Origin of the sequence: Massilia sp. CFBP 13721, from assembly GCF_014842025.1 — a bacterium.
In the GTDB taxonomy this organism is placed as follows: domain Bacteria; phylum Pseudomonadota; class Gammaproteobacteria; order Burkholderiales; family Burkholderiaceae_D; genus Telluria.
Genome location: NZ_JACYUY010000022.1, coordinates 1 through 57,671, shown reverse-complemented (window position 1 = coordinate 57,671; position 57,671 = coordinate 1). Strand labels below are relative to the sequence as shown.

Here is a 57,671-nt window from a genome sequence, read left to right as displayed (position 1 = left end):
CATCGACCGCATTAAAGTCAATCCGGAGATCAAGCAGCGCGTCGCCGAGAGTTTTGAAACGGCCTTGCGCCTGGCCGATGGCCGCGCCGTCGCCTACGAGATGGACACCGAGCAGTCGACCGTGTTCTCGAACAAGTTCGCCTGTAACGTCTGCGGCTATTCGCTGCAGGAACTCGAGCCGCGCCTGTTCTCGTTCAACAACCCGATGGGTGCCTGCTCCGAATGCGACGGCCTCGGCCACATCGAGTTCTTCGATCCGAAGCGGATTGTCGCCTTCCCGAATCTGTCGCTGGCGTCCGGCGCCGTCAAAGGCTGGGATCGCCGCAACCAGTTCTATTTCCAGATGCTGTCGAACCTGGCGGACCATTACGAGTTCGACCTCGACAAACCGTTCGAACAGTTGGCGAAAAGCGCGCAGGATGCCGTCCTGTTCGGCTCCGGCAAAGCCGCGATCCCGTTTACCTATGTGAACGAGCGCGGCCGCACGGTGATTCGCGAGCATACCTTCGAGGGTGTGGTGAATAACCTGCAGCGCCGTTACCGCGAAACCGATTCGATGGCGGTGAAGGAAGAGCTGGCGAAATTCATCAACGAAAAGAAGTGTCCGGCCTGCGACGGCGCGCGCCTGCGCACCGAAGCACGTTTCGTGAAAATCGGCCAGGGCGCCCAGCAGCGCGCGATTTATGAAGTGTCGGATAAACCCCTGCGCGATACGCTGGAATTCTTCGAGACGCTGGAACTCACCGGCGCCAAGAAGGAAATCGCCGAGCGCGTCATCAAGGAAATCACCGCGCGCCTGAAATTCCTGAACAACGTCGGCCTCGATTACTTGTCGCTCGACCGCAGCGCCGATACCCTGTCGGGTGGCGAAGCGCAGCGGATTCGCCTCGCGTCGCAGATCGGTTCCGGCCTGACCGGCGTGATGTACGTCCTGGATGAACCGTCGATCGGCCTGCACCAGCGAGATAATGACCGCCTGATCGCGACCCTGAAGCACCTGCGCGATATCGGCAACAGTGTCCTCGTGGTCGAGCACGACGAAGATGCGATCCGCACCGCCGACTACATCGTCGACATGGGCCCGGGCGCCGGTGTGCATGGCGGCCAGATCATCGCCGAAGGCACGCTCGACGAGATCATGGCCAACGAGCACTCGGTCACCGCCCAGTACCTCGACGGCCGCCGCAAGATCGTGGTGCCGAAGAAGCGGACGCAGTCGAACCCGGAACGCCAGCTGGTGATCACCAACGCCACCGGCAACAATCTGAAGGGCGAGACGCTGCACCTGCCAGTTGGCTTGATGACCTGCATCACCGGTGTCTCGGGTTCGGGTAAATCGACGCTGATCAACGACACGCTGTATCCGGCCCTGTCGCGCCATTTATATGGTTCGCAGACGGAACCGGCGCCGCACGACGCCATCTTCGGCCTGGAACACTTCGACAAGGTGATCTCGGTCGACCAGGCGCCGATCGGGCGCACCCCGCGTTCGAACCCGGCGACGTACACCGGCCTGTTCACGCCGATCCGTGATTTGTTCGCGACGGTGCCGACGGCCAAGGAACGCGGTTATTCGGCGGGCCGCTTCTCGTTCAACGTCAAGGGCGGGCGCTGCGAAGCCTGCCAGGGCGATGGCGTGATCAAGGTCGAGATGCACTTCCTGCCGGACGTCTACGTGCCGTGCGACGTCTGCCACGGCAAGCGCTACAACCGCGAAACGCTGGAAGTGCACTACAAGGGCAAGAGCATCACCGAAGTGCTGGAGATGACGGTCGAGGACGCGCACGAGTTCTTCAAGCCGGTGCCGGTGATTGCGCGTAAACTCCAGACCCTGCTCGATGTCGGCCTCGGCTACATCAAGCTTGGCCAGAGCGCGACCACGCTGTCGGGCGGCGAGGCGCAGCGTGTGAAACTGTCGCTGGAACTGTCGAAGCGCGATACGGGACGTACGCTGTACATCCTGGACGAGCCGACCACCGGCTTGCACTTTGCCGACATCGACCTGCTGCTGAAAGTCATCCACCGCCTGCGCGACCAGGGCAATACGCTGGCGATCATCGAGCACAACCTCGACGTGATCAAGACGGCGGACTGGATCGTCGACCTGGGGCCGGAAGGCGGCGCCGGCGGCGGCAAGATCGTCGCCACCGGGTCGCCGGAAGAAGTGGCGGTGAATCCGGCCAGCGTGACGGGCAAGTACCTGGGGCCGTTGCTGAAGCAGTAAACCTGTTCGTTTGAGTGTCGAAAAGGCAGAGCTTGCGCTCTGCCTTTTTTGCTTTTGGGTTTTCGATTTTGTAGGGTGGAGTCCTGACTCCACGCGGTGATACGCAGCCGCAAGATCATCCGGCACGACATCGGAGCCGGTACGTATCACCGCGTGGGCAGAGCCTTTCGTGGCCCGGCCCACCCTACGGACTTTTGCTTTCGATTTTCGTAGGATGGACTCCCGAGTTTACGCGGTGATACGTAGCAGCGAGATCATCGGGCACGACATTGGAGCCAGTACGTATCACCGCGTGGAGTCAGGACTCCACCCTACAACTTCGACATGCGCTACAGTGAACACACCTCCACCGTCCAGCAGCCGCCATGACCGACCTCCTGCTCGCCATCGTCCACCACCTGATCGTCTTCGGCCTCGCCGCCGTGCTGGCCGCCGAACTGGCGCTGATGCGCCCGGCCGCCATGTCGCCGCCCACCGTCAAACTGCTGGGGCGCTTCGACGCCGCCTACGGCATGCTGTCGCTGGCGATCCTGGTCGTCGGTTTCGTGCGCGTCTGGTACGGCGCCAAGGGGCCGGATGTCTACCTGCACAACCACGCGTTCTGGGGCAAGATCGCCGCCTTTGCCGTGGTCGGCCTGCTCTCTATCCAGCCGACCTTGCGCATCGCCGCCTGGCAAAAGGGATTGAAGGCGGATGCCGCCTTCATGCCGCCATTACAGGAAGTCGGCAAGCTGCGCCGGCTGCTGCTGATCGAGATCCACGTGTTCGCGCTGATCCCGATTTTCGCGGCGGCGATGGCGCGCGGCATCGGCTATGGCGCCGGCTGAGGACGCCGCATCGACTGTAATGATTGCATCGCCGCCCGAATGAAGCCGATCATGCGCTCGTCCACCATGCCCGGCTGCTTTAGTTCAGGCTCGTTCTCGAGTGCCTGGCGGATCTTGTGCTGGGTCGCCGGATGGTCGCCGGCATAGGAGCGGAACAGGTCGAACCAGTCGCGCGCCAGCGCCTGCGCTTCCGGTGAATCCGGGGCGCTTCCCGCATCCATGGCGGTACGCACGCGCGCCAGCAGCGGAGGCCATTCGGCATTGCGCTTGCCGAGATTGGCGCGTACGAACGCCATCTCGTCCGCATCGAGATAACGTTCGTAGACCGCCAACTGGTTTTCTCGCGTCGCCGCCAGGATGAAGGACATCACCTGTGACGTGACGCTGGTGCGCTCCTGCACCGCGGGTTCCTGTTCGTGCATCGTGTTCAGTTTCGCGAACAGGATCGGATTGGCATCCGTGTCGCGTGCCACAGTGGCCATCCAGCGTTTGGCCAGGGAGCGCGCCTTGGCGTCGGCCGGGCTGGTCCCGGCATCCATCAAGGCACGCACCTCGGCCACCAGCGCCTGCCACTCGCCTTCAACTTTTTCTGCTTCCGTATACAGCGGCAATTGCGCCAGTTCTTCCTGCGTAAAATAGTTGTCGTACATGGTCATGTGCTCCAGAGTAGTCAGCCAGTCGGCCGGATCCGGGTGCTGCCCCTGGTCGAGCTGCCCTTGCAGGCGCAGCAGCCGATTGCGCAAGGCATCCGCTTGCGCGATCTGCTGCGTCAGCATCGTGATCTGGCGCTCGACGAGGCTGGCCAGCGGCAAGTCCGGTCCGGATAGATAGGTTCCGATCTCGGCCAGCGCCACCCCGAACCTGCGCAGCGCCAGGATGCGGTGCAGCCGGGCGATGTCAGCTTCGTTATACAGCCGGTAGCCGGCGTCGGAACGCGCCGAAGGAGACAGGAGTCCGATGCCGTCGTAATGGTGCAGCGTGCGCACCGTCAGGCCGCTGCGTCTTGCCAGCTCTCCAATTTTCAACAGCATCGTGTCCCTTTCTCTTCATGCGTGCGCCCATGCTGGCGCCTGACGCTGCGTGAGGGTCAAGCACATCTTTTAAAACGGCTAATATTAATACTTCATGGAAATGGAGGCGATGATGCGATGTCTTATCATGGGCAACTCGGGTTCCGGCAAGTCGTACCGGGCCAGGGCGCTGGCGGCGCAGCACGCGTTGGTTCACCTCGACCTGGACACGATCGTCTGGGAACCGGGACTGATTGCCGTGCCGCGCGCCCGAGGCAGTGCGGGCCGACCTGCTGGCCTTTGTGAGTACGCACCCGGCCTGGGTGACGGAAGGCTGTTACGGCGACTTGATCGAGATGGCACTGCCGTATTGTTCGGAACTGGTGTTCATGAATCCGGGGCGCGCCGTCTGCCTGGAAAACAACCGCCAACGCCCCTGGGAACCGCACAAGTACGCGTCCATGGAAGCCCAGCAGAGCAAGCTGGGCTTTTTGCTGGATTGGGTGGGCGGGTATGACGACCGCGACGATGCGATGTCGTATGCCTGCCACCGGCGCCTGTTCGATGCTTTTGACGGCAACAAGACCGAAGTCACGACGCTGGTGTAAGCCTTATTGTGCGGCTGCCGCCTTGGGACGCACGTCCAGCCAGACGCAGGTGGCGGTGCAGACAAAACCGGCGCCGGCAATATCGCTGGCATTGTACGACCATTGTCCGAGGTTGCCCTGATGGGTGACCTGGCACAGGCCCTGGGGTGGCAGGCGCACGGAGGAAAGGAAGCAGGCGTCGGCGTCGGCGGAATCGGGAATCTGCTTCCACAAACCATTGGTCGACTCTTTGAGCGAGGCGTGGCGTATCTTGGTGGTGATCAGTTCGATCTGGTCGGCCACTTGCTGCGGTAATAGCTTGAGGTTTTTTTCGGCCTGCTGCCTGGCGCGCGACTCCGCGGCGACCAGGCCTTGCACGCAATTGATGGCCCCCTGCATGTCGCCGATGGTCTTGATCGAATTGATGCGCTCGCTGCAATCTTGCGCCGCGGCGCCGGATGCCCAGCCTGCCATGACACACGCCATACACACCAATACACAGACCCTCGCACGGAATTTCATTGGCAACCTCGCAGTATTATTTATTTGAACAGACAGGCGGCATCGCGCTCGCTGGGGATCGGGCTCTTGCAGTTGGGGGCCGCCGCGGCCGGCGCCGGCCTGGATTTCGGCTGGATTTTACGTGCCGGCGGGGCGGCCGGCTTGCGCTTGGCGGCAGGTGCTGCTGGTTGCGCATCCGGTACCGGCTTGACCTGCTCACCTGCGCCGCCGGCGATGCGCGCGGTCTCGCCACGCAGCAGCGCTGGCGTCGGCGCCACTGCCGGCTTCGGAATGGGTGCCGGCGTGAACTCCGGCCTGGCGGCTGGCGCCGGCTCGACCGTCGCGGCTGGCGCCGGCGCTGCCGGTGCGAGCGCCGGTGGCGAGCGGTCGTGTGAGGGAAAAATGTAGCTTTTACCGACCGTCGCGCCCAGCAAGGCGACCAGCAGGCCGGCAGCCAGCCCGGGCACCAGGAAGTGTTTTGCGGGCGCAGGCTGCCCCCAGTTCTGCTCCTGCGGCGGCGGGACGTCCGCGAAGGGCCTGGGCGCAGCGCCGCCGCGCGCGTCGACCTCCGGCTCCAGGATGAATACCGGACCGACCCCTTTGGGCTGGACTGGCGGCGGGATGTCCGGCTCGCCCAGGATCGGCTCCTGTGTGGGCGCTGGCGTGTGTTTCCTCGCCTGCGGCCTGGGCCGTGTATTTTTCTCGGCCGCAGGCGGTTTCGGCGTGAACGGCGCAGTCAGTTCGCCCATCCGGTTTCCTGCTGCGGTCGCTTGCTCGGCCCGCGCCGGACCCGCAGCCAGTTCGGGCGTAGGCGGCGCCGCAAACTCCCATAGCTGGATTTTCGGCGCATTGTCTGGATGTGGCGGCTGCAACGACGACGCGGTCGCTCCCGGCGCAGCGTTCGACACTGCGTTCGGCATGGTCCGATCCGGTGCCTGCGCCGGCATGCCCGCCTTTTCAGCCGCGTCTGGCGCCGCTGTCGCCGGCGGCGGGAATTGTCGCGGCGCCATCTTAATCGTCAGATCTTGCTCGGCCACATACGGTTGCGGCCCCGGTTCCGGCTCCGGTTTTACCGGTGAGGTGAACGTCTTTGCCTGCGTCTTTTTCGCGGTGCTACGCTCGTCCGTGGCCGGCCCTGCCGTGGACTGGGGCTTGCTCTCTTTGGCACGGGAAGTGCGCGGCTTTTTCCTTTCGGCCGGGGTGGCGCCGGCTGGCGGCGGCGGCGGCTCCTGCGCTTGCTGGCTCTCCCTGGGTTTCTTGCGTTCGCTGGCGTTCGGCTCGACGTGGGCCAGGGCGACGCTCGCCTTCTCCAGGGTCTCCTTCGGCTTGTTCGATTCCACCGGTTTTGCCGCCGGCTGGAATAGCTGCCCGCTCGGTGCGCGCATGTAGAGCACGGGAGTACCCCATTCGATCGGATGGCCGTTTCCCTGCATGCGCAGCCTGGCTTCGGTGAGGGATGCATCGACCGCGCCGGTCTCGACCAGATCCCGGTAAAAGTAACGGGCGAAAATCAGGGCGGCGTCATCCGTGATGGAAGCTTGCATCGCCACCACGGCAGGCACGCCCTGCCTCAGGAAGCCCTGCGCCAGGCCGGAAAAGGGAACATCCTGCGTGATGGCGCCGGAACAGGCATTCAATACGATCAGCCGCGGCAGTGCGCCGCCGGGAAAGGCGGACCGCAAGTGGCTCGCTTCCATCTCCAGGCCCTTGCCCGACTCCTGCTCGAGCACCAGCGCCCCGGGAATGCCGTGTCCGACGAAGTGAAAAATGTGCGCCCCGAAATGGCGCAGCGAATCGCGCACATTATCGAAGGTGCAGCGCCCCGGGACGCGGCGCAGTTCCAGCTGGCCGGCGCTGATCGAGGGTTCCAGCGCATTGCACAGGATTTCCCACTCGCGCGCAATGTCGAGCCGTGGGTGATCGGTCGGCGAAGACAGTGCCACCAGGATGCGCAATGGCCCCTCCACCGCCATCGGCGGAATCGGTTGCGCAACCGGCAAATAGCGCACCAGCGGGGTGTGCTCCCTGACTGCCAGGAATTCGCGGCTTTCGGTGTCGAACAGGAATTCCCACGGCCGCGCATGCAGTACGCTGTCTTCCGGCAACCGCAGGCGCAGGCGCAATCCGTTTCCGGCGCGCGCAGACGCATCGAGCGAGGAGCGAAACAGGCGTTTGATATCGCCCGCGAACACCGCCTCGAACAGTTTGCCGCCGAAGTCCTGGATCGTGCTCGCCCTGCTCGAACGGCCGCGTTGCCGCAGCCCGCTATAGATTTCCGAAAGCAGGATGCCTTCCTCGTCGGCATTGAAGGGCCACTTGACGTCGATGAATGGGCAGTCGCCCTGGGGGGATTCCAATACCCGCGCGCAAAGCCGATCGCTTCCTTTCGGACTGATGATTTCCAGGTCGAAGTTCTGATAAAGCATTCCAACTCCAGGTAGGCAGAAAGGTCAGCAAAAACGGCTGTCGAGTGCGTAACGGGGGACCAATAGTTTAGACAGCGGAACGCGACGAATGTGCGGCCAACATGCATGAAAAACGGAGAACAGTTGCTGCCGCCGCCGAACGGGACAGGGGTTGCCTTATTGCGGTTTCCGGCGACGCTTGACGAAGCCTTCTTCCAACAGATGCTGTTCTGCGTAGCACATTGAACCCGGTAAGCTTATTCATGGCATTTTCTCGCTCCAAACGAAAAAAGGGATAGGCGGCTGCCTATCCCTTTCCTGCCGATGCGGTTTTTTTAACTACAACCGTCGTCTCCTCACCTACCCTTCCTCACCTGCTCCTTGTTCAGCCGAGGCGGCGTTCCAGTTCCTGCTTGTGCGCCACCAGCTCTTGCGGCAGGCGGTGCGACAGCTTCTCGAACAGTTCGGTGTGCAATTTCAACTCTTCGCGCCAGGCATCCTGGTCGATCGAGGTGATTTGCGCAAACTGTTCTTGCGTGAACTCGACGCCTTCCCAGTTCAGGTCGCCATGGTTCGGCGAGGTGCCGAACAGGTGTTCGACGCCGGCGCCGGCCCGGCCTGCGGTACGTTCCAGAATCCACTTCAGCACGCGCATGTTGTCGCCATAGCCTGGCCACACGAAGTTGCCCGACTCGTCGGTACGGAACCAGTTGACGCAGAAGATCTTCGGCAATGCGGCGCCGTTCTTCGCTTCGACTTTTTTACCCAAGTCCAGCCAGTGCTGGAAGTAGTCGCTCATGTTGTAGCCGATGAACGGCAGCATCGCGAACGGATCGCGGCGCACGACGCCCATCTGGCCGGCGGCGGCGGCGGTCGTTTCCGAACCCATGGTCGCGGCCATGTACACGCCTTCGACCCAGTTATTCGCTTCGGTGACCAGCGGCACGGTGGTCGAGCGGCGGCCGCCGAAAATGAAGGCCGAGATCGGCACGCCGGCAGGATCGTCCCAGGCCGGGTCGATCACCGGGTTCTGGGTCGCGGCCACGGTGAAGCGCGCGTTCGGGTGGGCGGCCTTGGTGCCCGAAGCCGGGGTCCAGTCTTTACCTTGCCAGTCGATCAGGTGGCTTGGGGCTTCCTTGGTCATGCCTTCCCACCAGACGTCGCCGTCGTCGGTCAGCGCGACGTTGGTGAAGATGACGTTTTCGCGCAGCGACGACATGCAGTTCGAGTTGGTCTTGTCGTTGGTGCCCGGTGCCACGCCAAAATAACCCGCTTCCGGGTTGATCGCGTACAGCTGGCCATCGGCGCCCGGCTTGATCCAGGCGATGTCGTCGCCGATGGTCGTGACTTTCCAGCCGTTGAACGAGGTCGGCGGGATCAGCATGGCGAAGTTGGTCTTGCCGCAAGCCGACGGGAAGGCGGCGGCGACGTATTTCTTGTCGCCTTCAGGCGACTCGACGCCGAGGATCAGCATGTGTTCGGCCAGCCAGCCGGTGCCGCCTTGCTGGGCTTCCTGGTAACCCATGTTCGAGGCGATGCGCAGCGCGAAGCATTTTTTACCGAGCAGCGCATTGCCGCCGTAGCCGGAACCGAAGGACCAGATTTCGCGGGTTTCCGGATAGTGGACGATGTATTTGGTGGAATTGCATGGCCAGGCCACGTCTTGCTGGCCGGCGGCCAGCGGCATGCCGACGCTGTGCACGCACGGGACGTAATCGCCATCGGTGCCCAGCACGTCGTACACGGCCTTGCCCATGCGCGTCATGATGCGCATGTTGACGGCGACATACGGCGAATCGGACAGTTCGACGCCAATGTGGGCGATCGGCGAACCCAGCGGGCCCATCGAGAATGGCACCACGTACAGCGTGCGGCCAGCCATGCAGCCGTCGAACAGGCCGTTCAGGGTGGTGCGCATTTCAGCGGGGTCGGTCCAGTTATTCGTCGGGCCGGCCTGCTCTTTCGTCGCCGAGCAGATATACGTGCGGTCTTCGACGCGCGCCACGTCCGACGGGTCGGACTGGGCCAGGTAGGAATTCGGACGCAGGGCCGGATTCAGGCGCTTCATCGTGCCGGCGTCGACCATCTGCGCGCACAGGCGGTCGTACTCTTCTTCGGAACCGTCGCACCAGTAGATGGCGTCAGGCTTCGTCAGGGCGGCAATGTCTGCCACCCAATTGATGAGCTTCTGGTGTTTGACGTGGGCGGGGACGTTCAGGGCGGCGACACCGCTCATCACGGGCTGGTTCATGTTACCTCCAACAATTAAGAATTCTGTATGGTCCCGCACAGCAGGACCGTCGCAGGTATCCGGGACTACGCGATGCGTCCCTGGCGCCAGGAGAGCGGCGGTACGGCGGTCGTGTCGGCAGCCTCATGCTGAGGCGATGGAACGGTCGGTGAAGCTTGGGCTGTTATACACTTCGGTGCTGTCAAACCCTTAATAATCGGCCGATTGTACACCCCTCGATCCGGGTTTCAAGCGCTGTGAATCGAAAAATGTAGGAATAATAGTCGACTATTGTAGTGGGCTACTCCGATTCGCCGCGAATGCGTTATTCCTTTACGTGCTCATCAATAACTTCGCTCAACTCCGATGAAAATTGCCATTCTCGACGATTACCAGAACGCCGTGCCGGGTCTCGACTGTTACAAAATATTGGACGGTCACGACGTCAAAGTGTTCAACAATTCTGCACGCGGCCTCGGCCAGCTAGCGATCCGGCTGGCGCCCTTCGAGGCGCTAGTCCTGATCCGCGAAAGGACGAGCCTATCCGCTGCCCTGCTGAACAAGCTGCCGAACCTGAGACTGATTTCGCAGACGGGCAAGATCAGCGGCCATGTCGACGTCGCCGCCGCCACCGCGCGCGGCATCGCGATTGCCGAGGGCAGCGGCTCGCCGACCGCACCCGCCGAACTGGCCTGGGCGCTGATCATGGCGGCCAGCCGCAAGATCGTGCCGTATGCGAACAATTTGAAAGATGGCGTCTGGCAGACAGCCTCCGTGAATGCACAGCTCAACGGCCTGGGAAGGGTGCTGCGCGGACGTACACTGGCGATCTGGGGTTACGGCAAGATCGGCAAGCTGCTGGCCGGCTACGGGCGCGCGTTCGGGATGCGGGTGCTGGTCTGGGGCAGCGACGCCAGCCGCGCCGCGGCGCTGGCCGATGGCATTGACGCGGCCGCCTCGCGCGACGCCTTCTTTGCCGAGGCCGACGTGCTGAGCCTGCACCTGCGGCTGGCGGAGGCCACCCGCGGCATCGTCACGGCGGCCGACCTGGCGCGCATGAAGCCGGATGCGTTATTCGTCAACACCAGCCGCGCGGAACTGGTGGCAACTGGCGCGCTGGAGGCGGCGCTGCAGGCAGGCCGGCCGGGGATGGCGGCGCTGGACGTGTTTACCGAGGAGCCATTACCCGCCGACGCGCCCCTGCTGCGCATGCCGACCGTGCTGGCGACGCCGCACCTGGGATATGTCGAACAGGACAGTTACGAGATGTATTTCAGGGCGGCGTTCGAAAACATCGCGAATTTCGCAGCAGGCAAGCCGACGAATATATTAAATCCGGAAGCGTTGAATAAACCGTAGGGTGGGCATGCCCACCGCACAACAGCGCGATCACCCCAGCTCCGGCTCACCCGTCAGATTGATCTTCCGCGTCGGCATCACATACGACTTCGTCCACAAGCCCGCCCAGCCCGGCGGCCAGCCGACATCCGGTCCGGCATACGCCGGCAAGCCGGCGCGCACCGCCACCACCGGCACCGGCGGCGCCTCGATCAGGCCGCCGCCTGCCGGCCGCTCGAGGTTCAGGCTGTACATGTAGCCCGGCAGCAGCGCGTCGCAGGTAGCGGCGAACCAGGCCGTGTGGTCGTCGTCGCGGCCGAGCGCTTGCGCCAGCCCTTGCGGATCGAACTTGGCCAATGCGTGGATCAGTTCTTCGGTCGTGGCGCCGGGCGTATCTCCCCATCCCATGACCGGATTGTTGTTGTACTCGGCGCCGGAACCGTACCAACCCTCGCGCCAGGAGCGCTGCATCCAGTTGCGCTGGCCCGTGAACAAATGCCAGCGCCAGTGCAGGCCGGACGGCTTGGGCCAGGAATACAGATACAGTTTCTGGTAACCGGCCTGGTGCAGGGCGCGCACGACCGCCATCAGGCGCGCATGCGGCATGCGGTCGGGCGGTGCGCGCCGAAATAAAATGGGTTCGCCATCGGCATGCTGGACTTCGTCGCTCGACAGGTTCAGGTCGAGCGTGCGCGCTTCGTTGCCGAAGCGGGCGGAAATCCAGCCGGTCAGCAGGTTGACGTGGGTGATCACGCCATACCCGCGATGACGGTGAAAAATAACGGTACCTGGAGCAACGGCTTTCATGGAATTCTGTTGGGCTTGCCTGGAAAAAAGATCAGTCTACTCATCCGATCCGGTCGATTCTAGCGCAGTCACATAGGGATACACCACGGTTTGACGCTATGATGTTTCACCTTTTTTTACTGCGTGTATAAACCGATATGACTTTACGCCTCATCGCCACCGGCGGCACCTTCGACAAACATTACAACGAACTGACCGGGGTCCTCGGCTTTTCCGAAAGCCATTTGCCCGCAGTAATCGGCCGCGCGCGCCTGACGATTCCCGTCGAGCTGCAATTGCTGCCGCTGCTCGATTCGCTCGACATGCAGGATGCCGACCGCCAACGCGTGCTGGAAGCCTGCCAGGCGGCCACCGAGAATGCCATCGTCATCGTCCACGGCACCGACACCATGCCGCAAACCGCCGCCGTGCTCGGCGCGGCCAAGCTCGGCAAGACGATCGTCCTGACCGGCGCCATGATCCCCTACGAAATCGCCAATTCCGACGCCCTGTTCAACCTCGGCTTTGCCTGTGGTGTGGCGCAAACGCTGGCGCCCGGCGTCTATGTCGGCATGAACGGGCAAGTGTTCGCCTGGGACAATGTGACCAAGAACCGCGCCGCCGGCGTGTTCCAGCCGCTGTAAGCGCCAGACTTTCCCGCGGGCAGCAGCGCGCTGCCCTGCCGTGGAACTTCCTATACTTTTCTCTCCCGTGAACAGAGAGGAGAGTTTCCCATGTCTGACCGTCCCATCCTGACGACGCGCCAGGGCCACCCCGTACGCGACAACCAATCGTTGCGTTCCGTCGGCGAGCGCGGTCCTGCCACGCTCGAAAACTACCAGTTCATCGAGAAGATCACCCATTTTGATCGCGAGCGCATTCCCGAGCGCGTCGTGCATGCGCGCGGTACCGGCGCCCATGGTTACTTCGAAGCCTACGGCAAGATCGGCGACGAACCGGCGAGCAAGTACACCCGTGCTAAGGTCCTTACCGAAGTCGGCGTGCAGACGCCCACCTTCGTGCGCTTCTCGACCGTTATCGGCGGCAAGGAATCGCCCGAAACCGCCCGCGACCCGCGCGGCTTCGCTGTCAAGCTGAAAACGGTCGAAGGCAACTGGGACCTGGTTGGCAACAATTTGAAAGTGTTCTTCATCCGCGATGCCATTAAATTTCCGGACATGATCCACGCCTTCAAACCGGATCCGGTCACCAACCAGCAAGAGCCGTGGCGTTTTTACGATTTTGTTGCCAATTCTCCGGAAGCGCTGCACATGGTCACGTGGGTGAAAAGCCCATGGGGCATCCCGGCCAATTACCGCGAGATGGAAGGCTCGGGCGTCAACACCTATAAACTCATCAACGACGAGGGCGTGGCCCATCTGGTGAAATTCCACTGGCAGCCGCGACAGGGCGTGCGCAACCTCACCGCGGCGCAGGCGGCCGAGATCCAGGCCCACGACACCAGCCACGCCACACGCGACCTGTACGAAGCGATCGAGCGCGGCGACTATCCGGAATGGGAATTCTGCGTGCAGATCATGGCCGACGGCGAACATCCCGAACTCGACTTCGATCCGCTCGACGACACCAAGCGCTGGCCCGAAGACCAGTTCCCGCTGCTGCCGGTCGGGCGCATGGTGCTCGACCGTAATCCCGAGAACGTGTTCGCCGAGACTGAACAGTCAGCCTTTGGCACCGGCGTGCTGGTCGACGGCATCGATTTCTCCGACGACAAGATGCTGCAGGGCCGTACCCTGTCGTATTCCGACACCCAGCGTTACCGCGTCGGCCCCAACTACCTGCAATTGCCGATCAACGCACCGCAAGAACGCGCCCGCCCGCGCACCAACCAGCGTGACGGCCAGATGACATATTACGTGGACGACAGCGGCGAGAACCGCCACATCAACTACGAGCCGAGCCTGCTGGGCGGCACCCAGGAAGCACCGAAGCCGGCGCGCGACTACCATCAGTATGTGGAAGGCCACCTCGGCCGCTACCAGACCACCAGCACCCGCAGCGACTACAAGCAGGCGGGCGACCGTTACCGGACCTTCGAAGACTGGGAGCGCGACGAACTGGTGAAGAATGTCGGCGGCGATCTGAAACAATGTCCGGAAGTGGTGCAGCTGCGCATGGTATGGCACCTGTGGCATTGCGACGAAGACTACGGCCGCCGCGTGGCCGAGATCGCCGGTGTCGACCTCGAACGGGCCAAGGCGCTGCCGCCGCTGCCGGGCAAGCCGGCGCCGCATGAGGATCGCCAGGGCGCTACCTACACGGATGGCAGGAGCGAGGAGCCGGCCACCAGCGACGAGGTGGCCAGCGCGAAGTAAGTGGCACAGCAAAACGGACCCGGGCGGGTCCGTTTTTACGTGTACCTGAAGCGTAGGGACGTAAGGTGGGCGGCTGTGCCGCCCACGCGTTCAGCGAACGGTCGATTAGCCGTAAAGGTTTTGTAGGGTGGGCGCCCCGAGCCCACGCGAACCGATGAGCAGTGTTAGGGCCGAATGGTGCCAACAATGTTCAATTTTCCGCGTGGGCACGGGGCGCCCACCCTACGACCATCGCGATTGATCGATGGTCTGTTGAACGCGTGGGCAAGGAACTTACCCACCTACGTCCCTCCGGCAAGTGCAGTAGGCTGATTACGCCTTGGCTTCGCCCCCCAGCGCCTCGACCACATCGCCCAGCATCTTGGCCAGTTCGCCGGTCATCAGGATCATGTCGTTGTCGAAACGCTCGTCGTCGCTGTGGGTGACGGTGCCGCCTTCGTTGATCACGTCGAGCGGTTTGATGCCCTTGATCGCCAGCGTTTCGGTCAGCACGAAGCTGACGCGGCTGTTCCAGGTCATGGCCAGGCGCGTGCATTGTTTGCCGGCGGCGATGTGGCGGCGGATGTCGTCCGGCTCGAGCGAGTGTTTGACGTAACGCACGGCGGCGCGGCTTTCGCCGGTGGCGCGCAGTTCGGTATCCTGGTCGATCGTGAAGTTGTACGGTGCCTCGTCCGCTTCCAGCCAGCCGGTCATCACGGCCACCGGGGAACGCTGCACGCGCAGCGACTCGAGCGGCATGCGGTCCACGCCTTTCAACAGCAGTTTGACGACGTCGTCGGCCTTGGCCGGGCTGGCGGCATCGACGACCAGCCAGCCGTTGACCGGGTCGATCCAGGTGAAGGTGTTGCTGCGGATCGTGAATGCGCGCGGCAGCAGTTCGTCGGCCACGCGTTCCTTCAATTCTTTCATCGCCTTTTTACCTGGCGGGAAACCTTGCTGCTCTTCCATCTCGGCCGCCTTGGCCTTGGCGACCTGGTTGATCACCGAGCTCGGCAGCAGTTTCTTTTCGGTGCCCAGCATCATCAGCATCTGCTTGTTGACGACGTGGACCAGACCACCGTTCGGACGCGGCGCATCCCAGCCCTGGCGCAGTAATTCATTGCTGTTAGCGGGCGTAAACGCCATCGGCGCGAGCGCCGCTTCCATCTGTTCAGGCGTAAAGGCCCATGGTGCGGGCAGGCGGTAAATCTGAAGATTCTTGAACCACATAGTTGCTTTCTGTTGTCTCAGTATTTCAGGGGAACGACATTCTACACGCTGATCTCGCCGCATTTTCGTGCGGCAACAAGAACGTTTTAATGTGTTGTGTGTTCGTCAAACAGGCTCAGTTGTTCGACGTGTTCGGTGTCGCCCAGGCGCACGCCCACGCCCAGCAGGCGCACGGGGCGGCTGGCGCGCAGCCAGCCGGTTTCCATGAGCCGGGCGAAGGTCGGTATGTGTGGCGCATAGCCAACGCACTCGACGGTGGTTTGCTGGAAGTCCGAAAATTTGATTTTCACGAATAACTTGTTGATGAATTTTTCGGCACCGGCACGTTTGATCCGGCCCAGCAGGTGTTCATATAAATCGGGCAGCAGCGCCAGGCAGGCGGACAAGTCCGGCAGATCGTTGGTGTACGTTTCCTCGGTGCTGATCGACTTGCGCTCGCGCTCGACGTTGACTTCGCGGTTGTCGATGCCGCGGCATAAGTCATGCAGGCGCGCACCGAAGCTGCCGAAGTGGTGCTGCAGTTCCTGCATGGTCCAGCTGCGCAAGTCGCCGCAGGTCTGCACGCCCAGCTTGTTCAGCTTGGCGGCCGTGACCTTGCCGACGCCATGCAGCTTTTTCACCGGCAGCGCCGCCACGAAGGCATCCACCTCGTCCGGCCGCACCAGGAACAGGCCATCCGGCTTGTTCCAGTCACTGGCGATTTTCGCGACAAACTTGTTCGGCGCCACGCCGGCCGAGGCGGTGATGCCGACGGTCTCGAAGATGCGCCGCCGGATTTCCTGGGCGATCAGCGTCGCACTGCCCTTGCAGTGCGGCGAATTCGTGACGTCGAGATAAGCCTCGTCCAGCGACAGCGGTTCGACCAGGTCCGTGTAATCGGCGTAGATCTCCATGATCTGGCGCGAGGCGATGCGGTATTTCTCCATCGCCGTCGGAATGACCAGCAGTTCCGGGCACAGCTTCATCGCCTGCGCGGTGGCCATGGCCGAATGGATGCCATAGCGGCGCGCTTCGTAATTGCAGGTCGCGACCACGCCGCGCTGGTCGGGACGGCCGCCGACGGCGAGCGGACGCCCGCGCAGCGACGGATCGTCGCGCATCTCGACCGACGCATAGAAGCAGTCGCAATCGCAATGGATGATTTTACGTGCGGGGGCGTTCACTCTGGCGGCGGCGGGGCCGACTACTGTAAGTCCGTACAGTATCTCGTCAATTGGGATTCCGTGCAAGGTCCAATGGCTTACGGATATGTTGTTGTCTGATGCGTACTGTAGGGTGGACTCCTGAGTCCACGCGTTCACCGTCTGAGCAAAGATAATACGACCGCCGTGCGCCACTGTCAGTCAACTAGCGTGTAGCGGCGTGGCCTGCCAAGGCCGCGTACGCGTGGACTCGGGAGTCCACCCTACGGTCCAGGTAGCGATTCCACAATACATGCGTAGCGGCTTCGAGAAAGCATTAGGCAATAAAAAACGCGCGGCAAGCCGCGCGTCTTCGACCTTGTTACTCAACCAGTAAAAGCATTACCAGTTCAGTTTCAGCGTGTACTTGCCATTGGTCGAACCGGTGCCGCCGCTGTAGTACTTGACGCGCACATAGCGTGCGGCCGTGGCGGTGGTCGTGTTCGAGACCGAGGCGGTGTCGACCGCGCCGGCGCCGTTCTCGCTCAGGGCCAGCTGGGTACCTGCGCTGTTGTAGATGTACACGTCATAGTCGGCAGTCGACAGGCCTGGCGTCATCGATGCCTGCAGCGTCTTGCCGGCCGGCAGCTGAACCACGAAGTAGTCGCTGTCGGTCGAGGCGCTCATGGTGCCGTTGACGGTGGTGCCGGTGGTGCTGATGGCGTTGGCCGTGGCGATCGTGTTGTTCGACTCGGTTTCAGCGATCGTCGGGCCGACCGGCGTCGAGGTCGTGGCCGAAGCGACTGCCGCGGCCGCGTCGACGATGCCGGTGCCGCACTGCGAGCAGGTGCCGGGGAAGGCGCGCGCGGTGCTTTTCAGCTTCGACTCGATCTGGTCCGGGGTCAGCGCGCTGTTACGGGCGAGCATCAGTGCGGCCACGCCGGCAACGTGCGGGGTCGCCATCGAAGTGCCCTGGTAGCCGGCGTAGTTGTCGGCGCCAGGCGCGCTGGTGCCGGCGTTCAGCGTCGAGATGATGTAGCCGTTGGCATCGCCGCCAGGCGCTGCGACGTCGACCACGGTGCCGTAGTTCGAGTACGGTGCGCGGGCACCGTTGCGGTTGGTGGCGGCAACGGTGACGACGCCGGAACAGTTGGCCGGGTTCGAATTACTCGCGTTCATGTTCTCGTTACCGGCCGCGACGATGACGACGGTGCCGCGCGAACGGGCGCTGTTGATCGCATTCTGCGTGGTGGTGCCGCAGGCGCCGCCGCCGCCGAGCGACATGTTGATGACTTTCGCCGCGTTGGCATTCGCCGGCACGCCGGAGACGGTGCCGCCCGAGGCCCAGATGATGGCGTCGGCGATGTCGGAGGTATAGCCGCCGCACTTGCCGAGCACGCGCACCGGCACGACCTTGGCGTTGTACGCCACGCCGGCCACGCCCAGGCTGTTGTTGGTCTTGGCGGCGATGGTGCCGGCCACGTGGGTGCCGTGCCAGCTCGAGCCCGATGCCGGTTCGCCGGCGGCGCACTCGTTGGCGGCGGTCCAGTCGCCCGGGTCGGACGGGTCGGCGTCGCGCGCATTGCCGTCGTTGCCGATGGTGGCGTCGGAAATGAAGTCATAGCCACCGACGTACTGGCCGGACAGGTCGGCGTGCGGACGGATGCCGGTATCGATCACGGCGACTTTCACACCGGTACCGGTCGACAGGTCCCAGGCCGCCGGCAGGCGCAGGCCGCCGGTGGTTTCCGTGTAGTGCCACTGCTGGGCATACATCGGATCGTTGGCCGTGGCCATTTTCCTCATGATGCGGTCGGGCTCGGCGTATTCGATCGAAGGGTCGCGCGCCATCAGTTCCTGCGCCAGCGCCTCGGCATCCTTCAGCGACACCTTGCGGTCGATCTTGAAGACGTGGGCGCCGGTGGCGGTCGAGCGCAACGCCTGCATGCGCAGGCCCAGCTGCTGGCCGGCGCGGTCGGCGATGGCCTGGCGCGCCGACGTCATCGCGGTCGCGACGCGGGCCTGGGCACTGCCGACGTTGGCGTCCTTGTACTTCACGATCAGGCGATCGGTATTCAGGATGGTTTGCGGGGTACTGGCGCCCTGGAATTCAGGAATCGCACCGGCGGCGGCTGCACCGAACGAACCGGTGGCGATGGAGACTGCTACAGCGACTTTCAACAAACATGGGTACATCGAATGCGTCGACTTCATGTTGAGCCCTTAGTGTGTAGTTTTCCGTCAAGGCAATATGCCTCGGTTTATGATCTTCGGAAATCCGAAGTGCCCTCGACAGGCGGCTGAGAAAATGTACGCTTGAGTAAAAATGCATGCAGGGAATTTCCAATCGAGTGAGGCTATTTTGCAACGTTTTAGGAGGCTGATTTAACAAAAACAGCGTTTATTTGCACAGATCGTATGTACGCCAAATTAGATATGGCTTGATTCGATATCAACGTTACAACAATCGTTACTTTACTTATAATGCAAGACTTTTGATGCTGCAGTGCACACAAAAAAAAGGCCGCGCGGGGCGCGGCCTATCACATTACAAAAACACGGTTGACAATCGACTGTGTTTTCTCAACTGGGTGTAATTAAAAGTTACCCTTGAATTGCACGCCCCAGGTGCGTGGTTCGTTGGTAAAGCCGGTCAGGTTATTGAAATCAATGGCGCCCGTGATGCGGCGTTCATCGAGGATGTTGCGGCCGAAAATGGCCGCTTCATACTTGCCGCCCGCCCAGTTGTAGCCCAGGCGCAGGCCGCCTTCGGTCAAGGGCTTGCCGGTGAACTCGGCCGCTTCGTACAGGAAGAAATTGACCTTGCTACGGTACGACCAGTCGGTGAACACGAACACCTCGCCGTCGGCCACCGGCATGCTCCAGCGCGCGGTGGCGTTCGCGATCCAGCGCGGCGCCTGCGGCAGCATGTTGCCGTCGATGAGGACGCGGTTCGCGGCGTTGACCGGGTCGGTGATGGTGCAGGAACCGCAGCGGTTCACCGACAGGCTGGCGTCGCGGATTTCGGTGAAGTTGTAGCTGGTCCCGGCTGTCACGCGCAGCGCCGGGCTGATCGCCGCCTCGACGTCGAGCTCGACCCCGCGGCCCTTGGTTTTATCGGCATTGATCAGGCGGTTGACGTTCGAATTGCCGCCCACCACCGTCAGTTGCTGGTCCTTGACCGTGTAGTCGTAGACCGAAAAGGCGACGCGGCCGCGGCGCTCGAACAGGTCGGCTTTTACGCCGGCCTCGACCGAAGTGATCGTTTCGGCGTCGGCCACCGTGATCGGCACCGCGGCCGAGGCGGCGGCAATGCTCGGCGCCCGGAAGCCGGTGGCGACGCGGCCATACACGTTCACCGTCGGGCTCAGTTTATAAGTACCGGACAGGTCCCAGCTGACCTTGGACTTGCTGGTGCCGACGGCGGTGGCGCCGGTCTGCGCGACGTTTTCGTTGACGACGGTGCGGAAATCCTTTTTGTCTTTCGTGTAGCGCAAGCCGCCGCGCAGGTCGAACACTTCCGAGACCTTGTAGGTGGCCGAACCGAACAGCGCCCAGGCGGTATTGTCCTGGCGGCTGAACAGGCGCGAGGTGCGCGCGCCGGTGGTGCTATTGAAATTGTCGCTGCCACCGGTGCCCGATTCGTCGAACCAGTACACGCCGGCCTGCCAGTTCAGCGGCGTGGCGTATTCGGATTCGATGCGCACTTCCTGGCTGTACTGTTTGAGGTCGACGATGTGACTGCCGGTCTCGACCTGGAACGGGATGAAGCCGGGGCCGGCCGGCGTGCCGCCGTCGATATCGCCGCGGCTGTTGTAATTCGAAATGTTCTCGTAGCCGGTGACCGAATACAGCTTGTGCTCGCCCAGGTCCCAGGAGAGGCGCACGCTGCCGCCGCGGGTCGTCAGGTCCTGGTAGTTCTGGGCATTCGTGACGATACGGTCGAGATCGAGGCCGGGGGCGATGTCGTTCGTGCCGGGGCGGATCAGGTTGGCGCGGAACAGGCGCGCGCTGCCGCTGGTGCTGCGCTGGTGCAGGTTGAACAGCGCACTGAAGGGGCCGCTCGGCTTGTACAGGAACTGGATGCGCTCGGCGTGCTCGTTGTAGCCGTCGAGGTCGCCACGGCGCTGGGTCTGCGCCAGGTCGGCGTAATTCTCGACATAGTCGTCGCGGTGCTGGCGCAGGGTCGAGAAGCGCATTGCCCATTCGTTCGACAGCGGCACGTTGACGGCGCCGTCGACATTGATCGTGTTGTGGGTCGCGACCGAGGCATTGTAGTAACCCTCCACGCGCTTCAGGTTCGGCTTTTCGGATTCGAATTTCACGACACCAGCCGGGGTATTGCGGCCGAACAGGGTGCCCTGCGGCCCGCGCAGCACTTCGACGTTCTGCAGGTCGAAGATCGGGAAACCCTTCAGGATCGGGTTTTCCTGCACCACGTCGTCGTAGATCAGCGACACCGGCTGCGAGGCAAACGTGTTGAAGTCGGTATTGCCGTAGCCGCGGATATAAAAGCGCGGGAAGGTGCGGCCGTTCGACGATTCCACGTTCAGGCTCGGCAGTTTGCCGGCAAGCACGCGGATGTCCTCGCCGCCCGACACCAGCACGTCGAGCTTTTCGCCGCGCAGGGCCGTCACCGATACCGGCACGTCGCGGATGTTTTCGCTGCGGCGCTGGGCGGTGACGGTCACCGTCTGGAGTTCGCCGGCAGCCGGGGTTTGCTGCTGGGCCTGGGCGTGGACCAGGCCCGCCGGCAGGATGGCGCCGAGCGCCAGCATGGCGTGCGCCTGCACGACGCGTTTGTGCATCTTGGACATCTTCATCATGTTATTTTTCCTTGAAGTTGAAAAACCGTGACGTCCGCTAGTTCCTCCATCGCCGGCGTGGTCCCGCCGCGGCACCCGCATCTTGTCGATGTCTAAAGGTTGCCGTCGCTACAAGACGCTATTGTTGGTGATGGCCGCCCTGCAAGGCAAGCGGCGGAAAGTGGGTGGGACCGAATAACAACAGAAGCGTGATGGCGGGATGCACAGCGGCTTGAAAAGAGCGTTTTGCATATTTTCATAAAAACTCTTGCACATTCGGGAACCCATACGCTATGATTCGGGCCTCTTCAGACGCAGTGACAAGCGTCAGACAGACAGAACACGGTGAGCCGGGCGCTTAGCTCAGTTGGTAGAGCGGATCCCTTACAAGGATTAGGTCGGGAGTTCGAGCCTCTCAGCGCCCACCAGACTTCTGTTTGAAACGAGGAACCGATCAGTAAAAACGGAGCGGTAGTTCAGTTGGTTAGAATACCGGCCTGTCACGCCGGGGGTCGCGGGTTCGAGCCCCGTCCGCTCCGCCAGCATCAAAGAAAAAAGGTCCGACTTGTCGGGCCTTTTTTCTTTTCCTCTTTCTGTTTTACTTATCCCCATCGGCGTTACCGAACGAACAGTCAGCGGTTCGCACGCGTGGTATTGGTTATCTTTCACAGCACGATCGATGCCCTTGCCGGCATATGCAACCTGGACGCCTCCGATGCAGCACAACCAAGATACCGCTCACCCCATCGACACCAACGCCCTCGGCCTGCAACTGTTCGAAAGCAGCCCCGACTGCGTGAAATTGCTGAGCAATGAAGGCAAGGTGCTGGCGATGAACAGGAACGGCATGTGCGCCATGGAGATCGACGACTTCAGCCCCTTTTCCGGCGCCGCCTGGCGCGCGTTCTGGCCGCAGGAAAGCCAGGACGCGATCGACGCCGCGCTCGCGCTGGCGCGTACCGGCGGCACCGGGCAAATAACAGCGTTCTGCCCGACCGTCAAGGGAGCGCCGCGCTGGTGGCAAGTGGCCGTCACCGCCGTACGCGCGGAAAACGGGCAGATCCAGAACCTGCTGGCGGTCTCGCGCGACGTCACCGCGGCGCACGAGGCCGAGATCGAACGCGAACGCCTGCTCAAGGAACTGCAGGCGGCGAATGCGCGCATGGCCGACATCTTCCACCAGGCGCCCGCCTTCATGTGCGTGCTGGCCGGTCCCGAACACCGCTTCGAGCTGGTCAACGAGCGCTACCGGCAACTGGTCGGCAACCGCGACCTGATCGGCCAGCCGATACGCCAGGCGTTGCCGGACGTGGCCGGCCAGGGCTTCTTCGAACTGCTGGACACGGTCTACCGCACGGGCGAGCCATATTTCGGCACCGACATGCCGGTCATGCTGCAGCGCCACCCGGGCGCGGCGCCGGAACAGCGCTTCGTCGACCTGGTCTACATGGCCCTGCGCGATGCCGACGGCAACATCAGCGGCCTACTGGCCCACGGCATCGACCAGACCGAGCGCAAGCGTGCCGAGTTCAAACTGTTCGAAAGCCGCGAACGTTTCGCCCAACTGGTCGGCCAGGCCGCTACCGGCGTGGTCGAAACGGACCCGCAAGGCCGCATTACCTTCGTCAACCAGAAGTATTGCGACATGCTGGGACGCAGCGAGGCCGAGCTGATCGGCATGGGCGTGGCCGAAGTCACGGCCCCGGAGTCGCTGGCGGCGACCCTGGCCGGTGTGGCCGGCGTGATGGCCGGCGGGCCCGGCTTCGTCATCGACAAGCATTACCTGCACAAGGATGGCACGCTGGTGCCGGCCACCAGCAGCGTCAACGCGCTGCGCGGCCCGGCCGGCGAATTCCAGGGCCTGGTGGCCATCGTGCTCGACACCAGCGCCACGCACCAGGCCGCGGAACAGCTGCGCGCCAGCGAAGAACGCTACCGCACCCTGTTCGAATCGATGGACCAGGGTTTCTCGGTCATCGAAATGCTGTTCGACGCCGACGATGTCCCCGTTGACTACCGCTTCGAGGAAATGAACGCCATGTTCGAGCGCCAGACCGGCCTCGTCGATGCCACCGGCAAGACCGCGCGCGAACTGGTGCCGAATCTGGACCGCTTCTGGTTCGATACCTATGGCCGCGTCGCGCTCAGCGGCGAGGCGGTGCGCTTCGAGAACGAAGCGGCGGCGATGGGACGCTGGTTCGACGTCTACGCGACCCGCATCGGCGGCGCCGACAGCCGCAAGGTGGCGCTGCTGTTTACCGACATCTCGGCGCGCAAGCGCAACGAAGAGCAATTGCGCCGCCTGGCCGCCGACCTGTCCGATGCCGACCGCCGCAAGACCGAATTCCTGGCCACGCTCGCGCACGAACTGCGCAACCCGCTGGCGCCGATCCGCAGCGGCCTCGGCGTCATGCGCCTGTCGGGCGACAACCCCGCCGCCGTGCGCAAGGTGCGCGACATGATGGAGCGGCAGGTCGGCCACATGGTGCACCTGATCGACGACCTGCTCGACGTCGCCCGCATCAGCGGCGGTAAGCTCGAACTGAAACGCGAACGGGCCGACCTGCGGCGCGTGCTGGGCAGCGCCGTGGAAACCAGCGCGCCCCTGATCGACGCCGCGCGCCACCAGCTGCATGTGTCCCTGCCCGAGACGGCGCTGATCGTCGACGCCGACGTGACCCGCATCGCGCAGGTGGTGGCGAACCTGCTCAACAACGCCGCCAAATACACCCCGGCCGGCGGGCGCATCGACCTGTCGCTGCGCGCCGAGGATGGCATGGCGTTGATCGTCGTGAGCGACACCGGCGTCGGCATTCCCGCCGATTCGCTGGAAAGCGTGTTCGACATGTTCAAGCAGGTCGACCGCCACATGGAACGCGCCCAGGGGGGGCTGGGCATCGGGCTGTCGCTGGTGCGGCGCCTGGTCGAGATGCACGGCGGCGCCGTCAGCGCGGCCAGCGCCGGCGCGGGCCGCGGCAGCACCTTCGAGGTGCGCCTGCCGCTGGCCGGCGCCGAGGTGCTGGAAGCACCCCTGCTCCAGGAAGGGCGCAGCGCGGCGGCGGCGCAGGGCCAGGCGATCCGCATCCTGGTGGTCGACGACAACGTCGACGCGGCGCTGACGCTGGCGATGATCCTCGAAGCGAGCGGCCACCTGACCCGCGTCGCCCACGACGGCATCGCCGCCCTCGCCCTGGCGCGCGAATTCCTGCCGCAGGTCGCCTTCCTCGATATCGGCATGCCCGGCCTGAACGGCTACGAAACCGCCAGCGCCATGCGCCGCACACCCGGGCTGGAAGACGTCACGCTGGTGGCCCTGACCGGTTGGGGAACCGAAAGCGACCGCCTGCGCTCGAGCGATGCGGGATTCGACCACCACCTCACCAAGCCGGCCCAGTTGAGCGCGGTGCAGGATTTATTAAACAGCCTCGCGCACGCGGGAAGCGGGACATAAGTGCTTTTGTAGGGTGGGCTCCGCCCACGCGGTCGTACCTTTGCATGCCGCAACGCTTATAAGTACGTTTTGATATGCATGCGTGCTACCGCGTGGGCAGAGCCCACCCTACGATAAACCTGTTTCTTACGCCCGGCGCCAGCCGGCGCTGCTCACTTCGACCCGGTTGCGCCCATTTCGCTTGGCGTCATACAGCGCGTGGTCGGCGCGCGCGAGCGCAGTCGGCAAGTCTTCGCCTGGATCGACCACGACCAAGCCGATACTGACCGTCATCGTATAGTCGTTGCCGCAGGTGAGCAGGCGCGTTGCGGCTACACCCTGGCGCAGGCGCTCGGCGGCGTGCAGCGCGCCGTCCTGGTCGGTGCCCGGCAGCGCCAGCGCGAACTCTTCTCCGCCCAGGCGGCCCAGGATATCGTGCTCACGCAGGGCCGCATTGCAGGTCGCGGCAAATTTGACGAGCGCCTCGTCGCCGGTGGCATGGCCGAAGCGGTCGTTGAGCTGTTTGAAATGGTCGATGTCGAGCATCAGCAGCGCGATCGGCTGTTGCTGGCGCAGGGCCAGCAGGCGCGCCGCTTCGGCGCGGGCAAAAAAGGCGCGCCGGTTCAGCAGGCCGGTCAGGTCGTCGGTGGTGGCCAGGCGCTCCATGCGCGCGTCGTCGCGCTGCTTGCTCATCAAAATAAAACCGAAACCGTTGACGATCAGGAGCAGGTAACCCGCGACATATCCTGTCAGCATATTCCCATCCGAAACGGGCAAGCCGGTGATGCCCAGCGAGGCAAAATGGATCAGCGTCGCACCACAGGTGATGTCGGTGACGCCGATCAGGCGCTGCAAAGCGGTTGCATCGGGAAGGCGCGAACGCACCAGCAGGAAGCCGGTCGTGAACGCACCTCCCCCTAGCAGCAGCGACACGTAGGCAACCAGGTCTTCGTAGGCCATGCCGGTCAGCGGCGAAGCCCAGGCCAGCAACAGACCGAGGCCGGCCGCCGGAACCAGGCGGTGCTGCAAACGGGAATAGCCGAAAAAGCGCATGTAGGCTGCCGCCTCAAGCGTAAGGCCGATGACCCAGCCCGCCGATTCGACAGCGACCAGCAGTGGCAGGCCGGCCTGCGGCCGCGCCCATGCCAGTAACTGCGTCAGGCCGAAAACCGTGCGCGCCAGCATCCACGTCCGCAGTCCGGCACTGGCAGTGCTGCTGCGCATGTACACCAGGATCAGCACGGCGAACGCAATGTTGCCAATGCCGACTGCCAGCATGTAATTATGAAGATCAATCACCAAGAATTCCTTGTGGGCAGACTGCCGCCAGGCATAGGGCTGGCTTGTTATTCAATCGAACTAGGCGATCAATTATTATTCAGCAGCTAACTTCTATTTCCCAAAGGAATTATCTTACCGCGTTTCGTCAAATAGCTTTGCATACCTGAGGTATTTAGTGGGTGTCCTCAGGGTAGAAACAACACTAGCGTATAAGGCCGACAATGTTACGTCGCCAATGTGCAACAACCCGACGCCATGTAACAAAAAGCCGGCCCCTGCATTACCGCAGGAACCGGCTTTTTTGCCGAACTTGACGATGGGCCGCGTACCTGCCGCGTACCTATTTACTTGCGCGCACCCTTCGGCTTGGCCTTGATGGTCGACAGGATCGATGGCCGCGAACGCTCGGGTGCCGCCGCCGGTGCGCGTCCAGTGCTTGCCGCCGCCCGCTGTTCCGGCTTGCGTTTCGCGGCCGCGATCTGGTGCGGCGCCGGTGCCGGCATGCCGCCCTGGCGCTTGCGGTCGCCGACCTGCGGCGCGCCGCCCTCTTCCGACGGATGCCAGGCCGGCACCAGGTGGCGCTCGCCATTGCCGATCAGGTCGCCCCGGCCCATTTTAACGAGCGTCTCGCGCAGGATCGGCCAGTTTTCCGGATGGTGGTAGCGCAGGAAGGCTTTATGGGCCTTGCGCATCTTGCCGCTGCGCGCCGTTTCCACGACTTCCGAATCTTCCGTCACCTTTTTCAGCGGATTCTTGCGGGTGTGGTACATGGTCGTCGCCATCGCCATCGGCGTCGGGGTAAAAGTCTGGACTTGGTCGAGTTTAAAATTGTTCTTCTTCAGCCACAGGGCCAGGTTCAGCATGTCCTCGTCGGTCGAGCCCGGGTGGGCGGCGATGAAGTAGGGAATCAGGTACTGCTTCTTGCCGGCCTCGAGCGAATATTTTTCAAATAAACGCTTGAACTCGTCGTAGGCGCCGATGCCCGGCTTCATCATTTTCGAGAGCGTGCCCTGCTCCGTGTGTTCCGGGGCGATTTTCAACAAACCGCCGACGTGGTGCGTCACCAGTTCTTTGACGTATTCGGGCGAGCGCACGGCGAGGTCGTAGCGCAGTCCGGAACCGATCAGGATTTTTTTCACACCCGGAATCGCGCGCGCCTTGCGGTACAGCTGGATCAGCTTGCTGTGGTCGGTGCCGAGGTTGCTGCAGATGGTCGGGTACACGCACGACAGGCGGCGGCACGATTCCTCGATGCTCTTCTCTTTGCAGGCGAGGCGGTACATGTTCGCCGTCGGGCCGCCGAGGTCGGTGATGGTGCCGGCAAAATTCTTGGTTGTGTCGCGGATCAGTTCGATCTCGCGCAGGATCGATGGTTCCGAGCGGCTCTGGATGATGCGCCCTTCGTGCTCGGTGATCGAGCAGAAGGTACAGCCGCCGAAGCAGCCGCGCATGATGTTCACCGAATAACGGATCATTTCCCAGGCCGGGATGTGGGCCTTGCCGTAGCTCGGGTGCGGATTGCGCGCGTACGGCAAGTCATACACGTTGTCCATCTCGTCCATGGCGAGCGGCAGCGGCGGCGCGTTCAGCCAGACGTCGCGGTCGCCGTGCGATTGCACCAGCGCGCGCGCATTGCCCGGGTTCGATTCGAGGTGGAACACGCGCGAGGCGTGCGCGTACATCACCGGGTCTTCGCTGACGGTCTCGAAACTCGGCAAACGCACCACCGTCTTCATCGCTTTTTCGCGGGCGGCAGCCTGGCGCTGTTCGCGCGTCATGATGATCACCGGCTTCACCTCCGGTTCCGGCGCGGCATTGTCCAGTGCGCAAGCCTTGGGATCTTCCAGCGCCATCGCGTACGGGTTCGGCTGCCTGTCGATGCGGCCCGGCACGTCCACGCGGGTGGAATTGTGCACCGACCACTCGTCGTCCGGCAGCCAGCCCGGCTGCACCAGGAAGGCGGTGCCGCGGATATCGCGGATTTCCTTGATTGATTCGCCAGCCGCGATGCGGCGCGTCACCTCGACCAGTGCCCGTTCGGCGTTACCGAAGATCAGCAAGTCCGCCTTCGATTCGAACAGCACCGAGCGGCGCACTTTATCCGACCAGTAATCGTAGTGGGCGATGCGGCGCAGCGAGGCTTCGATCGAACCGATGACGACCGGCACGCCCGGATAGGCTTCGCGCACGCGCTGGGCGTAGACGGTCACCGCGCGGTCCGGACGTTTATTTGGCTCGGCATTCGGGGTATAGGCGTCGTCGGAACGGATTTTACGATCCGCCGTATACCGGTTGACCATCGAGTCCATGTTGCCGGCGGTAATGCCCCAATACAGATTCGGCTTGCCCAGCGCGCGGAACGGTTCCGCCGAGTGCCAGTCGGGCTGGCTGATGATGCCGACCCGGTAGCCCTGCGCTTCCAGCAGGCGCCCGACCAGCGCCATGCCGAAGCTCGGGTGGTCGATGTAGGCGTCGCCGGTGACGAGGATCACGTCGCACGAATCCCAGCCCAGCGCATCCATTTCGGCGCGGGTCATCGGGAGGAAAGGCGCGGCAGGTGCGCGGCTGGAGCGCTTGGGAACGCTCGCGAAAAGATTGGTTGGGGTCATTGGCCGACATTTTACCGGAAAACGGTTTTAGCGGCTGCTGCCCCTTCAAGAAATTGCTTATATTTCAATGACTTGTGGATGAGTAGCCACTTCAGGTGACCTTCTAGCGCCTCATAAAGTTTCCAGGGCAAGGCGCAGCGTCGAAGACAGTACGCTAGTACGGCGAGACGATGCAACGCCGCCATGGGGACTTTAGGAGGTGCTAGATGCCCATGCTCGACAAGATATTGCCAAGCTCACGCAGCGCCGACGACACGTTCGGGTGGCGCGAATCGAAGCGCGCGCTCAGCTCCTGGGTGCGCGAGCCAAGGCCATAGGTGTTGGCGTCGAGGTCGGCATCGGCGCGGCGCTCGAGCACCTGCTTGATGTCGCCGTCGAGCTGGCGCAGCAGCATTTGCAGTTCTTCGTCGACCGCGTCGGTTTCGGCGAGGCTGCGGTGCAGCGTTTTCAGGTGTGCCTTCAGGTTCGAATCGTTCTCGTTCAGCATGTCGGGTCTCCTCTCTCTATTGCGGGTTCGTGAAGCGGGTCTCGAGGTACAAGGCCTCGACCTGCTCGCGCGCCCACGGGGTGCGGCGCAAAAACTTCAGGCTCGACTTGATGCTCGGGTCTTTTTGAAAACAATTGATGTCGATCCGGCGGCCAAGGCCCTCCCAGCCGTAGTGCTCGACGAGGCGGGTTAACAGGGATTCTAAAGTAATACCGTTCAGGGATTGAACACTCATCGCTTGGTTTGAAAATTTGAGAAGGAATGCGGTGATTTTATACACCGTTCCGATGGAAATGGTGGGGTGTGCACGGACACGAAAAACGCGTGGGCTCGAGAGCCCACCCTACGATGCACCACCGTCCGTAGCAAGTTCACGGGAACGTGGCGTAACGTAGGGTGGGCTTTCAAGCCCACGCGGTACAACATCAGATCATTCGCAACGACGCCGCAAGACCGGCACCGTCACGTATCACATCACTGTCCCGTCAAGCCGCGACGCTCCAGCAACGGCTGCACCTGCGCATCGCGCCCGCTGAAATTGCGGTACATCTGCATCGCGTCGAGCGTGCCGCCGCGCGACAGCAGGGTCTTGCGGAAGTGGTCGCCGTTCTTGCGCGTCAAGCCGCCATGCTCCTTGAACCAGTTGACCGTATCGGCGTCCAGCTTCTCGGCCCACAGGTAGCCGTAGTAGCCGGCCGAATAACCGCCCGAGAACGTGTGCGAGAAGTAGGTGGTGCGGTAGCGCGGCGGCACCAGTGCGAAGTCCACGCCGGCCTTTTTCAGCGCGTCAGCCTCGAAGGCGAGTACGTCGGTCGGGATCTGTTCCGGGGATAGCTGGTGCCAGGCCTGGTCGAGCAGCGAGGCGGCCAGGTACTCGGTGGTGCGGAAGCCTTCGTTGAACTGCTGCGACGCCTGCACTTTATCCAGCAGTTCCTTCGGCATCGGCGCGCCGGTCTGGTAGTGCTTCGCATAGTTGGCCAGCACTTCCGGCCACGCCATCCACATCTCGTTCACTTGCGACGGGAACTCGACGTAGTCGCGCGGCACGCGTGACAGGCGCGGGTATTTGACCTCCGAGAACATGCTGTGCAGCGCATGGCCGAATTCGTGGAAGGTGGTGCGCACCTCGTCGTAGGTCAGCAGGGTCGGCTCGCCGGCGGCCGGCTTGGCGATGTTCAGGTTGTTGGCGATCACCGGGCGGGTGCCCAGCAGCTTGCTCTGCCCCACCCAGGCATTGGCCCAGGCGCCGCCGCGCTTGTTCGAACGCGCATACGGATCGAAGGTGAAGATCGCCAGCTGCGAACCGTCGGCGTCGAACACGTCGAAGGTACGTACGTCTTCGTTATAGGTCGGCAGGTCCTTGCGTTCCTTGAAGGTGATGCCGAATTCCTTGGTGGCGGCAAAGAAGACGCCATCCTGCAGCACGCGGTTCAGCTCGAAATATGGGCGCAGCTGGCTGGCGTCGAAGGCATAGCGCTGGGCGCGCACCTTGTCGCTGTAGAAGGCCCAGTCGTGGGCGGCGGCCTGGAAGCCACCCTTCTCGGCGTCGATCGCCTTCTGGATCTCGGCCGCTTCCTTCTTCGCGTTGTTCACGGCCGGCTTGGCGAATTCGGCCAGCAGGCTGTTGACCGCTTTCGTATCCTTCGCGGTCTGTTCTTCCAGGTTGTAGGCGGCGTAGTTCGGGTAGCCCAGCAGCACGGCGCGTTCGGCACGCAGTTTCGCGAGCTGCAGCACGATGCCCTTGTTGTCGAACTCGCCGCCGCGCGAACCGCGCGCCAGCGAAGCGGCCAGCAGCTTTTCGCGGGTGGCGCGGTTGGTCAGCACCGACAGGCCGGCTTGCTGGGTCGTGTTCACGACGGGAATCGCGAATTTGCCGTCCAGGCCACGCTTCTTGGCTTCCGCCGCGGCGGCGTCGATCTGTTTATCGGACATGCCGGCCAGTTCCGCGCGCGTATCGACGACCAGCGCCGAGGCGTTCGCTTCTTTCAGGACGTTCTGGGCGAACTGGGTCGACAGCGCAGCGAGCTGGCCGTTCATCGCCTTCAGCTTCTGCTTGTCGGCATCGGACAGCTTGGCGCCGGCGCGCACGAAGTCGGTGTGGTAGCGCTCGATCAGGTACTGCGATTCCGCATCCAGCTTCAGCTTGCTGCGCTTGTCGTACAGCGCCTTGATGCGCGCGTACAGTTTCGGGTTCAGGCGGATCGCGTCATTGTGCGCGGCCAGTTGCGGCGACAGTTCCTTTTGCAGCGCCTGCAGGGTGTCATTGGTGTAAGAACCGGCCAGGGTGCCGAACGCGGCCTGTACGCGGTCGAGCAGCCTGCCCGAACGCTCCATGGCGACAATGGTGTTCTCGAAGGTCGGCGCCGCCTTGTTATTGGCGATCGCTCCCATCTCGGCCGCTTCCTGGCGCATGCCTTCCGCGAACGCCGGCGCGAAATGCTCGTTGCTGATCTTGTCCCAGGCCGGGTAGTTGAAAGGCAGCGTGCTCGGCTTGGCGAACGGGTTCGAGGCGTCGAACGGGGCGGCCGCTGGGGCGCTCTGGACGGTCGGGACCGGCGCGGTGGTCTGGGCATGCGCCATGCTGGCGACGGCGAGGCTGACGGCGGCCAGCAGGATGTGGGAGCGGTTCATGAAGTCTCGTTTTAATGTTGTTACGGGAGTTGCGGGGAAAGGTGGAAGCTGGCGCTGTGCTGTTTTCCGCGTGGGCATGCCCACCCTACGCTTTGCGTCTGCCAACAATATATGTGTATGCCGTTGACGGATGTGCACCGTAGGGCGGGCATGCCCGCCAGAACGGTGATGATCGTTGGCTCAAATGCCAATCAATTCCCCGTCAACCCACGACGCTCCAGCAGCGGCTCGATCACCGGATCGCGGCCGCGGAAATCGCGGAACAGGTTCATCGCCTCGGTGGTGCCGCCACGCGAGAGCAGGGTCTTGCGGAAGTGGTCGCCGTTCTTGCGCGACAGGCCGCCATTCTCCGTGAACCACTGCACCGTATCGGCGTCGAGCTTTTCGCTCCACAGGTAGGCGTAGTAGCCGGCCGAGTAGCCGCCGTTCATCGAGTGCGAAAAATAAGTCGTGCGGTAGCGCGGCGGCACCGGGGCGAAGTCGACGCCGGCTTCCTTCAATGCCTGCGCCTCGAAGGCGAGGACGTCGCTCGGGATCTGGTTTGGCGTCAGCTGGTGCCAGCGCTGGTCGATCAGGGACGCGGCCAGGTATTCGCTGGTCATGAAGCCCTGATTAAACTTTTTCGAGGCGACCACCTTGTCCAGCAATTCCTTCGGCATCGGCGCGCCGGTCTTGTGGTGTTTGGCATAGTTCGCCAGCACTTCGGGCCAGATCGCCCACATCTCGTTGACCTGGGACGGATACTCGACGAAATCGCGCGGCACGCTGGTGCCCGAGAAATGCGGGTATTTCACGTTCGAGAACATGCCGTGCAGCGCGTGGCCGAACTCGTGGAAGGCGGTGCGCACTTCGTCGTAGGTCAGCAGGGTCGGCTCGCCGGCGGGCGGCTTGGGCACGTTCAGGTGGTTGCCGACCACCGGATGGCGGCCCAGCAGGTGCGACTGCGACACATACTCGTTCATCCAGGCGCCGCCCTGCTTGTTCGAGCGCGCATACGGATCGAAGATGAAGATCGCCAGCTGCTTGCCGTCGGCGTCGATCACGTCGAAGGTGCGCACGTCCGGATCGTAGACCGGCAAATCCTTGCGTTCCTTGAAGGTGATGCCGTATTCCTTGGTGGCGGCGAAGAACACGCCGTTCACCAGCACGTTGTTCAGCTCGAAATACGGGCGCAGCTGGTTTTCGTCGAAGTTGTACTGAGCGGCGCGCACCTTGTCGGTGTAATAGGCCCAGTCGTGGGCGGCGATTTTAAAGCCACCCTTCTCGGCGTCGACGATCTTCTGCATCTCGGCCGCTTCCTTCTTCGCGTTGCCGATTGCCGGCTTCGCCAGTTCGGCCAGCAGTTTATTCACGGTAGCCGGATTCTGCGCCGTTTCCAGTTCCTGCGAATAGGCGGCGTAGTTCGGGTAACCGAGCAGGGTCGCGCGTTCGGCGCGCAGTTTCACGAGCTCGAGGACCAACTTGCGCGTGTCGAATTCGCCGCCGCGCGCACCGCGGTTCATCGACGCCGCCTGCAGGCGCTCGCGTACCGCGCGATTCGTCAGGCTCGCCAGCGGCGCCTGGATGGTCGTGTTGGCGATGCCGATCACGTACTTGCCGTCCAGGCCGCGCTTTTTCGCCTCGGCGGCGGCGGCGGTGATTTCGGCGTCCGACATGCCGGCCAGTTCGGCGCGGGTATTCACCACCAGCGCCGACGCATTCGCTTCCTTCAGCACGCGCTGCGAGAAGTCCGATTGCAGCGAAGCGATCTGGCCGTTGTAGCGCTTCAGCTTTTCCTTGTCGGCGCTTGATAACTTGGCGCCGGCGCGCACGAATTCCTTGTAGTAGCGCTCGAGCAGGAAGGTCGATTCCGCATCCAGTCCCAGCTGGTCGCGCTTGCCGTGCAGGGTCTCGATTCGCTTGAACAGCTTCGGGTTCAGGTAGACGGCGTCGTTGTGCGCGGCCAGCTTGGGCGACATCTCGCGGTCGACGGCGTCCAGGCGGTCATTCGTGTTGGCGGTCTGCAGGTTCGAGAACACGGCGGACACGCGAGATAACATTTGGCCCGAGCGTTCCATCGCGACGATCGTGTTCTCGAAGGTCGGCGCCTTCGGGTTGTTGGCGATTGCGGCCACTTCGCGCAGCTGCTCGCGCATGCCGGCGGCGTAGGCCGGCAAGAAGTGCTCGTCCTTGATCTTGTCGAAGGCCGGGTAATTGAACGGCAGCGCGCTCGGCTTGGCGAAGGGGTTGGAGGCATCGAGCACCGCGCCGGATGCGGCGGGTGCGGCGGCAAAGGCGGTTCCGGCGAAGGCCAGGCTGGCTGCGATGATGAGCATTTGTGGACGGTTCATGGTCTCTCTCACGGACACGAATAAGGCTGCCCGCGGGATCGCCGCCGACAGGTGCGCGCCAGATCATAGCAGGCTTACAGTCGTGTCGGTACGGTGAAACAATGGCATACAAACCTGTATAGACAATACGCCATGGATTCATACCGTAGCCGGTGCTGCGCGGCAGCCAGTGGGGCGAGTTATCGTAGAATCAAGCACAGCAATCTCATGCGCCACCATCCCGGAGCGACCAGTTGAAAACCACAGTCCTTGGATTTGCCCTGTTTATATCGGCAATGGGCGCGCACGCGCAGGCGCCCTACACGCTCGACAACACCGAAGTCCGCGACCTGCGCGCCGCTAGCCTGAAGCGCGACTACCAGCTGTTCGTCGCCCTGCCGGACTCCTACCGCGACAGCACCCGGACCTACCCGGTCGTATTCGTCACCGATGCCAACTATGCCTTTCCGCTGGTGCGCAGCATTGCGCAGCGGCTGAGCAGGCATGCCGGCATGGAAGAGACGATCGTGGTCGGCCTGTCCTACGCCAGGGGCGATACCGGCGTCTACAGCCGCCGGCGCGACTACACGCCCACCGTGCCGCGCAAGCACGATTACCGCTCCGACATGGCGGGACGTCCGCTCGCATTGGGCGAAGCACCGGCATACGCGCGCTTCATCGCCCGCGACGTGTTCCCGCTGGTCGCCAAACACTACCGCGCCGACATGCGGCGCAAAGTCTTTGTCGGCCATTCCTACGGCAGTCTGCTCGGCCTGCAGATCCTGCTTACCGAACCGCGCATGTTCGAGCACTACATCCTCGGCAGCCCGTCGCTCTGGTACGACGCCGGCGTGATGTTCGACCGGCTGGAAGCGTACGGCGAGCGCCACCGCGACCTGCCGGCCAGCGTCTTCTTTGGCATTGGCAGCCGCGAGACGCTGGCGCCCGGCAAGAAGCGCTCTCGTGCCGAAGAAGACGCCGACATGGTGGCCGACCTGCGCGAGTTCGACGCGGCCCTCAAGGCGCACCGCTATCCCGGCCTGCGCACGCAAACCAAAGTGTTTGCGGACGAAGACCATGCGAGCGTGTTCCCGCTGGTGGTCACGCATGGTTTGCGGGCGGCACTGGCGGCGAAAAAATAGGGGCGTGCGCATTGAATATGCAGGAGCCGCTACCATGTGCTACTCGCGCCGCGCCTGCCGCGGCCTTCCACCCTACTGAAAGAATCCACAATGACCATGCAAACCGAAACCGCCATCCTGGCCGGCGGCTGCTTCTGGGGCATGCAGGCGCTACTGCGCCGCCAGAACGGCGTACTGTCCACCCGCGTCGGCTATAGCGGCGGCGACGTCCCCAACGCGACCTACCGCAACCACGGCACGCACGCCGAAGCCCTCGAAGTCGTGTTCGACCCTGCCCGCATCAGCTACCGCCAGATCCTGGAATTCTTCTTCCAGATTCACGACCCGAGCACACCGAACCGCCAGGGCAACGACCGCGGCATGAGCTACCGCTCCGCCATTTTCTACCTCGATGACGAGCAAAAGCGCGTGGCCGAGGACACCGTGGCCGACGTCGACGCGTCCGGCCTGTGGCCCGGCAAGGTCGTAACCGAGCTCGCGCCCGCGGGCCCGTTCTGGGAAGCCGAGCCGGAGCACCAGGATTACCTGGAACGGATCCCGAACGGCTACACCTGCCACTTCGTGCGGCCGGACTGGAAGCTGCCGCAGCGGGGCTGATCCGTTTGCATTGCATGCCGATGCTGCCGATTTTCCGTTCCTCGTATGATGCGATCGTCGTCGGCAGCGGTCCGGGCGGCGCCAGTACGGCGCGCGAACTGGCCCGCTCCGGCATGCGCGTGCTGGTGCTGGAACAGGGCGGCGCCGACCCGCTGAAGGGCACCGTCACCCAGATGGCGGCGATGGCGGCGGTGCCCGGCAAGGGCGCCTACCTGCACCGCGACGCTTCGTTGCTGGTGGCCGGCATCACCGCCGGCGGCAGCTCGGCCATCAATTTCGCCACCGCGGCGCCACCGCCTGCGGCGCTGTTTGCGCGCTACGGCATCGATCTCGAACCGGCGCTGGCACAACTGCGCGCGGAACTGCCGCTGGCGCCCCTACCCGACGACCTGGTCGGCCCGATGGCGGCGCGCATGATGGTGGCGGCGCAGTCTCTTTCTCTCGACTGGCGCAAGCTCGACAAGATGATCCGGCCGCAGAGCTGCCGCGCGGGCTGCTGGCGCTGCGTGTATGGCTGCCCGTTCGGCGCCAAGTGGACGGCGCGCGATTTTCTCAACGAGGCGTGCCGCCACGGCGCGCAACTGGTCGAGCGCGCGCGCGTGCTGCGCGTGCTGGTACAGGAGGGCCGCGCCGCCGGTGTGGAAGTCGAGGTGGGCGGCACCCTGCGCAGCATCGCCGCACCGATCGTCGTGCTCGCCGGCGGCGGCCTTGGCAGCCCGCGCCTGCTGCACCGCTCCGGCCTGGGGCCGCGCGAATCGCCCTTCTTCAGCGATCCGGTGGTGGCGGTGATGGGCAGTGTCGACGATATCGACGGCGGCGCCGAGGTGCCGATGGCGGCCGGGCTGCACCTGCACGACGAGGGCGTGGCGCTGGCCGATCTGACGCTGCCAAGACCGATGTACCAGGCCTTTGCGCTGCAGGTCGGCCGCGTCGACCGCCTGTTTGCGCACGGCCGCACCCTGTCGATGATGGTCAAGATCCGCGACGCCATCGGCGGGCGCATCGGCCCGCGCTGGGCCGACAAGACGCTGCAGGACAGCGACCGGCGCAAACTGCAGCACGGGGTCGGGATGGCGACGTCGATCCTGCGCGCGGCGGGGGCGCATCACATTTTTCAGTCGTGGCATTTCGCCGCGCATCCGGGCGGCAGCGTGCGCATCGGCGCAGGGGTGGATGCGGATTTGCAGATGCCGACGCAGGGGTTGTTCGTGTGCGACGCGTCGGTGATTCCCGAGCCGTGGGGGCTGCCGCCGACGTTGACGTTACTGTGCCTGGGCAAACGGCTGGGTGCGTGGTTGGGTAATGCGCGCTAACGGATCATCGCGGTACGAACGCGTGGGCACAAGTGCCCACCCTACGTTACGCAACCGCCTGTGGTGGAATACGCATCGGGGTTTTCGTAGGGTGGAGTCCCGACTCCACGCGGTACGGCGTGCGCGTGTCGAAAACAACATCAATAATGCGGCGGCCTTTCGTTCAGCGGATTCTGCCGCCCCACCTCGCGCATCGTCCGTAAATGTTCGCCCAGCTGCTGCACCATCGCTTCCAGCTGGTCGATGCGGCGTGCCTGTTGGTAGACGGTCTGGTTCAACGAATCGACCAGGTCTTCCATGTGCGCCAGCTTGATTTCGATATCGACAAAACGGTCTTCGTGTTCCACGGCAGTTCCCAGCTTTAAACCAGACATTATGACAGCAGCTTGCCGGCATCCGGCTTCGGCGTATTCAGCAGCGCCTTCAAACTCGCCAGCCGGTCCTTCGGGCTGATCACCTCGGCTTCCGTCGGCACCGCGATGCCTTCGTCGAGCGCCATCTCCTTGATAAAGCGCGACGGGTCGCAGTGCACCAGTTCGCCGGCGCGCTTTCTCTTCTTGCACCAGCTGACGTGCAACGTGCGCTGGGCGCGCGTAATCCCCACGTACATCAGTCTGCGCTCTTCCTGGATGCGCGCGGCGATCTTTTCGATCGGGTCGTCCGGGTCGCCCTTGTGCGGCAGGATGCCCTCTTCCACGCCAACCAGGAACACGTGCGGATACTCGAGTCCCTTCGAGGCGTGCAGGGTCGACATGCGCACCGCGTCCTGCTCTTCGTCCTGCCCTTCCAGCATCGACATCAGCGCCACCATCTGCGTCAGCTCCAGCAAATTCTTTTCTTCGCCGGTGCCGTCGCGCCCGCCGTTGCCGCGTTCCTTCAGCCAGTTCGTAAATTCCATCACGTTCTGCCATTTGGCTTGCGCCGCGCGGTCGTCGAAGTTTTCGTACAGGTAGTGCTCGTAATTCATCTCTTTCATCATGTCGTCCAGCACCTCGGCGGCGTTTTCTCCGCTGCCCGACGGGCCCGGGCGGCTGGCGCGCGATTCGAGGTCATTGATGAAATGGCAGAAATCGCGCAGCGGGTGTAATTGGCGGTCGGCCAGCTTGCCCTCGATGCCGCCCTTTAAAGCCGCTTCGAACAGCGAGCAATTCCACTGCTTCGAGAATTCGCCCAGCACCTCCAAGGTCGCCATGCCGACCCCGCGTTTCGGCGTGGTGACGGCGCGGATGAAGGCCGGGTCGTCGCCCTCGTTGGCGATCAGGCGCAGGTAGGCGATGATGTCCTTGATTTCGGCCTTGTCGAAAAAGCTCTGGCCGCCGGAAATCGTGTATGGAATGCGCTCCTTGCGCAGCGCCTGTTCGATGATGCGCGCCTGGTGGTTGCCGCGGTACAGGATCGCGTAATCGGTCCATTTGTTCTTGCGCTGGAAATGGTCGGACGAGATCATGATCGCGACCTGGTCCGCTTCCTGCTCGTCGCTCTGCATCCCCAGCACTTTGATGGGTTCGCCCAGGCCGTGTTCCGACCACAGCGACTTTTCGAACAGTTTCGGGTTGTTGCCGATGACGGCATTCGCCGCCTGCAGGATGCGCGTGGTCGAGCGGTAGTTCTGCTCGAGTTTAATCACGCGCAGGTCGGGGAAATCGGTCTGCAGCGTTTTGATGTTTTCGACCGAGGCGCCGCGCCAGGCATAGATCGCCTGGTCGTCGTCGCCTACCGCGGTGAACATCGGCTTTTTACCCAGCCCCGTCACCAGCAGTTTCACCAACTCGTACTGGCAGGTATTCGTATCCTGGTATTCGTCCATCAGCAGGTAACGCAGTTTGCGTTGCCAGCGGTCGCGGATCGGCTCGTTATTTCGGAACAGTTCCACCGGCAGGCGAATCAGATCGTCGAAATCGACCGCCTGGTAGGCGGCCAGCGTCGCCACATAGCTGCGGTAGATGCGTCCGGCCTGGGCTTCGTCTTCGTCCTTGGCTTCGCGGATCGCGTCTTCCGGATCGACCAGGCCATTTTTCCATAGCGAGATCGCATTCTGGATGCGGCGGATTTCCTGTTTATCGGTGGTCAGCCCGAGGTCGGACACGATCGTGTAGCAATCGTCGCTGTCCATGATCGAAAAGCGGTCTTTCAAACCAACGCCGGCCGCTTCCTGGCGCAGGATTTTCACGCCCAGCGAGTGAAAGGTCGACACGGTCAATTGCTTGGCCTGCTTCGGCTGTTTCAACAGCTTGGCGATGCGCTCCTGCATTTCGAGCGCGGCTTTATTGGTAAACGTCAGCGCGGCGATCGTGCGCGGATCGTAGCCGCGGTCTTCGATCATGTAGGCGATCTTTTGCGTGATCACGCGCGTCTTGCCCGAGCCGGCGCCGGCCAGCACCAGGCAGGGGCCGTCCAGGTAAAGCGCGGCTTCGCTTTGCGGCCCGTTCAGGCCGAACTTTGGTGCATTGGACATGGGAAATATTCTTGAAGGCAGCCGAGCATTGTAACGAAGCGCGCAGCACCGCGCGCTACAATGATCAGCATGAAAAAATTGCTATTACTTGCTGTGGGAACCGTGCTGGCGGGGATGTTTAGCATGCCGGCGCAGGCGCGCCCGCTGCTGGTCGCTGCCGCCAGCGATCTCGGCTATTGTATCGACGAACTCGTCGGCGCGTACCGGAAAACCGCGCCCGACGTCGAGCCGAAGGTGTCGCTTGGCGCATCCGGCAACTTTTTTGCACAAATTCGCAACGGCGCTCCCTTCGAGGTGTTCTTGTCGGCCGACATGGACTATCCGCGCGAACTCGGCAAGCTCGGCGCTGCCGACGGCAAGACGCTGGCGCCCTACGCCATCGGCCGCATCGCCGTCTGGTCGCTCGATCCGCGCATCGACCCGGCACGCGGCCTGGCCGCGCTGGTGAGCGACGCCCGTGTCACGCGCGTGGCGATCGCTAATCCGGTCACGGCACCGTATGGCCGCGCAGCGAAAGCGGCGCTCGAACGCGACGGACTGTGGCAAGCGCTGCAGCCAAAACTCGTGATCGGCGAAAACATCGCCCAGACCGCCCAGTTCGTCCAGACCGGCAATGCGCAAGTCGGCATCATCTCGTTCGCCACCCTGCACGCACCGAAACTGCAAGGCGTCGGCCGCTACGCGCTGGTACCGGCAAACGGGCTGGCGCCGATCGAACAAGGGGCCATCGTCACCAAAGCCGGCGCCGCCAACCCGCACGCGGCCGGCTTCGTGCGCTTCCTGGCCTCGAAAGAAGCACGCGCCATCCTCGCACGCAACGGCTTCAGCCTGCCCGCAGGCGCGGCCGAATGACCGACTGGCAGTTTCCGCCCGAACTGTGGGATGCCATCGGCCTGACGCTGCGCCTGGCCGCCGTCACCTCGGTCGTGCTGCTGGTCGTTGGCATTCCACTGGCCAATTGGCTCAACAACAGCAAGATGCGCGGCATCATTTTTATCGAGACCCTGGTCAGCCTGCCGATCGTGCTGCCGCCAACCGTCATCGGCTTTTATTTGCTGATGCTGATGGCGCCGCAGCAGCCGGTGGGCGCGGCCTGGATGTCGCTGTTCGGCCATCCATTACCCTTCTCTTTTGCCGGGCTGGTGGCAGGCTCCGTGCTGTACAGCCTGCCGTTCGCGGTGCAGCCCTTCCAGGCCGCGTTTCGCGGGGTCGGCAGAGATCTGGTGCAGTCGGCACTGGCGCTCGGTTTAACGAAACGGCAAACTTTCTGGGCGATCGTGCTGCCGCTGTCGAAACACGGCATTTTGACCGGCGTCTCGCTCAGCTTTGCGCATACGATGGGTGAATTCGGCGTGGTGCTGATGTTGGGCGGGAATATCCCGGGGCAGACCCGGGTGGCCTCGATCGCGCTCTACGATGAAGCGCAGAAGTTGAATTATGCGACGGCGCACGCATATGCCCTGGTATTGCTGGCGATTTCGTTCGCCATCCTGATCGGCATCGCCTTCCTGCAGCGTCGCCAGAACGCGATCCTGCTATCGAATTAGCCACTATTTCGGCTACCATCGCCCCTTTGGCGTTATCCGCCACCCCAACACGAGCACGACACGATGAAATTTGAACACCTGATTGAAATTAACGACCCGATGAACCCATTGATGGACACGCTGACGCGCGAGCAGGTCTGGCGCGGCCTGGTGATCCGCGCCGAGTCGCCGAAGCTGTTCATCCCGCACCTGGACGAATGCGACATCAGCGGGCGCGAAGCCGGCAGCTTCAAACGGCGCCTGCGCTATGGCGACCTGGTGGTGGAAGACACGGTGTTTTTGAGCCCGCTGCAGGAAGTGCGTTACGAAGTCCCGGCCCAGGGCGAGATCAGTGCCTCCACCCTGGTCATGACGATCGAGGCGCCGACCGAGGCGATGCTGCACGTGCGCTTCCAGTACGACGACGGCAAGCCGGAATCGCTCGACCAGGCCAGCAAGATGTATGACGAATTCAAGAAATCCGCGTACCAGGAAGCCGACATCGATACGGTGCGCATCCTGCGCCAGATGGCGGGGCAGGGCAAACTGGATGCGAGTTATTTGAATTGATCGGGCGCCGGGCCGGGTGACACGGCGCGGCAATGCCTGGAGTGAATCCGCGTGGGCGGAGCCCACCCTACGTATAGAAAATGCGGGTTTTGTAGGGTGGGCTTTGCCCACGCGGTCCACCGTTCGAATGATCGCGGCTTTGCTTTACGTCCCCGGCTCCGAATCCGCCGCATCCGTATGGTTCGTCTCCTTCGCCAGGTTCGCCGCCAAATCGCGCAGCGCCGTGCGCACGCCCTCTTCGATCACCGGATGATAAAACGGCATGTCGAGCATCTGCGGCACCGTCAGATGCGCCTGCACCGCCCAGGCCAACAGGTGCGCGATGTGTTCGCAGCGTGGCCCGATCATCTCGGCGCCGAGGAAGCGGCACGAACCGTACTCGGCATACACGCGCAGCATCCCCTTGTTCTGCAACATGACGCGGCTGCGGCCCTGGTTCTCGAACGACACCTGGCCGATCGCGAATTTCGGCCGTCCGCCCTCGCACAGCGTCCTGTAACTTTTACCGAGCGTGGCGATGTTCGGTTCCGTAAACGCGATGCCCAGCGGCGTGCGGCGCAGGCCCGGACGCACGTCCGGATAACGGCCGGCGTTCTCGCCGGCGATCTTGCCATGGTCGGCCGCTTCGGCCAGCAGCGGCAGCTCGTTATTCGCGTCGCCGGCGATAAAAATGTGGCTCGATCCGCATTGCATGGTGCGGCTGTCGAATTCCGGCACGCCGTTCGCTTGTAAGGCCAACCCGGTCGCGTCCAGGCCCATGCCGTGCACGTTCGGCGTGCGCCCGGTGGCCAGCAGCACGACCTCGAAGGATTCCGTACTCTCCTTGCCGAGCGCGTCGCGCGTGGTGAGCAGCACGCCGTCGCCCTGTTCTTCAGCACGCACGACTTCGGTCTGGAAGTGCAGGTCGAGTTCCCCGGTCAGCGTGCGCCTGGCCGCGTGCAACACTTCCGGGTCGCTGAGCTGGGCGACGCTGCCGCCGCGCGCGAAGATGCGCACGTTGACGCCCAGGCGCGTCAAGGCCTGGCCCAGTTCCAGCCCGATCACGCCCGAACCGATCACCGCCGCCGAGCGCGGTAAGTCGTCCCAATAAAACACGTCGTCGCTGGTGGCGATGCGCGGCCCGCCGTTTTTCAGTTGCGGCAAAATCACCGGTGTGGAACCGGTGGCGATTACGATGCGCGCCGCTTCGATCTCGGTATGGTCGTCGATCTGCAGCGTGTGCGGGCCAGTAAAACGGGCATGGCCGCGGATGCGGTCCTGCTGCGGAAAACCCTCGACGCTTTCCAGCACGAAGCCGACGAAGCGGTCGCGTTCCTTGCGCACGCGTTCCATCACGGCGCGCCCGTCGATGCGTTTTTCGCCCGGGTACACGCCGAAGCCCGGCGCCACGTCGAGCATGTGCGCGGCGTCGGCGGCGGCGATCAGCAGTTTACTGGGCATGCAGCCGACCCGCGCGCAGGTGGTGCCGTAGTGCCCGCCTTCGATCACGACCGTGCGCGCCCCTTGCGCGTGCGCCGCGCGATAGGCCGACATGCCCGCGGTGCCGGTGCCAATGACGGCAACGTCGACTTTCAATGTTTTCATGCTGTTCTCTCCATGGTTCCGAAACGATACGCCGTTTCGGCCTTAAATGTCGAGCGGGTCCACTTCCAGCGACCAGCGCACCCGGCTTTTCAAAGCGCGCAGCAGCGACAGCCACTCTTTCAAGAACGCCTGCAGCGCCGGGCGCGAAGGCGACTCCACCAGTAGCTGGGCGCGGTCGACGTTGTACACGCGCGTCATCGTCATCGGGATCGGGTCGTTGATGGTCACCACATCGGTTGGCAGCATATCGCGTGCTTCTTCGAGAAAGGCGATGGCGGTGGCCAGCTCCGGCGCCTCCGCGCGCAGCAGTGCCTGGTACATGTAGGGCGGCAGCGCGGCCTGGTGGCGTTCTTCCAGCAGGTTCATGGCGAAGCGGTCGTAGTCGTGGCGCACCACGGCCGCATACAGCGGGTGCTGGGCGTAGCGCGTCTGGATCAGCACCTCCGAGGCCAGGCCGGCGCGGCCGGCGCGCCCCGCCACCTGCATCAGCTGCGCGAACAGGCGCTCGCTGGCGCGGTAATCCTGCGAGAACAGGGCCGTGTCGGGATTCAGGATGCCGACCAGGGTCAGCTTCTTGAAATCGTGGCCCTTGGCGACCATTTGCGTGCCGATCAGGATGTCGACTTCGCCGCGGTGGACCGTATCGAAGGCTTCCTGGGCGCTGCCCTTCTTGCGGGTGGAGTCGGCGTCGATGCGCAGGATGCGCGCGTCCGGGAACATCGCACTCAAACCCTCTTCGAAGCGCTGGGTGCCGCGTCCGAGCGGCTGCAGGTCGACGTTGCCGCAGGTCGGGCAATGGCGCGGGATGCGCAATTCCAGGCTGCAGTGGTGGCAGCGCAGCCGGTGCTCGGGTTTGTGCAACACCATGAACGAAGTGCAGCGCGTGCAGTTGCTGATCCAGCCGCAGGCTTCGCAGGTGATCACCGGTGCATAGCCGCGCCGGTTCAGGAACAGCAGCGACTGCTCGCCGCGTTCCAGGCGCAGGCGTAGCGCGGCCAGCAGGCCGCCGGTGAGGCCGTCCTTTGGCTTGTCGCGTTCCATGTCGAGCAGGCGCACGCTCGGCAGCACGGCGTCGCGCACGGCACGCTCGCGCAGTTCCAGCTTGCGGTAGCGGCCGGTAAAAGCGTGGTGCCAGCTTTCCAGCGAAGGCGTGGCCGAGCCGAGCACGATCGGAATGCCCAGTTGGCGCGCGCGCCAGACGGCCAGGTCGCGCGCCGAATACCTTAAGCCTTCCTGCTGTTTGTAGGAGGGGTCGTGCTCCTCGTCGATGACGATCAGCTGCAGGTGCGGCAGCGAGGCGAGGATGGCCAGGCGGGTGCCGAGCACGATGCGCGCTTGCCCCTGGTGGGCGGCGAGCCAGTGCAGCATGCGCTCGCCCTCGGACAGGCTGCTGTGCAGGGTGGCCAGCATCAGCCCCGGGAAGCGCGCGCGGATATTCCCCTCCAGTTGCGGCGTCAGGTTGATCTCGGGGACCAGGATCAGGATCTGCGCCTGCGGGTCGCGCGCCAGCACCTGGGCGCAGGCTTGCAGATAGACCTCGGTCTTGCCGCTGCCGGTGACGCCGTACAGCAGCAGCGGCGTGAAGCCTTGCGCGCCACCGATGGCGTCGGCCGCTTCTCCCTGCTCGTCGTTCAGGGGCGGCATGCCGACCGGGGCCGGGTCGCCCGGCGGCGGCAGCTTCGCCATTTTTTTCAGGGCGCGGTCGAGCGCCACGGTGGTCGACACGCGCAGGTTTTTCGGTACGCCGGGCAGCGCCACTTCGCCCAGCGGACGCTGGTAGTAGTCGGCCGCAAAGCCGGCCAGCGCCAGCCATTGCGGCGACAGCGGCGACAGCTGGCTGCGCACGGCAATCGCATTCTTGAGTTTATCGGCCGGGACTTCGGTTTCCTGCGCAATCTCGACGATCAAGCCCACTACTTCGCGCCGCCCGAAATTGACCAGCGCCAGCTGGCCGACCGCGGGCGGCACGCCCTCCTCGTGCGGCCAGCCGTAATCGAACAGGCTGTTCAGCGGAGTATCGATAGCAATTCGTAGGATGCAGTGCGCCAATGTCGAACCTTGTAGAAAGCCTGTGGAAAACTTTGTGGAGAATGAAGCGCTTGACCGGTGGAGAAGTTTACGTTAAGTCAAATGATGTACGGATCAGCCAAAAACAAGATTGAATAAACCATTTATATTCAATGACTTACGAATACATAAGTAGTCCACAGCAATTCGCTTCCTACAGTGCAACGATTGTGTATAACTACGCTTTTTCTTCATGTAAATGCTTGAGCAACATGAATATTTAAACAAGACTCTGCGATGCTGGGCGTAAGTACTTGTCAAATCAGGAGTTTTTATGGCTGAGCCAGACAGCCTGTGCATAACTTTGTGAACAAGGCCCGGGAAACTGCGATTTCTCTGACGGAAGACTAGCTGCCAAGCGGTTATGTGTACTGGGATTTAAAGATAAATCCCAGCAATTTCAAACACTTATGATTTCCCCGGCACCAGTGCACCTGTCCACAGGATGGAATCTGATGCTTTCACAACATGTGAACAAGTGTGGTATTGCATGCATGACAGGTGCATTTTACGGGGCAGCGCGGCTGCCGCAATGCAGCATCGACAGCAGGTTCACGCAGTTTTCAAACCACGGCGCCCTGCCGTTGACGGCGGCTGAAAGTGTGCACCGCTTCCACCATCGCCGTGACCGATTCCGGCGGCGTGAATTGCGAAATGCCGTGGCCCAGGTTGAAGACGTGGCCGGAACCTTCCGTCGGCGCGCCATACGCCGTCAAGGAGCGTTCCACTTCCGCGCGGATCTGCTCGGGCGCGGCGAACAGGATGGCCGGATCGAGGTTGCCCTGCAGGGCGACACGGTCGCCGACCAGGGCACGCGCGCGGCCCAGGTTCACGGTCCAGTCGAGACCGAGCGCATCGGCGCCGCAGTTCGCCATCTCATCAAGCCAGATGCCGCCGCCCTTGGTGAACACGATCGCCGGGATGCGCACGCCATCCTTTTCGCGCTGCAGCTGCTGCAGCACGCGTTCCATGTAGCGCAGCGAGAATTCCTGGTAGGCGCCGTCGGCCAGCGCACCGCCCCAGGAGTCGAAGATCATCACCGCCTGGGCGCCGGCGTCGATCTGGGCGTTCAGGTAGCGCGCCACCGCGGTGGCGTTGATGTCCAGGATCCGGTGCATCAGGTCGGGGCGCGCGTACAGCATCTTTTTGATGGTGTGGAATTCGCGCGATCCCTGGCCCTCGACCATGTAGCAGGCCAGCGTCCACGGGCTGCCGGAAAAGCCGATCAGCGGCACGCGGCCATTGATTTCGGTACGAATTTGCGTGACGGCCTTGAAGACATAGTCGAGCGATTCCATATCCGGTACGTTCAAGGCCATCACCTCGGCCTCGGTGCGCAGCGGACGCTCGAACTTCGGGCCTTCTCCCTCGGCGAAATACAGACCCAGGCCCATCGCATCGGGCACGGTCAGGATGTCCGAGAACAGGATCGAGGCGTCCAGCGGATAGCGGTCGAGCGGCTGCAGCGTCACCTCGGTGGCGTAATCCGGGTTCTTTGCCAGGCCCAGGAACGAACCGGCGCGCGCACGCGTGGCGCGGTATTCCGGCAGGTAGCGCCCCGCCTGCCGCATCAGCCACACGGGCGTGTACTCGGTCGGCTGGCGCAGCAGCGCGCGCAGGAAGGTGTCGTTCTTGAGCGGGGCAAATTGTGGCATGGCTGACAATGGTGGACGTCGGAGGACGGCTATTATCGCATTCCTTGCCATTGCCGCGACAGGGTACGAACGACGTTGACGGACGCCGGCTCTTATAATGCAGTTCCACTTTCATACGTCTAATTGACCACCATGACCGAGCCGACCCGCAAGCAGGCCGCCCCCAGCGGCACCTGGACTTCCCCGATCAGCGCCGCTGTTGTCGCGGCCGGCGCCGTGCCGCTGTCGCAGATCGCGCTCGACGGGCGCGACGTGCTGTGGCTGGCCGGCCGCGCCAGCGAAGCGGGCCGCACCACGCTGCAGCGCCTGCGCGCCGGCGCCACGACGGAGGTCACACCCGCCCCGTTCAACGTGCGCACCCGTGTGCACGAGTACGGCGGCGGCGCCTACGCCGTCGATGGCGGCACGGTCTGGTTCTCGCACTTCGCCGACAACCACTTATACATGGTCGAGGACGGCGCCGAGCCGGTCGTGATCACGCGCGAAGAAGCCGTGCGCTATGCCGACTTCGTGCCCGACCGCGCACGCTCGCGCCTGGTCGCGGTGCGCGAGGACCACCTGGCCGGCGAAGCCTATCCCGTCAACACCATCTGCGCGGTCGGCTTCGACGGCGTCGAGACGATCCTGGTCGACGGCAACGATTTCTATGCGGCGCCGCGCCTGTCTCCGGATGGCCGCCAGCTGGCCTGGCTGTGCTGGGACCATCCGCGCATGCCGTGGCAAGGCACCGAACTGTGGGTGGCCGACATCGCCGCCGACGGCACCCTGGTCGACGGGCGCCTGGTCGCCGGCGGCCTGGACGAGTCGATCTGCCAGCCCGAATGGTCGCCCGGCGGCCTGCTGCATTTCGTCTCGGACCGCAGCGGCTGGTGGAATTTGTATCGCTTCGAAGGCGGGGTCGTGCATCCGCTGTGCCCGCGCGAAGCCGAGTTCGGCGGGCCGCAGTGGAACTTCGGCGGCTCGATGTACGGGTTCCGTTCCGACGACGAAATCATCTGCACCTATATCGAAGACGGCATCAGCCGCCTGGGGCGCCTGGCCACGCGCGGCTGCAACCTGGAACCGATCGACACGCCCTACCAGGAAATCAAGGAATTGCGCGTCTCCCCCGATGCCGTGCTGGTGCTGGCCGGCTCGCCGACGATCGCGCTGGAACTGGCCCTGATCGAACCGGAGAGCGGCCAACGTTCCGTGCTGGTGCAATCGATCGCCGACTTGCCGGATACCGCGTATTTGTCGGTCCCGCACAGCATCCGCTATCCGAGCATGGGGGGCCGCAGCGCCTATGCGTTCTACTATGCGCCGGCCAACGGCGGCTTCGAACTCCCGGGCGGCGAATTGTCGCCGCTGATCGTCATCGGCCATGGCGGCCCGACCAGCATGGCAACCAGCACCTTGAAATTGGCGACGCAATTCTGGACCAGCCGCGGCTTCGCCGTCCTTGACGTGAACTATGGCGGCAGCTCCGGCTTCGGGCGCATCTACCGCGACTTGTTAAAAGGGCAGTGGGGCGTCATCGACGTCGAGGATTGCGTGGCCGGCGCGCGCCACCTGGCCGAACAAGGCGCGGTCGACCCCGAGCGCCTGCTGATCCGCGGCAGCAGCGCCGGCGGCCTGACCACGCTGAACGCCCTTACCTTCCACGACGTCTTCAAAGCCGGCGCCAGCTATTACGGCGTATCGGACCTGGCTGGACTGGACGCCGACTCGCACAAGTTCGAATCGCACTACAACGAATACCTGATCGCGCCCAAGGCGCAGGCGCAAGCCGTGTACCGCGAACGTTCGCCGATCCACCATACCGATGCGCTAAAGCGGCCGATGATCTTCTTCCAGGGGCTGGACGACAAGGTGGTGCCGCCGCAGCAATCGGAGACCATGGTCGACGCCCTGCGCGCGCGCGGCGTGCCGGTGGCCTACCTGATGCTCGAGGGCGAGGGACATGGGTTCAGGAAAGCCGAGAGCGTGGTGCGCACGCTGGAAGCGGAGCTGGCGTTTTATTTGCGCGTGTTCGGCATCGCGCTGCCCGAGGGCTTGCCGCAGCTGGAGATCGAGAACCTGGCAGCATGAGCGAAACGATACTGTCCGACTTGATCGCTACCACCGCCGACAACTACAAGCGCCTGCTTGGCCTGCTCGCACTGGCGGGCGAGCCGATGGGACGCACGCGTATCTTCAGCTGCCTGAACCGGATATACGGTGCCGGTTTCAACGAAAAAGCCTCGAACGCGGACATCGACGCCATGCGCGATGCCGCATTGCTGGCCGAGGTGACGGGCCGCGGCTTCATCATTGCTTCGGACGCAGCCTGGCCCGCCCTGCGTGCGGTGCTCGAGACTGGAGACCTGCAGGAAATCGCAGCCGCTTACATGGCCGAGATGCCGATGAAGGTCGACTGGCAGGGCAAGCCGGTCTTGCGCAGCTACCGCCAGGGGGTTGCGCTGCTGCGCCTGTTCCTCATCTCCGGCAAGGACAAGAGCTATGTCGCACCGCTGCTGACGACAGTGCTGGCTTGCCACGAAGCGGCTTACCTGCATCCGCTGGTCGATATCTGCGCGCGCCCGTTCCAGCCCGACCTGGTCGACCGCATTCACCCGACCTTGATCGATGACGTGCTGGCCATCCTGATCAACCAGGTCCAGCGCGACCCGGACGCGGCACCGGTCATCCGCACCTATACCGAAGACCACGTGGCGCACGGCCACGCATCGATGGAACTGCGGGTCGCCCTGGCCGAGCACCTGATCCTGTGCGGCCGCCTCGACGACGCCGCCACCCTGCTGCAAGACCTGGACGACTCCGCCGCGCTGTTCTACCGCAGCGTGCTGCTGCTCCTGCGCGACCATATCGACGAAGCGCTGGCCGGCTTCGACGCGGCCTTGAAACAGCTGCGCCGCGAAACGGGCCGGAGAAAGCAGGTCTTCGCCGGCATCGGCGGCCACCTGTACGTGGCGGCCCTGCTGCGCCGCGGCGACGCCAAGCACCAGAAGGCGGTCGACAGTTATCTCGACAGCGCCACGCGCGCCGTGCAGAGCCACGACACGGCGGTGTATCAACAACTGAGCATGCTGCGCCAGATCCGCGGCGGCACGGTCGACGCCGAGGTACTGCCTTCGCGTAACTGGGAAACGGCGCTGCAGCCGATCATGTTCCGCGCCCTGCTGCACTGGTGGCTGGGCATGCCGCAGTTGTCCAGCCAGCGCGCGCGCCTGGAAGAAGCGCTGGCGCAGTCGGAAAGCGCCGGCTTCGATTTCATCAGCAGCCAGCTGGCCGGCATCCTCGGCCAGCTCGGCGGCGTCGGCCACGAGCAGCGCGCCATCGCCCTGCGCCAGCAAGGCCGCTTCACCGACATGACCCACTGGTTCGAGCGCGAGCAGCCGTGGGAGCGCCAGCTGAACGCCCTGATCAACCTGCAGCCGGCGGTGAACGTCGAAGTAGTCAAGGAATCGCGCCTGGTCTGGCTGATCCGCTACGACGAGCACCTGGGCGTGCAGGAACTGGAACCGCGCGAACAGAAGCGCGACGCCCAAGGCGCCTGGAGCCGCGGCCGTCCGATGGGTTTGAAGCGCCTGACCGAAGACGCGGCCACGCTCGACTTCCTCACCGCTCAGGATGTGCTGGCGGTGTCGAACATCGGCGCTTCGCGCCAGTATTACGGCAGCGGCCTGCGCTACGAATTCGACCTCGGCAAGACGCTGGCGGCCCTGATCGGCCACCCGCTGCTGTTCTGGTTCGATGCGCCCGGCACCCGCGTCGAACTGCTGCCGGGCGAACCGGAATTGTTGGTGAAGGCGGCGCGCGAGCACGTGACGATATCGCTGCGTCCGCCGGTGAACGAAGCCAGCGGCGACGTGGTCGTGGCGCGCGAAACGCCGACCCGCCTGCGCGTGGTGCGCGTGCGCGACGAGCACCGCCGCATCGGCGCGATTGTCGGCGAAGCGCTGGTGGTGCCGCTGGAGGCCGAGGTGCGCGTGCTGCAGGCGATCGGCGCGATCTCGTCGATCGTCACGGTGCAGTCGGACATCGGCGCCAGCGCCGCCGACATCGAAAAAATCGCCGCCGACGCGCGCCTGCACGTGCACCTGCTGCCGTACCAGCACGGCCTGCGCATGCGCATCCTGGTGCGCCCGCTGCCGAACAGCGGCGCCTATTACGCGCCCGGCAGCGGCGCCGAACGCGTGATCGCCGATTTCAATGGCATCCGCACCGAAGCCAGGCGCGACCTGAATGCCGAACGCGAGGCCGAGCGCCAGCTGGTCGGCACCTGCCGCGCGCTGGAAGCGGCCGAGGAAGAACACGGCGAATGGCTGCTCGGTCAACCGATCGCCTGCCTGGAACTGGTGAGCGAACTGCAAGAGCTCGACCCGGCGCACGTGGTCATCGCCTGGCCCGAAGGCGAGCCGTTCCGCGTGAGCAAAAAAGTGGCGTCCGAATCCGTACGCGTCAGCATCAAGCGCGACAAGGACTGGTTCGCGGCGAATGGCGACGTCATCATCGACGAGAGCCGCGTGATGGATCTGCGCGCCCTGCTCGACAAGGTACGCGGCAGCGAAGGGCGTTTCGTGGCGCTGGGCGACAACCAGTTCGTGGCGCTGACCAACGAATTGCACCGGCGCCTGCTCGACGTCGCCGCATTCACCGATGCCGATGGTGAAGTCTTGCGCGTGCATCCGCTGGCCAGCTTCGCGCTGGAAGAACTGGCGCTGGGCGCCGGCGGCGTCGAGGCCGACAAAGCCTGGCGCGCGCACATCAAGAAGATGGCGGACACCGCAGCCTACGTGCCGCAGCTGCCCTCGACCTTGCAGGCCGAGCTGCGCGATTATCAACGCGAAGGTTTCGACTGGCTGGCGCGCCTGGCGCACTGGGGAGTCGGCGCCTGCCTGGCCGACGACATGGGCCTCGGTAAAACCCTGCAGGCGCTGGCGCTGATGCTGCTGCGCGCACCGAACGGCCCGACGCTGGTGGTGGCGCCGACCTCGGTCTGCACCAATTGGATCGCGGAAGCCGCGCGCTTCGCGCCGACCTTGAACATCAAACTGTTCGGGCCGGGCGAGCGCGCGCCGATGATCGAGGACGCGGGCGCATTCGACGTGATCGTCGCCAGCTACGGCTTGCTGCAGCTGGAAGCGCCGCTGTTCGCCAGGAAGCGCTGGCACACGATCGTGATGGACGAGGCGCAATCGTTCAAGAACGCGGCCACGCGCCGTTCGCAGGCGGTGATGGCGCTGCAGGGCGATTTCAAGATGGTGGCCACCGGCACGCCGCTGGAAAACCACCTGGGCGAGTTGTGGAACCTGTTCCGCTTCATCAATCCGGGCTTGCTCGGCACGGCCGACCAGTTCCAGCTGCGCTTTGCCGGCCCGATCGAAAAAGCGCAGGATAAACGCGCCGAGAGCGCGGCGCGTGCGCGTTTAAAGCGTTTGACGCAGCCGTTCATCCTGCGCCGTACCAAGAGCCAGGTGCTGACCGAACTGCCGCCGCGTACCGAGATCGTGCTGCCGGTCGAACTCAGTGCGGAAGAAACCGCGCTGTACGAATCGCTGCGGCGCGAAGCGCTGGATAAACTGGCGGCGCTGGAAGCGCCGCAAAGCCAGAAGTCGATCGCGATCCTGGCCGAGATGATGCGACTACGCCGCGCCTGCTGCAATCCGGCGCTGGTGGCGCCCGGCCTCGGTATCCCGAGCAGCAAGCTGGCGACCTTTGCGCACCTGCTCGATGGCTTGCTCGAGAACCGCCACAAGGTGCTGGTGTTCAGCCAGTTCGTCGACCATCTGTCCCTGATCCGCAAGCACCTCGATGCGCGCGGCATCCGCTACCAGTACCTCGACGGTTCGACGCCGATGCAGGAGCGTAAAAAGCGCGTGGATGCCTTCCAGGCTGGAGAAGGAGACCTGTTCCTGATCAGCCTGAAGGCGGGCGGGGTCGGCATCAACCTGACGGCCGCCGACTATGTGATCCACATGGACCCGTGGTGGAATCCGGCGGTGGAAGACCAGGCTTCGGACCGCGCCCACCGCATGGGGCAGCAGCGGCCGGTGACGATCTACCGGCTGGTGGCGAGACATACCATCGAAGAGGGCATCGTCGACCTGCACCGCCACAAGCGCGACCTGGCCGACAGCCTGCTCGAGGGCGGCGACCTGTCGGCGCGCATGGCGCCGAACGAGATGCTGGCCATGCTGCAGCAGGGGCTCAGTGGCTGACTAATTGGCTGACTCAGTGGCTGACTCAGTGGCTGACTCAGTGGCTGAAGCGCCAGGCGCCGCTCTACATTTGTTACAAACCGGGAGAGGCGGAGCGCGCCGAAAAAATGCTAATCTGGCGCGCTGCCGCGGCTGCTCTATTCCAAAAGCAGTCGCGCCGCTACCCGACATCTCCATCTTTACGGGCCGAACACGATGATCAAAACGAAACTCGCGCTGGCAGCCATGATCGCCAGCCTCGCGCTGGCGCCGGCCAGCGCCAAGCAAACCGGCAGCTCGAAGCCGAAAGCGGCCAAGGTCGTCAAATCGAAGGCGTCCGCCAAGCGTACCGCCGCTCCAGCCGCCAAGGCCAAGGCGGCCAAGGCCAAAACGGGCAAGGCTGCCGGCACTGCCGCTGCCGCGGTCGCGGCGACGCCGGCCCAGGCTGCGCCTTCGAACGAAAAACGCCTCGACCGCCGCGCCGATAGCCTCAGCATGCAATATCTCACCGCCTTGTGGCGCGTCGATCCGGAAGGGGGAATCGCGGTCGGCAAGTTCGATGCCGCCGCCAGCCTGACGCTGCCCGATGCCGCCACGCGCGCCAAGAAGCTTGCCTTCACCGACGAGTGGCTCGATAAATTCCGCAAGATCGATGCGCGCCAGCTGTCGCCGCGCCAGCGCACCGACCTGGCCCTGTTGATCAACAAGCTCGAGAACGACCGCTGGCGTTTGACGACGCTGCGCGAGTTCGAATGGAACCCGGCGCAGTACAACATCGCGCAGCCGCTCGACCTGATCCTGAATACCGACTACGCCGCGAAACCGCAGCGCCTGCGCACGATCCTGAAGCGCCTCGACAACGTGCCGGCCTATTACCAGGCGGCGCAGGCGTCGATCGTCAATCCGACGCGCGAGCACACGCAGCTGGCGATTTCGCAGGCGCCGGGCACGCTGGTGGTGCTGGCCGACCTCGGCCTGGCCGCGCAGGGCTCGATCCTGAACGCGCGCGAAAAGGCGCTGTTCGCCCAGCGCATCGCCGAAGCCGGCAGCGCGGTGCTCGGCTATGTCGACTTCCTGACGAACCTGGAAAAGACGCAGGCGGCGAGCGGCAAGGCGCGTCCATTCAGGCTCGGCAAAGCCCTGTACGAACAAAAGTTCGCGCTCGAGATCCAGTCGGCCAGCAGCGCCGAGCAAACCTACCGCAAGGCGCTGGCCGCGCGCGAAGAACTGCTTACGCGCATGAACGCGATCGCCGACGAACTGTGGCCCCGCTACATGGCCGATACCCGCAAGCCGAACGACCGCTTCCAGAAGATCGGCCTGCTGATCGACCGTCTGTCGAGCCGCCACGTCGCGCGTGAAAATTTCGTCCCCGAGATCCGCCGCCAGATCCCCCAATTGCAGGACTGGGTGATCAAGAACGATCTGCTCACGCTCGACCCGGAGAAGCCGCTGGAAGTGCGCGAAACGCCGCTGTACCAGCGCGGCGTGGCCGGCGCCAGCATCGACGCGCCCGGCCCCTACCGGCCGAAGGACAAGACCTATTACAACGTGACGCCGCTGGATGGTTTGTCGGCTGAGCAGGCCGAGAGCAGCCTGCGCGAATATAACGAGTGGATCCTGCAGATCCTGAACATCCACGAAGCGATCCCCGGCCACTACGCCCAGCTGGTGCACGCCAACCGCTCGCCGTCGCTCGTAAAATCGCTGTTCGGGAACGGCGCGATGGTCGAAGGCTGGGCCGTGTATGGCGAGCGCATGATGCTCGAATCGGGCTATGGCGGCAATGCGCCCGAGATGTGGCTGATGTACTCGAAGTGGAACCTGCGCAGCGTCACGAACACCATCCTCGATTACTCGGTGCACGTGAACGGCATGGGCCGCGACGAGGCGCTAGACCTGCTGACGCGCCAGGCCTTCCAGACGCGCCAGGAAGCCGTCGAAAAATGGCGCCGCGTGCAGCTGTCGTCGGTGCAGCTGACCAGTTATTTCAGCGGCTATGCCGAGATCATGGAATTGCGCGAGCAGCGCCGCCAGGCACTGGGCGACCGCTTCAACCAGAAACAGTTCCACGACCAGTTCCTCAGCTACGGCAATGCGCCGGTCAAGATGATTGCGGAGCTGATGCGCGATTGATTTAATTTTGCTTGATGTCATCAAACCAGGGGCGTGCCCCTGGTTTTAGTTTTGGAAAGCGTACGTTGAAATTACAAAATTTATGAAGAGAGTCACAGATGGCCACTGACTAAAATTTGTAACTTTTGTCAACATGGGCGCATAAAAAACTTTCACGATAGTCAATAGCTAACCAAAGTTTATTCCGATAGAATATACTGACCGAGTATGGTTCAATTGATTATACGAGAGGATACAGGCTAATTAGTGCCTGGATTTATCAATGCGGACAAATGCAGACTTCCCAATTGCAGATCGGAACCGTTTCGTTAAAGAAGCATCCGAGATCCTGTTTAAAATGGTTAAGCCAGCGAACTGGCATACGGAATCTCTTGCTGGAGACAACGACTTTGGACTTGACCTACAAGTGCAAGTATCAAGCGCTACTGGAGTTCAACATGCTTTCTATGTTCAGCTAAAGGGCACCGAGCACCCAGACATTACAGCTGACAAGTCCGCGCTAAGATACTCTCTTAAGCGGTCAACATTGAACTATTACGCTAGCATTCCTCAAGAAGTAATGTTAGTCGTTTGCATCGTCGCACTTGACTCCTCTGGAGCACTGAACATTGCGGGGAGCCAAGTCCATTGGGAATGGATGGCCGACATATTGAAGCAGCGGCGTGGATCAGCATTTGGTCTCGATTTGTCTGAAATAAAAACAACAACCGTTCATATTCCTGTTCGGCAAGTTATTTCGCGAGATCTAGACGTTTCTGCGCGCCTCGAAACCCGAATTAAGCAGCTCAGGTTCGCTGCATCACTCGAGAACATCTTTGCCTCCAGCAACACCGCATTGGATATTGATCCGCTTACAGCTCTCACGCAATGGGCTGAAGCAATGCATACAAAGCGAGAGCACTTTGTCGCTTTAGTTCTTGGAAATGATGACTCAAGTACGAACGACGTCCCCCCAAAAGCAGTTGAAATCCGCGCACTCATCCGCGCTGGACAAACCAGTGCTGCTAAGACCATCCTTGAAAAACTTGGTCCAGATGGCCTTGGAACATCGGAAATTAATCGAGCGATTTGGCTAAACTTATGCGGTAGAGTAGCAATGCAGCATCGACGTCCACAAGATGCACTTCAACTGTTTCAAGCCGCCTATGAGACCAATCAATGCGAAGAAAACTTACTCTCGTTAGTAGAGACAAAATTTCTCAAGGCAATTGATGAGAATCGGCTAACGGAGGTTCCCGCCCTAAAAGATTCGCTTAAATTGGTTAAAACTGACGACGGATTCGCATTACTAGTCCGGATCTTAGTTTTACTCAAGCACTATCAAGAGGCCGAAAGTTGCATCGAACGGATATCGCCGCCTAGGCAGATGGTGTCGAAATTAATTCTGTTAGCTAGTCAAGCTCAATGGAATATGATTATTGAGCTCGCCTTACAAGTTTCGCACGATAGAGCAATTCCTGAAAACGATCAAATAGCAATCCAGCTTTTAGCAGCACGTGCTGCTTGGTCTAAAGCTTTGGAGGCATTGCCAGCCACAGCGTTAGCTGATGAGACACCTCTATCAGGTCCTGTTGGTATAAAACATGAGACGGTCAAAATTGCTTGGCAGTTTGCTCTTGCTTGCTTGGATGGACTCAGAGCAAGCGGCTGGCCGCTTAATATTGAGCTATTAGCCCCTATTGTATGTGCAGCTGCAGGCGTCATTGGATTGCAACAAGTAGCTATTGCTATTCTTTCTGAAGCAGGTGATGCACGCCCCGAATATCAGGAACTTCATTATTACATTGAATTACTCGCCATTAGCGTAGGCGACTCTGCAACCGCACTAAAATCTAACCTTAGGCAAAATCCGGAAGGCGAAACACTTGTTCGACGAACTGGAATATTTTTTCAGTTAGGACGATATACGGACAGTGCGCAGTGCGCGTTAGAGGTTGCCAAGCTGAGCTCGGCAACCAATCAAAATGTGGGTATGGCATTAGCTATGGGATATGCGTCTGCTCGCAAAATTTCTCGCTTTGAGATAGCCGACCTATTAAATTCAAGGATTAAAATCGATCCAAAGGGGACCGAGTTCTTAGCATTTGCAGATTTCGCTTTTGTTAGCGTTGATCAACCAAAGTCTGAGGCAAGCTTGGATGCATTGAGATCAGGACTTCAGAGTGTTCCAGACTCATGGTTTCTAGCGGCGAATCTCTACACAAATCTGAATTTAGAAGTTCCTTCACAGGCTACGGAAGCCGTTCACTTTGTAGTGGTCTAATGCCCCCGGACACCTCGATAGGTGGATAATTCACCTTCGAAGGAGTTTACATGAC

37 protein-coding genes and 2 tRNA genes (1 of these 39 running past the window's edge) are annotated in these 57,671 nt (G+C 62.9%); 19 read left to right on the top strand and 20 right to left on the bottom strand.

Going from position 1 to position 57,671, the window contains the following annotated elements; genetic code table 11:
- Positions 1-2,224, top strand: partial view of an excinuclease ABC subunit UvrA gene (gene uvrA / locus IFT60_RS19300; RefSeq protein WP_192054586.1) — the 3' portion only. 626 nt of this gene lie to the left of the window's left edge; only the last 2,224 of its 2,850 coding nucleotides appear in the window; its start codon lies off the left edge, out of view; the stop codon is at positions 2,222-2,224.
- A gap of 365 nt (positions 2,225-2,589) precedes the next feature.
- On the top strand, positions 2,590-3,051 hold the full coding sequence (locus tag IFT60_RS19295; protein ID WP_192054583.1) for a DUF2214 family protein: 462 nt from the start codon (positions 2,590-2,592) through the stop codon (positions 3,049-3,051).
- On the opposite strand, the gene IFT60_RS19290 is transcribed toward IFT60_RS19295, so the two are convergent.
- Positions 3,036-4,082 (bottom strand): MerR family transcriptional regulator, encoded by a 1,047-nt coding sequence (locus IFT60_RS19290; protein ID WP_192054581.1) that lies wholly within the window; start codon positions 4,080-4,082, stop codon positions 3,036-3,038. The genes IFT60_RS19295 and IFT60_RS19290 overlap by 16 nt on opposite strands.
- Positions 4,083-4,339: 257 nt before the next feature.
- Here IFT60_RS19290 and IFT60_RS19285 point away from each other — a divergent pair, with 257 nt between their 5' ends.
- Complete coding sequence (locus IFT60_RS19285) at positions 4,340-4,669, top strand: hypothetical protein (protein ID WP_197986397.1); 330 nt, start codon at positions 4,340-4,342, stop codon at positions 4,667-4,669.
- 3 nt (positions 4,670-4,672) lie between these two features.
- Here the strand turns inward: IFT60_RS19285 and IFT60_RS19280 are convergent, their stop codons facing one another.
- The 3 genes from IFT60_RS19280 to IFT60_RS19270 all read right to left on the bottom strand — a co-directional run bounded on the left by IFT60_RS19280 (position 4,673) and on the right by IFT60_RS19270 (position 9,805).
- Complete coding sequence (locus IFT60_RS19280; RefSeq protein WP_192054579.1) at positions 4,673-5,122, bottom strand: hypothetical protein; 450 nt, start codon at positions 5,120-5,122, stop codon at positions 4,673-4,675.
- 68 nt (positions 5,123-5,190) lie between these two features.
- Positions 5,191-7,575 (bottom strand): CHAT domain-containing protein, encoded by a 2,385-nt coding sequence (locus IFT60_RS19275; protein WP_192054577.1) that lies wholly within the window; start codon positions 7,573-7,575, stop codon positions 5,191-5,193.
- A gap of 364 nt (positions 7,576-7,939) precedes the next feature.
- On the bottom strand, positions 7,940-9,805 hold the full coding sequence (locus tag IFT60_RS19270; protein WP_192054575.1) for a phosphoenolpyruvate carboxykinase (GTP): 1,866 nt from the start codon (positions 9,803-9,805) through the stop codon (positions 7,940-7,942).
- Positions 9,806-10,150: 345 nt separating this feature from the next.
- Here IFT60_RS19270 and IFT60_RS19265 point away from each other — a divergent pair, with 345 nt between their 5' ends.
- A complete protein-coding gene (locus IFT60_RS19265) occupies positions 10,151-11,143 on the top strand; it encodes a D-2-hydroxyacid dehydrogenase family protein (RefSeq protein WP_192054573.1) in 993 nt (330 codons plus the stop codon).
- A 30-nt stretch (positions 11,144-11,173) separates the two neighbouring features.
- On the opposite strand, the gene IFT60_RS19260 is transcribed toward IFT60_RS19265, so the two are convergent.
- Entirely contained in the window at positions 11,174-11,929 is a 756-nt protein-coding gene (locus tag IFT60_RS19260) for an L-asparaginase (RefSeq protein ID WP_192054570.1), read from the bottom strand.
- 137 nt (positions 11,930-12,066) lie between these two features.
- Between IFT60_RS19260 and IFT60_RS19255 the strand changes: the two genes are divergently transcribed.
- Together IFT60_RS19255 and IFT60_RS19250 are read left to right on the top strand one after the other, a co-directional pair.
- Complete coding sequence (locus tag IFT60_RS19255; protein ID WP_192054567.1) at positions 12,067-12,552, top strand: asparaginase domain-containing protein; 486 nt, start codon at positions 12,067-12,069, stop codon at positions 12,550-12,552.
- 90 nt (positions 12,553-12,642) lie between these two features.
- Positions 12,643-14,244 carry a catalase gene (locus IFT60_RS19250; protein WP_192054565.1) on the top strand — a complete coding sequence of 534 codons (1,602 nt, stop codon included), beginning with the start codon at positions 12,643-12,645 and terminating at the stop codon, positions 14,242-14,244.
- Positions 14,245-14,556: 312 nt separating this feature from the next.
- On the opposite strand, the gene IFT60_RS19245 is transcribed toward IFT60_RS19250, so the two are convergent.
- The 4 genes from IFT60_RS19245 to IFT60_RS19230 form a co-directional block, all read right to left on the bottom strand.
- Positions 14,557-15,453, bottom strand: a complete 897-nt coding sequence (locus tag IFT60_RS19245) for a recombination-associated protein RdgC (protein WP_192054563.1) — start codon at positions 15,451-15,453, stop codon at positions 14,557-14,559.
- A gap of 86 nt (positions 15,454-15,539) precedes the next feature.
- Positions 15,540-16,616, bottom strand: coding sequence for a DNA polymerase IV (gene dinB / locus IFT60_RS19240; protein WP_374001179.1), 1,077 nt, complete (start codon positions 16,614-16,616; stop codon positions 15,540-15,542).
- A gap of 360 nt (positions 16,617-16,976) precedes the next feature.
- Positions 16,977-18,788, bottom strand: coding sequence for a S8 family serine peptidase (locus IFT60_RS19235; protein WP_192054561.1), 1,812 nt, complete (start codon positions 18,786-18,788; stop codon positions 16,977-16,979).
- Positions 18,789-19,171: 383 nt separating this feature from the next.
- The gene (locus IFT60_RS19230; RefSeq protein ID WP_192054559.1) at positions 19,172-21,400 is read right to left on the bottom strand and encodes a TonB-dependent receptor; all 2,229 of its coding nucleotides are present in this window, start codon (positions 21,398-21,400) and stop codon (positions 19,172-19,174) included.
- 331 nt (positions 21,401-21,731) lie between these two features.
- Here IFT60_RS19230 and IFT60_RS19225 point away from each other — a divergent pair.
- From IFT60_RS19225 to IFT60_RS19215, 3 genes are all read left to right on the top strand, one after another.
- Positions 21,732-21,807 (top strand) — tRNA-Val (locus tag IFT60_RS19225).
- Between the two features lie 37 nt (positions 21,808-21,844).
- A tRNA-Asp gene (locus IFT60_RS19220) sits at positions 21,845-21,921 on the top strand.
- A 173-nt stretch (positions 21,922-22,094) separates the two neighbouring features.
- The gene (locus IFT60_RS19215) at positions 22,095-24,830 is read left to right on the top strand and encodes a PAS domain-containing hybrid sensor histidine kinase/response regulator (protein WP_192054557.1); all 2,736 of its coding nucleotides are present in this window, start codon (positions 22,095-22,097) and stop codon (positions 24,828-24,830) included.
- A gap of 126 nt (positions 24,831-24,956) precedes the next feature.
- On the opposite strand, the gene IFT60_RS19210 is transcribed toward IFT60_RS19215, so the two are convergent.
- The 6 genes from IFT60_RS19210 to IFT60_RS19185 form a co-directional block, all read right to left on the bottom strand.
- Positions 24,957-26,108: a GGDEF domain-containing protein gene (locus IFT60_RS19210; RefSeq protein WP_192054555.1), complete on the bottom strand. Its 1,152-nt coding sequence runs from the start codon at positions 26,106-26,108 to the stop codon at positions 24,957-24,959.
- A gap of 326 nt (positions 26,109-26,434) precedes the next feature.
- The gene (locus tag IFT60_RS19205; protein ID WP_192054553.1) at positions 26,435-28,699 is read right to left on the bottom strand and encodes a YgiQ family radical SAM protein; all 2,265 of its coding nucleotides are present in this window, start codon (positions 28,697-28,699) and stop codon (positions 26,435-26,437) included.
- Between the two features lie 202 nt (positions 28,700-28,901).
- Positions 28,902-29,186, bottom strand: coding sequence for a DUF4404 family protein (locus IFT60_RS19200; protein ID WP_192054551.1), 285 nt, complete (start codon positions 29,184-29,186; stop codon positions 28,902-28,904).
- 16 nt (positions 29,187-29,202) lie between these two features.
- Positions 29,203-29,421, bottom strand: a complete 219-nt coding sequence (locus tag IFT60_RS19195) for a VF530 family protein (RefSeq protein ID WP_192054549.1) — start codon at positions 29,419-29,421, stop codon at positions 29,203-29,205.
- Between the two features lie 239 nt (positions 29,422-29,660).
- Positions 29,661-31,817 carry a M3 family metallopeptidase gene (locus tag IFT60_RS19190; RefSeq protein WP_192054547.1) on the bottom strand — a complete coding sequence of 719 codons (2,157 nt, stop codon included), beginning with the start codon at positions 31,815-31,817 and terminating at the stop codon, positions 29,661-29,663.
- A gap of 191 nt (positions 31,818-32,008) precedes the next feature.
- On the bottom strand, positions 32,009-34,147 hold the full coding sequence (locus IFT60_RS19185; RefSeq protein WP_229510993.1) for a M3 family metallopeptidase: 2,139 nt from the start codon (positions 34,145-34,147) through the stop codon (positions 32,009-32,011).
- 233 nt (positions 34,148-34,380) lie between these two features.
- Between IFT60_RS19185 and IFT60_RS19180 the strand changes: the two genes are divergently transcribed.
- The 3 genes from IFT60_RS19180 to IFT60_RS19170 all read left to right on the top strand — a co-directional run bounded on the left by IFT60_RS19180 (position 34,381) and on the right by IFT60_RS19170 (position 37,178).
- Entirely contained in the window at positions 34,381-35,268 is an 888-nt protein-coding gene (locus IFT60_RS19180; RefSeq protein WP_229510991.1) for an alpha/beta hydrolase, read from the top strand.
- Between the two features lie 90 nt (positions 35,269-35,358).
- Positions 35,359-35,865: a peptide-methionine (S)-S-oxide reductase MsrA gene (gene msrA / locus IFT60_RS19175; RefSeq protein WP_192054545.1), complete on the top strand. Its 507-nt coding sequence runs from the start codon at positions 35,359-35,361 to the stop codon at positions 35,863-35,865.
- Between the two features lie 20 nt (positions 35,866-35,885).
- A complete protein-coding gene (locus IFT60_RS19170; RefSeq protein WP_192054543.1) occupies positions 35,886-37,178 on the top strand; it encodes an FAD-dependent oxidoreductase in 1,293 nt (430 codons plus the stop codon).
- A gap of 140 nt (positions 37,179-37,318) precedes the next feature.
- On the opposite strand, the gene IFT60_RS19165 is transcribed toward IFT60_RS19170, so the two are convergent.
- Positions 37,319-37,525, bottom strand: coding sequence for a SlyX family protein (locus IFT60_RS19165; protein WP_192054541.1), 207 nt, complete (start codon positions 37,523-37,525; stop codon positions 37,319-37,321).
- Between the two features lie 26 nt (positions 37,526-37,551).
- Entirely contained in the window at positions 37,552-39,633 is a 2,082-nt protein-coding gene (locus tag IFT60_RS19160) for a UvrD-helicase domain-containing protein (RefSeq protein ID WP_192054539.1), read from the bottom strand.
- A gap of 69 nt (positions 39,634-39,702) precedes the next feature.
- Between IFT60_RS19160 and modA the strand changes: the two genes are divergently transcribed.
- The 3 genes from modA to IFT60_RS19145 all read left to right on the top strand — a co-directional run bounded on the left by modA (position 39,703) and on the right by IFT60_RS19145 (position 41,729).
- On the top strand, positions 39,703-40,485 hold the full coding sequence (modA, locus tag IFT60_RS19155; RefSeq protein WP_192054537.1) for a molybdate ABC transporter substrate-binding protein: 783 nt from the start codon (positions 39,703-39,705) through the stop codon (positions 40,483-40,485).
- The gene (modB, locus tag IFT60_RS19150) at positions 40,482-41,180 is read left to right on the top strand and encodes a molybdate ABC transporter permease subunit (RefSeq protein WP_192054535.1); all 699 of its coding nucleotides are present in this window, start codon (positions 40,482-40,484) and stop codon (positions 41,178-41,180) included. The genes modA and modB overlap by 4 nt, the downstream gene beginning before the upstream one ends.
- A gap of 63 nt (positions 41,181-41,243) precedes the next feature.
- On the top strand, positions 41,244-41,729 hold the full coding sequence (locus IFT60_RS19145; protein ID WP_192054533.1) for an SRPBCC family protein: 486 nt from the start codon (positions 41,244-41,246) through the stop codon (positions 41,727-41,729).
- A 144-nt stretch (positions 41,730-41,873) separates the two neighbouring features.
- On the opposite strand, the gene IFT60_RS19140 is transcribed toward IFT60_RS19145, so the two are convergent.
- The 3 genes from IFT60_RS19140 to hemE all read right to left on the bottom strand — a co-directional run bounded on the left by IFT60_RS19140 (position 41,874) and on the right by hemE (position 47,035).
- Entirely contained in the window at positions 41,874-43,313 is a 1,440-nt protein-coding gene (locus IFT60_RS19140) for a dihydrolipoyl dehydrogenase (protein WP_192054531.1), read from the bottom strand.
- A gap of 42 nt (positions 43,314-43,355) precedes the next feature.
- Complete coding sequence (locus IFT60_RS19135) at positions 43,356-45,362, bottom strand: primosomal protein N' (protein ID WP_192054529.1); 2,007 nt, start codon at positions 45,360-45,362, stop codon at positions 43,356-43,358.
- Between the two features lie 581 nt (positions 45,363-45,943).
- Complete coding sequence (hemE, locus tag IFT60_RS19130) at positions 45,944-47,035, bottom strand: uroporphyrinogen decarboxylase (protein ID WP_192054527.1); 1,092 nt, start codon at positions 47,033-47,035, stop codon at positions 45,944-45,946.
- 132 nt (positions 47,036-47,167) lie between these two features.
- On the opposite strand from hemE, the gene IFT60_RS19125 reads away from it, so the two are divergent.
- The 4 genes from IFT60_RS19125 to IFT60_RS19110 all read left to right on the top strand — a co-directional run bounded on the left by IFT60_RS19125 (position 47,168) and on the right by IFT60_RS19110 (position 57,616).
- On the top strand, positions 47,168-49,105 hold the full coding sequence (locus IFT60_RS19125) for a dipeptidyl-peptidase 5 (RefSeq protein ID WP_192054525.1): 1,938 nt from the start codon (positions 47,168-47,170) through the stop codon (positions 49,103-49,105).
- A complete protein-coding gene (locus IFT60_RS19120; protein ID WP_192054523.1) occupies positions 49,102-53,238 on the top strand; it encodes a DEAD/DEAH box helicase in 4,137 nt (1,378 codons plus the stop codon). Before IFT60_RS19125 ends, IFT60_RS19120 begins: the two co-directional genes overlap by 4 nt.
- Before the next feature lie 195 nt (positions 53,239-53,433).
- Positions 53,434-55,353: a DUF885 domain-containing protein gene (locus IFT60_RS19115; RefSeq protein WP_192054521.1), complete on the top strand. Its 1,920-nt coding sequence runs from the start codon at positions 53,434-53,436 to the stop codon at positions 55,351-55,353.
- A gap of 262 nt (positions 55,354-55,615) precedes the next feature.
- Positions 55,616-57,616 (top strand): DUF4365 domain-containing protein, encoded by a 2,001-nt coding sequence (locus IFT60_RS19110; protein WP_192054520.1) that lies wholly within the window; start codon positions 55,616-55,618, stop codon positions 57,614-57,616.
- Positions 57,617-57,671 lie beyond the last annotated feature (55 nt).

Bases quoted from the DNA above. Each gene is read 5' to 3' on its own strand.
- IFT60_RS19295 (WP_192054583.1), top strand. From the start codon at position 2,590: ATGACCGACCTCCTGCTCGCCATCGTCCACCACCTGATCGTCTTCGGC.
- IFT60_RS19290 (WP_192054581.1), bottom strand. From the start codon at position 4,082: ATGCTGTTGAAAATTGGAGAGCTGGCAAGACGCAGCGGCCTGACGGTG.
- IFT60_RS19280 (WP_192054579.1), bottom strand. From the start codon at position 5,122: ATGGCAGGCTGGGCATCCGGCGCCGCGGCGCAAGATTGCAGCGAGCGC.
- IFT60_RS19275 (WP_192054577.1), bottom strand. From the start codon at position 7,575: ATGCTTTATCAGAACTTCGACCTGGAAATCATCAGTCCGAAAGGAAGC.
- IFT60_RS19270 (WP_192054575.1), bottom strand. From the start codon at position 9,805: ATGAACCAGCCCGTGATGAGCGGTGTCGCCGCCCTGAACGTCCCCGCC.
- IFT60_RS19265 (WP_192054573.1), top strand. From the start codon at position 10,151: ATGAAAATTGCCATTCTCGACGATTACCAGAACGCCGTGCCGGGTCTC.
- IFT60_RS19260 (WP_192054570.1), bottom strand. From the start codon at position 11,929: ATGAAAGCCGTTGCTCCAGGTACCGTTATTTTTCACCGTCATCGCGGG.
- IFT60_RS19255 (WP_192054567.1), top strand. From the start codon at position 12,067: ATGACTTTACGCCTCATCGCCACCGGCGGCACCTTCGACAAACATTAC.
- IFT60_RS19250 (WP_192054565.1), top strand. From the start codon at position 12,643: ATGTCTGACCGTCCCATCCTGACGACGCGCCAGGGCCACCCCGTACGC.
- IFT60_RS19245 (WP_192054563.1), bottom strand. From the start codon at position 15,453: ATGTGGTTCAAGAATCTTCAGATTTACCGCCTGCCCGCACCATGGGCC.
- IFT60_RS19235 (WP_192054561.1), bottom strand. From the start codon at position 18,788: ATGAAGTCGACGCATTCGATGTACCCATGTTTGTTGAAAGTCGCTGTA.
- IFT60_RS19230 (WP_192054559.1), bottom strand. From the start codon at position 21,400: ATGATGAAGATGTCCAAGATGCACAAACGCGTCGTGCAGGCGCACGCC.
- IFT60_RS19215 (WP_192054557.1), top strand. From the start codon at position 22,095: ATGCAGCACAACCAAGATACCGCTCACCCCATCGACACCAACGCCCTC.
- IFT60_RS19205 (WP_192054553.1), bottom strand. From the start codon at position 28,699: ATGACCCCAACCAATCTTTTCGCGAGCGTTCCCAAGCGCTCCAGCCGC.
- IFT60_RS19200 (WP_192054551.1), bottom strand. From the start codon at position 29,186: ATGCTGAACGAGAACGATTCGAACCTGAAGGCACACCTGAAAACGCTG.
- IFT60_RS19195 (WP_192054549.1), bottom strand. From the start codon at position 29,421: ATGAGTGTTCAATCCCTGAACGGTATTACTTTAGAATCCCTGTTAACC.
- IFT60_RS19190 (WP_192054547.1), bottom strand. From the start codon at position 31,817: ATGAACCGCTCCCACATCCTGCTGGCCGCCGTCAGCCTCGCCGTCGCC.
- IFT60_RS19185 (WP_229510993.1), bottom strand. From the start codon at position 34,147: ATGAACCGTCCACAAATGCTCATCATCGCAGCCAGCCTGGCCTTCGCC.
- msrA (WP_192054545.1), top strand. From the start codon at position 35,359: ATGACCATGCAAACCGAAACCGCCATCCTGGCCGGCGGCTGCTTCTGG.
- IFT60_RS19170 (WP_192054543.1), top strand. From the start codon at position 35,886: ATGCTGCCGATTTTCCGTTCCTCGTATGATGCGATCGTCGTCGGCAGC.
- IFT60_RS19160 (WP_192054539.1), bottom strand. From the start codon at position 39,633: ATGTCCAATGCACCAAAGTTCGGCCTGAACGGGCCGCAAAGCGAAGCC.
- modA (WP_192054537.1), top strand. From the start codon at position 39,703: ATGAAAAAATTGCTATTACTTGCTGTGGGAACCGTGCTGGCGGGGATG.
- modB (WP_192054535.1), top strand. From the start codon at position 40,482: ATGACCGACTGGCAGTTTCCGCCCGAACTGTGGGATGCCATCGGCCTG.
- IFT60_RS19145 (WP_192054533.1), top strand. From the start codon at position 41,244: ATGAAATTTGAACACCTGATTGAAATTAACGACCCGATGAACCCATTG.
- IFT60_RS19140 (WP_192054531.1), bottom strand. From the start codon at position 43,313: ATGAAAACATTGAAAGTCGACGTTGCCGTCATTGGCACCGGCACCGCG.
- hemE (WP_192054527.1), bottom strand. From the start codon at position 47,035: ATGCCACAATTTGCCCCGCTCAAGAACGACACCTTCCTGCGCGCGCTG.
- IFT60_RS19125 (WP_192054525.1), top strand. From the start codon at position 47,168: ATGACCGAGCCGACCCGCAAGCAGGCCGCCCCCAGCGGCACCTGGACT.
- IFT60_RS19120 (WP_192054523.1), top strand. From the start codon at position 49,102: ATGAGCGAAACGATACTGTCCGACTTGATCGCTACCACCGCCGACAAC.
- IFT60_RS19115 (WP_192054521.1), top strand. From the start codon at position 53,434: ATGATCAAAACGAAACTCGCGCTGGCAGCCATGATCGCCAGCCTCGCG.
- IFT60_RS19110 (WP_192054520.1), top strand. From the start codon at position 55,616: ATGCGGACAAATGCAGACTTCCCAATTGCAGATCGGAACCGTTTCGTT.